Source organism: Emergencia sp. 1XD21-10, assembly GCF_009936045.1.
Taxonomy (GTDB): Bacteria; Bacillota; Clostridia; order Peptostreptococcales; family Anaerovoracaceae; genus Senimuribacter; species Senimuribacter intestinalis.
In genome coordinates, this window is sequence record NZ_QWEQ01000003.1 from 173015 (window position 1) to 230685 (window position 57671).

At 43.9% G+C, this 57671-nt stretch carries 53 protein-coding genes and 2 pseudogenes (1 of these 55 cut by a window edge); 15 read left to right on the forward strand and 40 right to left on the reverse strand.

Annotation, left to right across the window (positions count from 1 at the left end; all coding sequences use genetic code 11):
• Window positions 1–38: 38 nt before the first annotated feature.
• From D1151_RS17000 to D1151_RS02320, 11 genes are all read right to left on the reverse strand, one after another.
• Complete coding sequence (locus D1151_RS17000) at window positions 39–929, reverse strand: GNAT family N-acetyltransferase (RefSeq protein ID WP_160202829.1); 891 nt, start codon at window positions 927–929, stop codon at window positions 39–41.
• Between the two features lie 144 nt (window positions 930–1073).
• Entirely contained in the window at window positions 1074–1583 is a 510-nt protein-coding gene (locus D1151_RS02275; protein WP_160202830.1) for a hypothetical protein, read from the reverse strand.
• A 65-nt stretch (window positions 1584–1648) separates the two neighbouring features.
• Window positions 1649–2065: a YjdF family protein gene (locus tag D1151_RS02280; protein ID WP_161907784.1), complete on the reverse strand. Its 417-nt coding sequence runs from the start codon at window positions 2063–2065 to the stop codon at window positions 1649–1651.
• A 214-nt stretch (window positions 2066–2279) separates the two neighbouring features.
• A complete protein-coding gene (locus tag D1151_RS02285; RefSeq protein WP_160202832.1) occupies window positions 2280–2762 on the reverse strand; it encodes a gamma carbonic anhydrase family protein in 483 nt (160 codons plus the stop codon).
• Between the two features lie 103 nt (window positions 2763–2865).
• Window positions 2866–3960 (reverse strand): hypothetical protein, encoded by a 1095-nt coding sequence (locus tag D1151_RS02290; protein ID WP_160202833.1) that lies wholly within the window; start codon window positions 3958–3960, stop codon window positions 2866–2868.
• Between the two features lie 118 nt (window positions 3961–4078).
• Complete coding sequence (locus D1151_RS16780) at window positions 4079–4273, reverse strand: hypothetical protein (protein ID WP_243151138.1); 195 nt, start codon at window positions 4271–4273, stop codon at window positions 4079–4081.
• Between the two features lie 14 nt (window positions 4274–4287).
• Entirely contained in the window at window positions 4288–4794 is a 507-nt protein-coding gene (locus tag D1151_RS02300) for a prolyl-tRNA synthetase associated domain-containing protein (protein WP_243151139.1), read from the reverse strand.
• A 77-nt stretch (window positions 4795–4871) separates the two neighbouring features.
• A complete protein-coding gene (locus tag D1151_RS02305) occupies window positions 4872–5030 on the reverse strand; it encodes a hypothetical protein (RefSeq protein ID WP_161880242.1) in 159 nt (52 codons plus the stop codon).
• A 326-nt stretch (window positions 5031–5356) separates the two neighbouring features.
• The gene (locus D1151_RS17215) at window positions 5357–5494 is read right to left on the reverse strand and encodes a DUF3788 family protein (RefSeq protein ID WP_161907785.1); all 138 of its coding nucleotides are present in this window, start codon (window positions 5492–5494) and stop codon (window positions 5357–5359) included.
• A 195-nt stretch (window positions 5495–5689) separates the two neighbouring features.
• Entirely contained in the window at window positions 5690–9793 is a 4104-nt protein-coding gene (locus tag D1151_RS02315) for an Ig-like domain-containing protein (protein WP_161907786.1), read from the reverse strand.
• A 364-nt stretch (window positions 9794–10157) separates the two neighbouring features.
• A complete protein-coding gene (locus D1151_RS02320; RefSeq protein WP_161907787.1) occupies window positions 10158–14180 on the reverse strand; it encodes an Ig-like domain-containing protein in 4023 nt (1340 codons plus the stop codon).
• A gap of 388 nt (window positions 14181–14568) precedes the next feature.
• Between D1151_RS02320 and D1151_RS02325 the strand changes: the two genes are divergently transcribed.
• Complete coding sequence (locus D1151_RS02325) at window positions 14569–15078, forward strand: hypothetical protein (protein WP_243151140.1); 510 nt, start codon at window positions 14569–14571, stop codon at window positions 15076–15078.
• Between the two features lie 156 nt (window positions 15079–15234).
• Window positions 15235–15720, forward strand: coding sequence for a hypothetical protein (locus D1151_RS02330; RefSeq protein WP_161907788.1), 486 nt, complete (start codon window positions 15235–15237; stop codon window positions 15718–15720).
• On the opposite strand, the gene D1151_RS02335 is transcribed toward D1151_RS02330, so the two are convergent.
• From D1151_RS02335 to D1151_RS02350, 4 genes are read right to left on the reverse strand one after another with little or no spacing between them, the layout of a single operon-like run.
• On the reverse strand, window positions 15717–15914 hold the full coding sequence (locus D1151_RS02335) for a hypothetical protein (RefSeq protein ID WP_161907789.1): 198 nt from the start codon (window positions 15912–15914) through the stop codon (window positions 15717–15719). The two genes, D1151_RS02330 and D1151_RS02335, sit on opposite strands and share 4 nt — an antisense overlap.
• A gap of 39 nt (window positions 15915–15953) precedes the next feature.
• Window positions 15954–16403 carry a SufBD protein gene (locus D1151_RS02340; protein WP_161907790.1) on the reverse strand — a complete coding sequence of 150 codons (450 nt, stop codon included), beginning with the start codon at window positions 16401–16403 and terminating at the stop codon, window positions 15954–15956.
• Between the two features lie 36 nt (window positions 16404–16439).
• The gene (locus D1151_RS02345) at window positions 16440–16979 is read right to left on the reverse strand and encodes a DUF1697 domain-containing protein (RefSeq protein ID WP_161907791.1); all 540 of its coding nucleotides are present in this window, start codon (window positions 16977–16979) and stop codon (window positions 16440–16442) included.
• 49 nt (window positions 16980–17028) lie between these two features.
• A complete protein-coding gene (locus D1151_RS02350; RefSeq protein ID WP_161907792.1) occupies window positions 17029–17442 on the reverse strand; it encodes a DUF3788 domain-containing protein in 414 nt (137 codons plus the stop codon).
• A gap of 292 nt (window positions 17443–17734) precedes the next feature.
• Here D1151_RS02350 and D1151_RS02355 point away from each other — a divergent pair.
• Window positions 17735–18265: pseudogene (locus tag D1151_RS02355) on the forward strand (helix-turn-helix domain-containing protein).
• Window positions 18266–18627: 362 nt separating this feature from the next.
• Here D1151_RS02355 and D1151_RS02360 read toward each other — a convergent pair.
• From D1151_RS02360 to D1151_RS02405, 10 genes and pseudogenes are all read right to left on the reverse strand, one after another.
• On the reverse strand, window positions 18628–19242 hold the full coding sequence (locus D1151_RS02360; protein ID WP_161907793.1) for a hypothetical protein: 615 nt from the start codon (window positions 19240–19242) through the stop codon (window positions 18628–18630).
• A 286-nt stretch (window positions 19243–19528) separates the two neighbouring features.
• A complete protein-coding gene (locus D1151_RS02365; protein ID WP_161907794.1) occupies window positions 19529–19945 on the reverse strand; it encodes a YjdF family protein in 417 nt (138 codons plus the stop codon).
• A 321-nt stretch (window positions 19946–20266) separates the two neighbouring features.
• Window positions 20267–20872: a class I SAM-dependent methyltransferase gene (locus D1151_RS02370; RefSeq protein WP_120412130.1), complete on the reverse strand. Its 606-nt coding sequence runs from the start codon at window positions 20870–20872 to the stop codon at window positions 20267–20269.
• Between the two features lie 102 nt (window positions 20873–20974).
• Window positions 20975–21280, reverse strand: a complete 306-nt coding sequence (locus D1151_RS02375; RefSeq protein ID WP_330588248.1) for a hypothetical protein — start codon at window positions 21278–21280, stop codon at window positions 20975–20977.
• Between the two features lie 28 nt (window positions 21281–21308).
• Entirely contained in the window at window positions 21309–22679 is a 1371-nt protein-coding gene (locus D1151_RS02380) for a plasmid recombination protein (protein ID WP_330588249.1), read from the reverse strand.
• Between the two features lie 57 nt (window positions 22680–22736).
• On the reverse strand, window positions 22737–23021 hold the full coding sequence (locus D1151_RS02385) for a hypothetical protein (protein WP_161907795.1): 285 nt from the start codon (window positions 23019–23021) through the stop codon (window positions 22737–22739).
• Entirely contained in the window at window positions 23018–23995 is a 978-nt protein-coding gene (locus D1151_RS02390; protein WP_161907796.1) for an AAA family ATPase, read from the reverse strand. The genes D1151_RS02385 and D1151_RS02390 overlap by 4 nt, the downstream gene beginning before the upstream one ends.
• A 98-nt stretch (window positions 23996–24093) precedes the next feature.
• A complete protein-coding gene (locus tag D1151_RS02395) occupies window positions 24094–24483 on the reverse strand; it encodes a hypothetical protein (protein ID WP_161907797.1) in 390 nt (129 codons plus the stop codon).
• Window positions 24480–25544, reverse strand: a pseudogene (locus D1151_RS02400) (tyrosine-type recombinase/integrase). The gene D1151_RS02395 and the pseudogene D1151_RS02400 overlap by 4 nt, the downstream one beginning before the upstream one ends.
• A gap of 15 nt (window positions 25545–25559) precedes the next feature.
• Window positions 25560–25754 carry a hypothetical protein gene (locus D1151_RS02405; RefSeq protein WP_004080072.1) on the reverse strand — a complete coding sequence of 65 codons (195 nt, stop codon included), beginning with the start codon at window positions 25752–25754 and terminating at the stop codon, window positions 25560–25562.
• 174 nt (window positions 25755–25928) lie between these two features.
• Between D1151_RS02405 and D1151_RS02410 the strand changes: the two genes are divergently transcribed.
• Both D1151_RS02410 and D1151_RS02415 read left to right on the forward strand, forming a co-directional pair.
• Complete coding sequence (locus D1151_RS02410; protein ID WP_161907798.1) at window positions 25929–26474, forward strand: helix-turn-helix domain-containing protein; 546 nt, start codon at window positions 25929–25931, stop codon at window positions 26472–26474.
• A gap of 112 nt (window positions 26475–26586) precedes the next feature.
• Entirely contained in the window at window positions 26587–27054 is a 468-nt protein-coding gene (locus D1151_RS02415) for a hypothetical protein (RefSeq protein WP_161907799.1), read from the forward strand.
• Between the two features lie 167 nt (window positions 27055–27221).
• On the opposite strand, the gene guaA is transcribed toward D1151_RS02415, so the two are convergent.
• The 5 genes from guaA to D1151_RS02440 form a co-directional block, all read right to left on the reverse strand.
• Window positions 27222–28763 carry a glutamine-hydrolyzing GMP synthase gene (gene guaA / locus D1151_RS02420; RefSeq protein WP_161907800.1) on the reverse strand — a complete coding sequence of 514 codons (1542 nt, stop codon included), beginning with the start codon at window positions 28761–28763 and terminating at the stop codon, window positions 27222–27224.
• Between the two features lie 11 nt (window positions 28764–28774).
• Window positions 28775–30283 (reverse strand): IMP dehydrogenase, encoded by a 1509-nt coding sequence (locus tag D1151_RS02425; RefSeq protein WP_160203099.1) that lies wholly within the window; start codon window positions 30281–30283, stop codon window positions 28775–28777.
• 183 nt (window positions 30284–30466) lie between these two features.
• Complete coding sequence (locus tag D1151_RS02430; RefSeq protein ID WP_161907801.1) at window positions 30467–33784, reverse strand: DEAD/DEAH box helicase; 3318 nt, start codon at window positions 33782–33784, stop codon at window positions 30467–30469.
• A 22-nt stretch (window positions 33785–33806) separates the two neighbouring features.
• Window positions 33807–34349 carry a DUF4352 domain-containing protein gene (locus D1151_RS02435; RefSeq protein ID WP_160203097.1) on the reverse strand — a complete coding sequence of 181 codons (543 nt, stop codon included), beginning with the start codon at window positions 34347–34349 and terminating at the stop codon, window positions 33807–33809.
• A 9-nt stretch (window positions 34350–34358) separates the two neighbouring features.
• Window positions 34359–35012, reverse strand: coding sequence for an HAD family phosphatase (locus tag D1151_RS02440; RefSeq protein WP_161907802.1), 654 nt, complete (start codon window positions 35010–35012; stop codon window positions 34359–34361).
• Window positions 35013–35844: 832 nt separating this feature from the next.
• Between D1151_RS02440 and D1151_RS02445 the strand changes: the two genes are divergently transcribed.
• The 5 genes from D1151_RS02445 to D1151_RS02465 all read left to right on the forward strand — a co-directional run bounded on the left by D1151_RS02445 (window position 35845) and on the right by D1151_RS02465 (window position 39556).
• Complete coding sequence (locus tag D1151_RS02445; RefSeq protein WP_161907803.1) at window positions 35845–36708, forward strand: tetratricopeptide repeat protein; 864 nt, start codon at window positions 35845–35847, stop codon at window positions 36706–36708.
• Window positions 36705–37664: a DUF4037 domain-containing protein gene (locus D1151_RS02450; RefSeq protein WP_161907804.1), complete on the forward strand. Its 960-nt coding sequence runs from the start codon at window positions 36705–36707 to the stop codon at window positions 37662–37664. Before D1151_RS02445 ends, D1151_RS02450 begins: the two co-directional genes overlap by 4 nt.
• A 23-nt stretch (window positions 37665–37687) precedes the next feature.
• Window positions 37688–38305, forward strand: a complete 618-nt coding sequence (locus tag D1151_RS02455) for a DUF4125 family protein (protein WP_161907805.1) — start codon at window positions 37688–37690, stop codon at window positions 38303–38305.
• A 66-nt stretch (window positions 38306–38371) separates the two neighbouring features.
• Window positions 38372–38857 carry an RNA polymerase sigma factor gene (locus tag D1151_RS02460; RefSeq protein ID WP_161907806.1) on the forward strand — a complete coding sequence of 162 codons (486 nt, stop codon included), beginning with the start codon at window positions 38372–38374 and terminating at the stop codon, window positions 38855–38857.
• A gap of 12 nt (window positions 38858–38869) precedes the next feature.
• Window positions 38870–39556: a zf-HC2 domain-containing protein gene (locus D1151_RS02465; protein ID WP_161907807.1), complete on the forward strand. Its 687-nt coding sequence runs from the start codon at window positions 38870–38872 to the stop codon at window positions 39554–39556.
• 286 nt (window positions 39557–39842) lie between these two features.
• On the opposite strand, the gene D1151_RS02470 is transcribed toward D1151_RS02465, so the two are convergent.
• Genes D1151_RS02470 through D1151_RS02490 form a run of 5 tightly spaced genes read right to left on the reverse strand, consistent with a single transcriptional unit; the run spans window position 39843 to window position 44802 of the window.
• Complete coding sequence (locus D1151_RS02470; protein ID WP_161907808.1) at window positions 39843–40637, reverse strand: SDR family oxidoreductase; 795 nt, start codon at window positions 40635–40637, stop codon at window positions 39843–39845.
• 16 nt (window positions 40638–40653) lie between these two features.
• A complete protein-coding gene (locus D1151_RS02475) occupies window positions 40654–41556 on the reverse strand; it encodes a fumarylacetoacetate hydrolase family protein (RefSeq protein WP_161907809.1) in 903 nt (300 codons plus the stop codon).
• A 10-nt stretch (window positions 41557–41566) separates the two neighbouring features.
• Window positions 41567–42598 (reverse strand): Gfo/Idh/MocA family oxidoreductase, encoded by a 1032-nt coding sequence (locus tag D1151_RS02480; RefSeq protein ID WP_161907810.1) that lies wholly within the window; start codon window positions 42596–42598, stop codon window positions 41567–41569.
• Between the two features lie 15 nt (window positions 42599–42613).
• Entirely contained in the window at window positions 42614–43591 is a 978-nt protein-coding gene (locus D1151_RS02485) for a succinylglutamate desuccinylase/aspartoacylase family protein (RefSeq protein WP_161907811.1), read from the reverse strand.
• 20 nt (window positions 43592–43611) lie between these two features.
• Window positions 43612–44802 carry a pyridoxal phosphate-dependent aminotransferase gene (locus D1151_RS02490; RefSeq protein WP_243151141.1) on the reverse strand — a complete coding sequence of 397 codons (1191 nt, stop codon included), beginning with the start codon at window positions 44800–44802 and terminating at the stop codon, window positions 43612–43614.
• Between the two features lie 145 nt (window positions 44803–44947).
• On the opposite strand from D1151_RS02490, the gene D1151_RS17005 reads away from it, so the two are divergent.
• The 5 genes from D1151_RS17005 (at window position 44948) to D1151_RS02515 (ending at window position 51543) form a co-directional block, all read left to right on the forward strand.
• The gene (locus D1151_RS17005) at window positions 44948–46768 is read left to right on the forward strand and encodes a sigma-54-dependent Fis family transcriptional regulator (RefSeq protein ID WP_161907812.1); all 1821 of its coding nucleotides are present in this window, start codon (window positions 44948–44950) and stop codon (window positions 46766–46768) included.
• Between the two features lie 131 nt (window positions 46769–46899).
• Complete coding sequence (locus D1151_RS02500; RefSeq protein ID WP_161907813.1) at window positions 46900–48405, forward strand: Na+/H+ antiporter NhaC family protein; 1506 nt, start codon at window positions 46900–46902, stop codon at window positions 48403–48405.
• Between the two features lie 99 nt (window positions 48406–48504).
• Window positions 48505–49437 carry a dimethylarginine dimethylaminohydrolase family protein gene (locus D1151_RS02505; protein WP_161907814.1) on the forward strand — a complete coding sequence of 311 codons (933 nt, stop codon included), beginning with the start codon at window positions 48505–48507 and terminating at the stop codon, window positions 49435–49437.
• An 18-nt stretch (window positions 49438–49455) separates the two neighbouring features.
• Complete coding sequence (locus tag D1151_RS02510) at window positions 49456–50385, forward strand: dimethylarginine dimethylaminohydrolase family protein (protein WP_161907815.1); 930 nt, start codon at window positions 49456–49458, stop codon at window positions 50383–50385.
• A gap of 3 nt (window positions 50386–50388) precedes the next feature.
• Window positions 50389–51543 carry an aminotransferase class I/II-fold pyridoxal phosphate-dependent enzyme gene (locus D1151_RS02515; protein ID WP_161907816.1) on the forward strand — a complete coding sequence of 385 codons (1155 nt, stop codon included), beginning with the start codon at window positions 50389–50391 and terminating at the stop codon, window positions 51541–51543.
• Between the two features lie 104 nt (window positions 51544–51647).
• Here the strand turns inward: D1151_RS02515 and D1151_RS02520 are convergent, their stop codons facing one another.
• The 5 genes from D1151_RS02520 to D1151_RS02540 form a co-directional block, all read right to left on the reverse strand.
• Window positions 51648–52817: a HipA domain-containing protein gene (locus tag D1151_RS02520; RefSeq protein WP_161907817.1), complete on the reverse strand. Its 1170-nt coding sequence runs from the start codon at window positions 52815–52817 to the stop codon at window positions 51648–51650.
• A gap of 187 nt (window positions 52818–53004) precedes the next feature.
• Window positions 53005–53418: a hypothetical protein gene (locus tag D1151_RS02525; protein WP_160203052.1), complete on the reverse strand. Its 414-nt coding sequence runs from the start codon at window positions 53416–53418 to the stop codon at window positions 53005–53007.
• Window positions 53411–54868: a Na+/H+ antiporter NhaC gene (gene nhaC / locus D1151_RS02530; protein ID WP_161907818.1), complete on the reverse strand. Its 1458-nt coding sequence runs from the start codon at window positions 54866–54868 to the stop codon at window positions 53411–53413. The genes D1151_RS02525 and nhaC overlap by 8 nt, the downstream gene beginning before the upstream one ends.
• Before the next feature lie 161 nt (window positions 54869–55029).
• Window positions 55030–56403, reverse strand: a complete 1374-nt coding sequence (locus D1151_RS02535) for a sigma-54 dependent transcriptional regulator (protein ID WP_161907819.1) — start codon at window positions 56401–56403, stop codon at window positions 55030–55032.
• A gap of 15 nt (window positions 56404–56418) precedes the next feature.
• On the reverse strand, window positions 56419–57671 hold the 3' portion of the coding sequence (locus tag D1151_RS02540) for a transporter substrate-binding domain-containing protein (RefSeq protein ID WP_161907820.1). 706 nt of this gene lie beyond the right edge of the window; only the last 1253 of its 1959 coding nucleotides appear in the window; its start codon lies beyond the right edge, outside the window; its stop codon occupies window positions 56419–56421.

A 57671-nucleotide genomic window follows, 5' to 3' on the forward strand; every position in this document is an offset into this window, starting at 1 on the left:
TCATGTTTGCTTTGATTTTGTCGCAATTATTTTTAAGGCTACACTAGTTTTCTCCGGAACTCATACTTCGGATACCAGCCTGAAGCGTCCCGCGACTCCAACGTAAATCCAAACCTATCGCCAAAATCCATATCCTCATTTTCCAGATACAACTCCTCATATCCACGTTCTTTTAAAAACGTGAAGAAGCCTTCCGCAAAAGCGGTAATTTCCAAAAGCTCTTTTCCCTCATCGGTCAGCCAGATGCCGCAAAGCTCCGTTGCTCTTCCATCATAGTGGGCAATACGAGCGTATCCAACCGTCTTCTCCCGCAGCTTTCCTTCAAAGGACGCAATCACATCGGTTTTCTCCGTTTCTTCAAAGGCAATCTGCCCGGTTTCTGCTTTTGCTTCGTAATCCTTTCTGAGAATGGAGTAATATCGGCAGTCTGAAAGCCCTGTATTATCCCTCGCTACTTCGCGCAAAGTCCCCTCGTACTGCATACCGCATTTTTTCATCACCATACCGGAATGGGGATTGAATACATCGTGTCTAGCTTCAATCCGATTATAATTAGTTTTCTGAAACAGAAAATCGATGACAGCCTGCAGTGCCTCCGACGCAATACCCTGATGCCAATATTTTTTTCCAATACAGTATCCAATGGCAATCATACGAGTGTCCGAATCCGCTGCAGCCATGCCAATACTGCCGATTGGTTCGCCAACCTCATCTAGCACAATAGCCCAGTTATAAAAATTTTCATCAGCATACTGCTGTTCCCAATCCTTCAGCACTGTCCTGGTTACTTCTATATTATCATGGGCAGGCCATGTTAAGAACCTGGTTACTTCGCAGTCAGACGCCCAATTGCGGTACATCGCCTTCGCATCGTCTATGTAAAATTTTCTAAGTGTCAACCTCTCCGTCTTAATCGTCTCTGTTCCCATTTGCTTCTCCTCTCAGTTTAAAATTATTTCTTCCGTTGAAAAGTTGTGTTCATTATATACTATTTTTTTCTTCTTCTCAAGGCTTACGAGAATCTGCAGCACAGCAAATATATCTAGGAGTTCCTGAGAAATGATAAGATTTCTTTATAATATCTGTTCCAGCTCAGCAGAAAAAAAGTCTTTGGGTTTTCCTCGCTGTACAAAACCTGCGGTTTTGCAAAGTTCTTCATTGACCCATCTACTGTGGACTTCTTGAAACTGTCGCTCTTCTGACATCGGCTCTGCCATCCAGCTAAGCCGCTCCACTGCGCGATTCAATGCAGCAACCGGTCTGCGCCCATGAGTCTTTGTAATCCATACCTCGCCTGCTGCTTGCAGATAGCAATACACCTGTTCCCAGCTGTATCCCTCTGCCAGTAATCCTTCGGTTATGGTTTTTTGCACCATTTCCTCCAGGTTTGTCCAATCTGCTGCGCACAAGTTCGCTGTGACACAGGTAAATCGATTAGACGCATTTACAACTAAAAGGACATCTCTGCCCTGGTAAGTGACATTGTGCAAATCCCAGCAGAAAAAAAGGTCAGTCATTCCACCGTAGGCTGGCTGTTTTCGTTTCAAAAAACGCTGCAGCGGGATAGTAATTCCAAGTTCCATCGCAATCCTCCACTTTATTTTTCGTTTATAGTTTATCATACTTAAGATAAAAAACATAGAGGCAGCTATCTGCCCCTATGCTTTTCTTTCTTTTTTTGCTGTTTCAACGCAAACTGGCGCTTCTTCTCGACCATTTTCCTCTTTCGGCTTTCTGCCTTGCGCTCCGTTTTCATCTGTTCCTGCTGCAGTTTCAACGCCTGCTGAGATTTGGTTCCAATACCTTGGTTTTGCACCTGCCTGTGAATCTGGCGCTGGGCGCGCTTCGGATTGATACTGGCCTTCTGAAAGGCCGCCTCCACAGCCGGACTGAATCGCAACTGATTGTAGTTCTTTAAAACAAAATCATATACATCGTAGCTTTTCGGCTCTGCACCGAAAACCACCCTGCACACTGATAGTTTTCCCTTTTCTACACGCTCAAAGACGCCTACCCAAAAAGGTTCTTCAAAAAATACGGTCAGCTTTCCCGATACCTTGTCCATGACAATTCCTCCTTAAAATAATTGTAATGCACAAAGAACGGACGACCCTAAGGAGGGAGGGTTACTTACACCAAATCGGTGCGACCGGACTACCTACCGGTTCTGCAGGAATCTTGCAATAAAATTTCTGCGTTTGTGTTTTTATCTTTGCATATATATATTACCATAAAAATGCCCGTTTGTACTCATATCATCTAAAATGAAAATAGTTATTTTAATCCAGTAGCTTCCGCCCCGTTTCCACATACTCAGCAGCACTCTCTTTTAGCATCGCCAGCTGATCCTGATTCAGCGGTCTTATAGGTTTTGCCGGTCTGCCAAGAGCAAGAAATCCATCCGGAATTACTGTGTTTTCTGTGACCAGGCTGCCCGCGCCAATCAGACAGTGCTTTCCAATCTTCGCACCATTCATAACGATGGAGCCCATGCCAATCATCGTTTCATCGTCAATCTGACAGCCGTGAAGAATACAGCCGTGACCTACTGTTACGTTATTTCCAATCAGAACCTGATGTCCAGGGTCAGTGTGCAGCACACAGTGCTCCTGAATGTTGGTCCGTTCTCCAACACTGATACGCCCATTATCTCCCCGTAAAACAGCATAATACAGCACCGTTGCCTCATTGCCTACATGCACATCTCCAATCAAAATACTTTCTTTCGCAATATGGGCAGATTTGCTGATAACCGGTTTCATGTTCTTTCCTCCTGTAGTGTGTTTTATTGTAACGTATTTGCACCTATAGTACAAGGGGATCTGTTCCCATCAGAAAAGGTATAGCGAAAGTTCCAGCAATGTTTTATAAATCTAATATTGCAAGCAGCTGCTTCTGCCCGTTTTCCACAAATTGTTTTATATAATCCAGATCCACGCCTGCGCCGGGAAGCTCGGCATCTGTTTCCGCAAGAACACTCAAAAGCATTTCCTCTGTAACAAGTGGAATTTCGCTGGAGGCGATTAATTTACAAAGCACATCTTTTGCTTCCGGCTGTTCTTGTATAAACTCGCGAAAAAATCGAATCAATCCATCTGCACCGCGGCTGATATCACGGCTGTAACCTCTGGAAACCAGTGCAATATTATTATCATAGTTCGGCGCCATTTTTAAAATCCTGCCACTCGTCCTATCTCGCAGCAGTCCAAAATTTTTCGTATGTCGATCCATGTTAAAGCAAAGGGTATCCATCCAGAGAATTTTCAAATAATCAGACCCCAAAGCAGGATTTAGCGCGCATAACTTTTTATAGCTCCGGGCATAATCGTCCTCTTCGCCCATCACACCATCTGCCGTTTCAAAATTCATTTTGGCACCGCCTGTAAAATCTTTGGTTCTGATATAACCTTCTTCCATCTCATACCATGCCATAGAAAACCCCATCTCAAGACCCAGTCTGCAAATGAACAACTCCGAAAAATACTCCCAAGGTGTTCCCGCCTTATACATCCACCAGGCGCCATCCTTTCGACGCCAGCATTTTTCATAACTCCCAATGTTGGTCAACTCCGGTGTTCTGGAAGGTCTCTGTGAAAAGCTGTCAGGGTCACCATAAAGGGCAAGACCATCAAAATCATTTTCTTTAAAGCAAACATCTGCGTAATGCACCAGATGATCCGCAGGGCAAATCCAGTAAGTATCTGTAATGGTTGCACCATTGACGGACAAGGCAGTTTCCGCATCATCAGCGGTATGCAGACGAAGCACTTTTTTCAGCAGACGGGAATTTACCCGATGCGTATCAATGGCACGACCTGCCAGCCATCCCGCTATGTCCTCTGTTCTCTTTAAATACAGCGGCAGCAAAGCGCTGTCAAACTTAAGGATTTTCCCATTCTCAATCTCAGCGATTTTTCTGTCTTCTGACATCAAATAACCCGTCAAAGATTCCACTTTCAAGCACTTCCCCTCCTTTCCATGCATATGGCATTATTATACTTCACAAAAGTTCAGTGCGCAATACAGAAAATCAGCATCTGCTTTATAGTACAGAATCAAAAATCCCCTGCACGCTGCTTTATGCATCCAATTTCATATACAAAATCGGATACGGATGCCCCTGCTCATCGATTTCCGTCCGCCGAGCAAGCCGAAATCCCATGTGGGTATAGAAGCCAACCGCCTGCGGCACGATAAACAGCATTTCCAGTTTCCGGTTTTCCACACCCTTGAATCCAACAGGATTCGCCTGCGCATCCTGTGCAATGACCAATAGGTTTCTCCTTTTTAAAACTCTACGACATATATCTGATTTCCATGTTCTTCTATAATGCGAATCAAGTCCTCCACCTTGAGGTATACAGTTGCCGTATTGTCATTTGGATGCACCCCAATCATTTGGGAACCGCCAAAAAAATCTTTATCAATACAAAACTGCACCTTTCGCTCACTATCGTTAAGCAAGCCAAAGGGCGTTACAGCGCCCGCAGTTACTCCCAGCATATCCATCAAATCATGCTCCGGCGCAAAGCTCAAGGCACGGGTATGATTCTTTTCTCTAAACGCTTTCAGGTTTACTTTTTTATCACCCTTCACGGTGAGCAAATAGTAATTTCTTTTCTTGTCGTCTCGAATAAACAAATTCTTCCCATCGGCTTCCGGATAAGGCAATTGTAGTTTGGAATCCTCTTCCATATTATACACCGCCTTGTGCTCTATAATCTCATGCCGGATATTCTTCGTTTTTAAATAGGCATAGATGTCTTGTTTCTGCATAACATTTCTATTTTTCATACAGCAAAACTCCCGTATTCCTTATCTCATAATAAATTTTAGATTGAGGCTCAATAAAGGACTTTCCATGAAAAAAGTCAATCTGAAAATGCATCACTTTGTTCTTTAAGAAAATTGCTTTTTTCATTATATTCTGCAGCTCGTCCAAGCGAAGTTAATGATTCTCTTTTTAATTCTTCAATTTCATCATCAATTAGGTGTTTACATAATACTGATTTCTCTTCTTGATTACACACAAACACTTCACCTCTTAAATTGACGTTTATACCCTTTACACGCAGCCTCAACTTCATTCATGAGTTCAATCAGTCCCCTTTCAAAACAAAATCCCCCAGAATGATAAATAAAAATGCAATCTAATGCAAAGGGCGAATAGCTATTCGAATTAAGACTCTCCGTTTTCTTATATTATGCGCTATAGATAAATACATCAAATTTGCTTTTTCAAAATTAGTATAACTTGTTTTTTTATTTTTGTCACGGTTTAACAAAAAGTATCTGCTACATTTATAAAAATCTTCTTGCCATTCATATCTTTTATGACGCAACTCCTTTTTATATTTTAAAAACAGGAAAAACCTCTGTCTAACTTCATTTCGTATTTTTCGTCAATCGCCGTACATAACTTTTGCCAGGTTTCAAACAAGGATTGTTCGAGCAATTCAGTCATCGTCGATTCAGATGGTATATTTTCAAGCATTGTATCCCCTCTGTAATGTCGATATCGTCCCGCCTGTCACAAGAAATCACTTGAATTCCGGCTTTGTCCAAAGCATCTTTCCCCCTGCTAGTATTTTCATAACGATCGTGTTTCGTATACGCATGATAGATTTTTCAAAATTGACATCTTAAAAGGGCAGGTATCACGATACCTGCCCAAATCATAAAAAATGGATTATCTATATTTCTTTTTCACTGCATATGCTGTACCGCCCAGCCCAATTGCCGCCGCTACCAGCACCGCAAGCCATGCCAGCATATTCGCTGCATCGCCTGTTCTTGGAATCCACCACGGCAGTTCATCCGATTCTTGATTTTCATTGAGGATGTCCTCAACTTCTTCCGGTGTTTTGATATTCTTGTCTGGTTTGCCATCTCCATCGGTATCGATGTTAATATCTGGAATTCCATCTCCATCAATATCTACGTTGAGATCCGGAATCCCGTCTCCGTCCGTATCAATGTTAATGTCTGGAATTCCATCTCCATCGGTATCAATGTTAATGTCCGGTTTGCCATCTCCATTGGTGTCGATGTTAATGTCTGGCTTTCCGTCGCCATTGGTATCAATGTTGATGTCCGGCTTTCCATCTCCATTGGTGTCAATGTCGATATCTGGTTTGCCGTCCCCATTGGTATCAATATTGATATCCGGCTTTCCGTCCCCGTTGGTGTCGATATCTACATCCGGTTTGCCATCTCCATCGGTATCTTTATTGATGTCTGGTTTCCCGTCACCATTGGTGTCGATGTTGACGTCTGGCTTCCCATCTCCATCCGTATCGATGTCTACATCCGGTTTGCCATCTCCATCCGTATCGATGTCTACATCCGGTTTGCCATCTCCATCCGTATCTTTATTGATGTCTGGTTTCCCGTCACCATTGGTATCTACGTTGACGTCTGGCTTCCCATCTCCATCCGTATCGATGTCTACATCCGGTTTGCCATCTCCGTCCGTGTCGATGTCTACATCCGGTTTGCCATCTCCATCCGTATCTTTATTGATGTCTGGTTTCCCGTCTCCGTCGGTATCTACGTTGACATCCGGTTTCTTATCTCCATCGGTATCGATGTTAATATCTGGTTTATCATCTCCGTCGGTATCGATGTTAATATCTGGCAATCCGTCATCATCGGTATCAATGTTGAGATCTGGAATCCCATCGTCGTTGGTATCCTTATTCAAATCCGGATCGATCAAACTCGGTTTCCGTACATTATAGGTCAAATTGATGATCGTCTCATTACCCAGTGCATCGGTTACCGTCTGGGTTACAATATATTTTCCTGCATTTGATAAATCGATTTCTGTAACCGGGTTTCCTGCTTTATCAACGATGGAAATAGCAGAACGCGTCACACCTTTCAGCAAACGTCCATCCAGACCAACGAATACATATCTTTCGTCGAATAATGTTTCCAATTCGTCCAGGGTAACCGTTTTACCTTTTTCCGTCTTCCGAGAGATACTATCGTTTACCGTACCACGCAGTCGTAAAATATCAGTACCGTCCTCAATTCGCTCAATCTCGTCCGGATTCAGCTTCTTTCCATCTGGCTCACTATCTGGGTCATCCGGATCCACCACTCCATTTGGAATCACCGGAATCGGTGGATTGATAAATGGGAAGTTATCCGGCTCATCTGTACTGGAGCCGCCGCCTTCTACAGGTACATTTTTCGAAGACGGTTCATAGTTGTATCCACCTGTGTATTTGGCTTCTACAATAAACTTTCCGGATTCCAATTTCGGAATGGCAGGATACTTTCCGCTGACATCGTTAAAGTCAACTGTCAGCGTAGCATCAGTATACTCATACGTATCGTCACCAACATTTTCTGTTTTCACATACTTGGCATCATTGGCTTTGATCGGCGCGCCTACTTTTACACCATTGACATAGAACTGGAGAATTCCATCCGGCGCCTTGTAAGCAGCACCTTTTTTCGGTTTTGCCGTTTTTACCTGTGCATGAAAGGTCATTTCTGTTACGATTTTCTGACCAGTATCGTCATCTATCTCTGTCTGAATATCATAGGTCGGATCCACAATGACTGATGGAATCGGTCGAATCGTCGCCCAGCCGGTTGTACGATGTCCCCAGTAAGACTCTTTAAAGCCGACCTCATTGGCATATTGCTTGGAAATCAGTTTGAATTTATAGATACCTGCATTTTCCGGCATTACATAGGTATTCCCTGTAGATGCTTCTTCCTCCATCGGCGTTCCATTCACCTTGTCGTAGCGCTGGGCAAAAACTGTGATATAGTTGTTTCCCTTACCATCGCTATTTTTATTTAATTCCTTCTTATTACCAGCTTTATCTTCTGCGATAATCGCATTTCCTTCTTTTTCAAAATCATATTTTTCAAGTGGATATCCATCGTAATCCTTGCTCAGCGGACCCGGGAATTTATCTTCTGGTAAAATGAAGTCAACATATCTCTTCAGGACAGAACCACCGCCCTTATCTGCTTCTTCAATATACATAGGCTCCAAATGCCGTTCTTCCCCCTTTTCGTCAAGATAGGAACATTCTACAGAAATGGTTTTGCCGGCTGATGCCTCTGGTACCCATAAATAGAGTTTTCCTTTATCAAAGCTGTATGGTGCACCATACGTATACTTGCTGCCAGCAATAGAAACCTCCCACGTTTCAGGGAGAATGACATTATCCTTAAAGCCTTCTGCCGATAAATCAATCGTTGTCATAAATACTTTACCACCATTGGCATCTAATGCATAGGTTGCATTATTACCCATACGGAATCCCTGACCAACGCTTGCATCCACAGATCCGCCGGTGATATATACAGTTCCTCCAGTGCCATCAAAAGCATACATACTCGCAACTGGTCTAGCTAACAACGTACCGCCAGTGACCCTGATGGTACATCCCTGGGCAGTCGTAACGCAGGCTGCTCCAAAAGCACCGCCATGTTCTCCCCCATGAGACTCAATATACCCACCATTGATTGTAATATCGCCACATTTCAGATAATATTTCGACTTGTTGGCGCCTGTAACTGCACCATGCTGACGGCTGCCTTCATTGTAAGCCGTGTTACCGTAGCCCGCGCCAACACCTGCTGCATGATAAGCGCCCTGCGCCCAAATCCGTCCTCCATTGATTTCAATGTAGGAAGAACCTCCCATACAGCCTGCACCAATACCTGCTCCTCCGTTTGCAACGCCGCCGTCGGTAGAAACCGCCGTGGCATTAATGGTTCCACCATTGAAATACATCTTTCCCGCAATCTCAGAATATCCCGCACCAATCGCAGAAGAATATAATCCGCCAGTAGCATCCAGTGTACCCGAACCATCAACTGTCAGTGTAGAATTCACACCAACATGCAGCGCTGCCGCATATACGGCTTTGGCGACTGACAACGTATTTGTTTTGCCTTCGGCCAAAGTCAGATTACAGCTGCTGCCGTCGAGTAGATTGATTGGAGAATCGCGATATGCAGTCTCTGAAATACTTACACCGTCCAGTGTAATATTTGCGGTCGTATTTTCCTTAATCCAGATATTATGTGTGGCCGATGTCCCTGCAATGGTCACCGGTGTATCGGTTTCAATCTGAATGTAGGCACCATAGGCGGGATCTGTACCAACAGTTACACCATTTCCCTCACTAATACCTTTTCCTGTAATGGTTAAACCACCGGCAGTTACTTGACCTTCCTGCGTTTCTTCTGCTGCCATCATGATGCTGCCGCCCAGATTTATGGTCGCAGCCAGCGCTTCAGTATCTTCCGCTAATATATACCCTTCTGGTAAAGAAGCCTGCAAAGTGTGTGTGCCTTTTGTCACGCCATCACCTAACGAGCTAAAGTCCCAGGTAATTTTTAATTCCTTTTTTGTACCATCCGCCAGCACTGCCTGAATGGACTGCGGAAAACACCCCTCCAGTACTTCTGCTGTAATCGGGGTTTCTGCATCTGCCGCAGTGTCCAGATACCATTTTTCTGTCTTCTTATCGTACGTCAGCAATCCGTCATCGTCTACCCACGTCCAAGAAGCTACCACAATTCTGTCTAGATCCTTCATGCTGCCATCCATCAGCGCATCATTTAGAGAATTCTCGCCAATTAAACCGTCATCATAAGCCGGCTTATCTGCATCGTTCTGCTCTGTTCTGCTGTCTGTTACAGTATGCTCCTCCGCGTTAACTCTGAAAATATCATGAAATCCAGTCGCGTAGGCAAGCACTACCATCAAACATAACAAAACACTGACAACCTTCTTTACTAATGTTTTGCCTTTCATCTGCTCTTCCTTCCTCATACGAAAATATGACAAAAGCAGTAAACCCATGTTCTTTATAAAAAGATACGCCCGAGGTGCGCTTTGCACCGATATCTTTACCTTGCAAGAAAATAGATTTCCTTCATTCGTCTCTTTTCAACAAAATACTTTTTATCTCCGATAAAATTATACCTCTCTCCACGCATTTCTGTCAAGTCCTATCCCCTTCCCTTTTTCTCCGAAAACAATATGATTGCATGCCTATAAAGCAGCCCTAAGCTCGGTAGAATACGAATCACCGAAGTCAGATTCCGGTTTTCTTTTATATCACTCTAAAATATGCTCTGCGGTAAAACAAAAGGAGGGTTTCCCCTCCTTTTATCTATTATTTACAAGATTTTTTCCTTCTAATTCCGTATACCGTGCCGCCAATACCAAAGGCTGATGCAATCAGCACTGCAAGCCATGCCAAGATATTCTCGGTGTCTCCAGTTCTTGGAATCCACCACGGCAGTTCATCCGATTCTTGATTTTCATTGAGGATGTCCTCAACTTCTTCCGGTGTTTTGATATTCTTGTCCGGTTTGCCATCTCCATCGGTATCGATGTTAATATCTGGAATTCCATCTCCATCGATATCCACGTTGAGATCCGGAATCCCATCTCCGTCCGTATCAATGTTAATGTCTGGAATTCCATCTCCATCGGTATCAATGTTAATGTCCGGTTTGCCATCTCCATTAGTGTCGATGTTAATGTCTGGCTTTCCATCTCCATTGGTATCAATGTTGATGTCCGGCTTTCCATCTCCATTGGTGTCAATGTCGATATCTGGTTTGCCGTCCCCATTGGTATCAATATTGATATCCGGCTTTCCATCTCCGTTGGTGTCGATGTTGATGTCTGGCTTTCCGTCCCCGTTGGTGTCGATGTCGATATCTGGTTTGCCGTCTCCATCGGTATCGATATTGATATCTGGTTTTCCATCTCCGTCGGTATCGATATCTACATCCGGTTTTCCATCGTCATTGGTATCAATGTTAATGTCTGGTTTTCCATCTCCATCGGTGTCGATGTTGATATCTGGTTTTCCATCTCCGTCGGTATCAATGTCGATATCTGGTTTGCCATCATCATCTGTATCGATGTTGATGTCTGGCTTTCCGTCTCCATCCGTATCGATATCTACATCCGGCTTTCCGTCTCCATCGGTGTCGATGTTGATATCTGGTTTATCATCTCCGTCGGTATCGATGTTAATATCTGGCAATCCGTCATCGTCGGTATCAATGTTGATATCTGGAATCCCGTCATCGTTGGTGTCCTTGTTCAAATCTGGATCAATCAAGCTCGGTTTCCGTACATTATAGGTCAAATTGATGGTGGTCTTATTTCCCTGTTTATCGGTTACCGTCTGGGTTACAATATATTTCCCCGGATTTGATAAATCGATTTCTGTAACCGGGTTTCCATCTCGATCGACGATAGAAATTTCAGAACGATCCACTTCCAGCAGACGTCCATCCAAGCCAACGAATACATATCTTTTCTCGAATAATGCTTCCAATTCGTCCAAGGCAACTGTTTTATCTTTTTCTGTCTTCCGAGAGATACTATCATTCACTTTACCATGCAGTCGTAAAAGATCAGTACCATCTTCAATTCGCTCAATCTCGTCTGGAAACAGCTTCTTTCCATCCGGCTCACTGTCTGGATCATCCGGATCCACCTCTCCATTTGGAATCATCGGAATCGGTGGATTGACAAATGGGAAGTTGTCCGGTTTATCCTTTTGTATCTTTGCTACAGCGCTGGATTCTTCGTAGTTATATCCACCAGTGTATTTCACCTCTACGTCAATTTTTCCGGAATCTAAATTAGGAATGGCGGGATACTTTGTTCCACTAAAGTCAACTACAAGTTCTACTTCCCTATACGCATATCCGCCGTCCTCTGTCAACACAGTATTCTTTACTATATCCCCCGACGTTGCTTTGGATACTTGATTCTTAATCGGTGCGCCTACTTTTACACCATTTACATAGAACTGCATTTCTCCATCTGGCGCTTTACAGGTCGTCTTTCTATATTTATCTCCCTGTTTTATATTCGCTTTAAAGGTCATCGATTTTACAACCTTTTCGCCGTCTTTTTCTTCCGTCTCAATGGAATACTCTGCTCCGTCAATCTTTGATGGGATTCTCTTGATTGTTGCCCAGCTTGTAGCTTGATGTCCCCAATAAGACGTCTCGAAAGCACTTCCTGGTTTTGCGTACTGTTTGGAAATCAAAGTGAACTTATATATGCCCGCATCTGCCGGCATCTTGTCAGATGATACTTCTTTTTCAATCGGCGTGCCATTCTCTTTATCATATCTCTGCGTCATAACGGTGATATCATCATTCTCGTCTAAGATTCTATCGTCTGACGCCTTGATTCCTCCATTCTTTGTAAAATCGAAGTTCTCAAAATTAAGTCCATCGTAGAATTTATTGAGGTCCTTTATATAATCTACTGGTATTTCGAACTCAACATATCTCTTTAATACAGAGGTACCATTTCCATCAGCTTCTTCAACAAATAAAGGGTCTAATCCTTGTAACTTCCCATCTTTATCCCAGTAAGAGAACTTGATAGAAAGTCTTTCTCCTTTGGCTGATTCCGGTACCCATAAATAAAGTTTTCCATTATCCATACAATATGGAGGGCCATAGTTGTACGGTTTACCGCCAATGGTTACTTCCCCACCACTACGGTCTATAATCGCATTAAGATTGCCAGCAAGATCTGCAGAAAGATCGATTGTAGTCATAAATACATGACCTCCCTCTGCGTCATATGCATAGTTAACGCCATTCTCCATACGGAATCCCTTGCCTCCATCCGGGTGAACGGAACCTCCGGTTATGTAGATTTTCCCTCCGTTACCATCAATTGCATACATATCTGCTGAGGTTGCCTTTCCAATCAAGGTTCCGCCTGTAACCCTGATGACACAGCCCTGCGCAGTTGTAACACAGGCCGCTCCAAATGCGCCGCCATGTGTGCCACCTGTAGATTTGATAAATCCATTGGTAATGGTTATATCGCCACATTTTCTATAAAATTTGTGACGATTTGCGCCTTTCACTGCGCCATGCTGAGAATTACCCTCACTATAAGGTACGACATCTAAATTGCCATATCCTGCGCCAATTCCCGCAGCATGATAGGCTCCCCAAGCGTTAATGTCTCCACCATTTAGTTCAATATGTGTGGAACCACCAACAACACCGGCACCAATCCCTGCACCTGCACAGGTTCCTCCGGTGCCACTTGTCCACGCGCGAGCATTAACCACTCCACTATTGAAAATCATAGTTCCCGCAATTTCTGAATGTCCACCACCTATTCCAGCAGAATTTGGTCCGCCAGTAGCGTTCAGCGTGCCATTTCCATTGACACGAAGGGTTGCAGTCTGCGCAACATGAAGTGCTGCAGCTGACTGACTACCGGAAATAGTCAGGGTATTTGTAGCGCCATCTTTCAATGTCAAATTACATGTACTTCCCGGAAGTAAGTTGATTGGAGAATCTTTTTTTGCACTCTCTGTAATCGTCACACCAGCCAGCGTAATGTTTGCTGTTGTGTTTTCCTTAATCCAAATATTATGGGTAGTTGATGTCCCAGAAATTGTTACTGGTGTATCAGTTTCAATCTGAATATAGGCTCCCCATGTAGGATCTGTACCAGTGGTGACACCATTTCCCTCACTAATACCTTTGCCTGTAATGGTTAAACCACCGGCAGTTACTTGACCTTCCTGCGTTTCTTCTGCTGCCATCATGATGCTGCCGCCCAGCATTATGGTCGCAGCCAGCGCTTCAGTATCTTCCGCTAATATATACCCTTCTGGTAAAGAAGCCTGCAAAGTGTGTGTGCCTTTTGTCACGCCATCACCTAACGGGCTAAAGTCCCAGGTAATTTCTAATTCCTCTTCTGTACCGTCTTCCAGTACTGCCTTGATGGACTGCGGGAAACATCCCTCCAGCAATTCTGCTGTAAGCGGGTTTTCTTCATCTGCCGCAGTGTCCAGATACCATTTTTCTGTCTTCTTATCGTACGCCAGCAATCCGTCATTATCTGCCCACGTCCAGGAAGCAATCACAACCCTTTCTGGGTTCTCCACACTGCCATCCGGAAGTCGTCCGTCACTACCTGACTGTACCTCATTCAGAGTATTTTCGCCAACTAAACTGCCAACGTAAGTCGAATCATCTGTAGCATGTTGTTCTGCCTTGCCATCTCTTACGGTAGCCTCCTCTGCACTGGCTCTAAAAATATCACGAAATCCAGTTGCGTATGCAAGCACTACCATAAAACACAGCAAAACACTAGCTACCTTCTTTACTAATGGTTTGCCTCTCATTTGTTCTCCCTTCCTCATACAAAAATACGACAAACGCAGTAAATCCATGTTCTGGCTAGATATGCCCTGGAGGCTCTTTCCTCCAATATCTTTTTCTTCCAAGAAAACAGATTTCCTTCATTCGTCCATTCGTGTCTTTTCAACAAAATACTTTTTATCCGATAAAATTATACCCCCCCCCATACATTTTTGTCAAGTCTATTGAAGATGTCTTCTATTTATTAAGGAATTGGGATTTAAGCTGAAAAAGATTAAGGAAATCCTGCCAAAACCTGACTTTGATAGAATCAAGGCTTTCAAAAGATAAAAAGAACTGCTTCTGCTGAAGCGCAATCGGACAGACAGACTTATACAGCTTCTTAGCCGCTTAGAGAAAGGAGAACAATATATGAGTTTTAAAGAATTTGACCTGTCCGATTACATCACCGCTTTAGAAGATTTTAAAAATAACAGCACTGATGATGTTATCAAACACTGGGGAAGTATTGAAAATTTTGATATGTTTATTCAGAAAATCAAAGATGATGAATCCGAATTAGCTAAACTCGCCATTCAACAATTCGGCAGTATTGAAAAGTACGCCGAAGCCATGAAACATAATTTAGAGCATTTCTCTGAACTCATGGAAACGCAATTAACGGAGGAAGTAAAAGAAATTGGAAAACAATCTGATATACTGTATGGCATACTAACCGCCGACTTGTCAGAAGATGTTTCTTCCCCTAAAATACAATCCATTGTATCCCTCGATAAGCTCTATATCAATGTTCTTATCGACACATATTCAGGCGATTATATAAAAAGCATGACTGATAGCAAATATGGAAAAGGTGCTTGTGATTATATTGTAAAAGTGTTCCGTTATTACTCAGAGAATAACGCTTTCGAAAACAATTAGAGGCAACAGGCACTCTCTCTAAAAAATATATCCCGGCAACTAATCATTCTCGCTATGCTGAAAAATAGCTTGCCACACTTTAGAGAGCCTTAGTGACATTTGAATTTTCTTGTGGTATAGTGGACTTCCGCTTTCAAAAGAAGGAGTTGATTCTATATGCCACAGATGAACAAAGGCGGTAAATTTATTTTCGGAAAATCACTGATACGAAATGATTTGACAATCCATCTGCCAGCCCAGGCTCTTACAGAGTACAACGCCACAGTAGAGGAAAAAGTCTATCTTTTTACTGGAAGCAAAGTCACTGGCGGCTTTTGTGTAACAAGAAAAGAATTGTTAGAACCGTCAAAATTAAGACACATTCTTACTGATAATCCGGCTTTACAAAGTTATCAGACCGCAGAGGGCGAATTTATCAAATACAAAGGGCGGTCATACTGTTGGGTAAATATTTCAGAGAATGGTATCATTCAGCTTAATCAGCAAATATTGGACTTCCTTAATCTAAAGATTGGAATGGAACTATTGTCTATCCGAAGCAGTGATATAGCTTTTACAATGGATGCAACCGGTCCTTTGTTGGATAGAGCCGACAATTATGAGGGCGAAAGTCCTCTAAACAACAATTGCCTGTATTGTTAAATCATCTCTAAAGTTCTTTTATATAGTGGGTCTAATTCACAACCACTACTTCCACATTTTTCGCTTGCCTGTTTAATTGCTGATATTAAAGTATCTTTATGAGCTTTTCCATCTAACCATTGTTGTGCGAGAATAGATATTAAATCCCAACCAGATATAACAAACTTCTCCACAATAGATTTTAATTCTTCCATAATATTACTTCCAAATTAGCAAATATCGTTTTGTTGTTTTTATAATTTTTCTATTTCCTTCAACGCTTTCTGAATGTCCTTACAAACCAATGATTGCATACTATCGTCATAAATAGATATATTTGCCTTATTAAGTGCAAAAAGTATGTCGTTCCTCAATTCTGGCTTATATTTTGCAATAATAGGCAACAATTTAATACATTGTCGCGCTGTAATGGGTTTAACATCTGTTATGTGTTTCAAATATTCATCAATGATTTCATCAATTTTATACTCTTTATCCCATTTTGCATTATAAGCAAGTAGTGTAAGCCCCCGTGTGCGAATATAAGAATTGTCACTCTCAAGCATATCACTTAACCTATCTATAAAAGGATAAACGCAATCCGTTTCTTCACTTTTTCTTTGTAATTCTTGTAGTGCCTTGTAAGCAACATTATTATTCTTATCAAACAATAATTCAAAGATTTCCGCTATATTGACTAGCATAAAATCCTCCTTCACAAGTGAGAATTCAAAAAATAATTACATACCGACCATTTTTTTAACAGTGTTTGCCGTCCTTATTGTTAGTTTATTACTGATATTGGCATTTGCTGTCTTAGACCACCAATTTGTTTTTTGATAATCTTTCCTGCTGAAAGACCAGAATATTGCTTCATTATAATCTTTAATCCTTTCTAATTCCTCTTTAGGCTCTCCAATCTCACAATATACCTCTGCGAATGTAGCGGGTGGCATAATAAAAATTAAATTGTCATAGATTTCCTTATTTTCGTTTCCCCACCAGTCAGGCGCATTGTGCAAGATGTCATCAAGTTCTTCTCTTAATATGACAAAAACAGGAATATCCAAGGTGAATTGTTTTTTTATCATTATCTCAATCTGTTTCGTGAACTTCTCTGTGTCACCTTTCTCACTCGAAAAAGCCACATTACCGCTGTTCAAATATGTCCTAACCTCTCCAAACTCAAGTTTTTCAAACTCTTTCTTTAATTCGGCCATCGATACTTTATTTTTGCCACTTATATTGATACCTCGCAGAAATGCAATATATCTTTTCATATTCGCTAACACCCTTTCAAATTCCAAGTTATCTGATTCAACGGTAACTTTACTTTCTGTTTGGTTTTCTTTTAATTCTCAACAGTTTAATGAAGTCATTAAACAAAGATGTATCCACTGGTTCAAACATTATCCATTTTCCATCATGGTAAGTTTGAGCTTCGTCATATATTTTTTGAACTACCTCTCCGTAATTTTCTCTATCTGTTTCAAATTTTAACCGTTCGTCTTTCCCTAAGATAATCATAAAACCCATACAGTTTTCTCTTGCATATAATGCACACAATGTTTTACCACCCCGACGATATTTATATTCATATTTCCATGCTTTACCACCCTTATTCCACAAACAATCCATATCATATTTTTCATCAATTAAAGCACATAACTTATTCCATACATCATATAGGGATTTTCCAACTAAAGCTGTCATTTCTTCTTCATTTGGTATCGTATCAAGCATTTTAGCCCTCCTAATATAGCTCCTAATTTCTTTTTCTAAGTATACATGAAATTATAAGGTTTTTCAATTCCTCGAACTGCTTTTTCTTAAGAGCGACACTTCCACATACCGCAGAAATGCCACTCACCGCTTATGAATAGATTATCTCACTCTCCACAATTTCCCGCAATCGTGATAAATCCTTGCTCTTTCAACTCGTCATTTAATTTCTTGATGAGCTTATATGCGTAAGGATTTAATACAGAAAGCTCCTGCACCACCTCATCCCCACGAATAAAAAGAGTGAAACATTATGGCGATTGGCGAAAGAATACATTTTTTCCGCATCATGCGGGGCATGACACAGAAATAGCTTGGTATGCTTGTCGGGTTTCCCGAACGGAGCGCAGACGTGCGTCTGGCACAGTACGAAACTGGCTCACGCAAGCCAAAGGCTGATTTGACGGCTGCACTGGCACAGGCTCTTGACGTTGCGCCGCAGGCTCTGGACATACCCGACATTGACAGCTACATCGGGCTTATGCACACCTTATTTACCCTTGAGGACATTTACGGTCTTACCGTCAGTGAATCAGACGGTGAAATCTGCTTAAAAGTCAGCAAAGACAAAAATAAGGATGCCGCCGAGTTACTACAAATGCTCTGCGCTTGGAAAGAACAGGCAGACAAACTCTCTTTCGAGGAAATCAGCAGGGAAGATTACGACCAGTGGCGGTACAATTATCCAAAGTTTGACACCACGCAGCATTGGGCGAAAGTCCCCTCTAAGGAATTGAGCGATTCCCTAGTCGAAGTATTCAGGGACAAACTTAAAACCGATTGACAAACACGACAAAAACGCCTTTAGCCATGAGTTCTTACCCACAGCTAAGGGCGTTTCTAATATGGATTTATTTCAGCCGTCCAAACCTCTTGCAAATCATTCTCCCACCAACAAACCACCTGACAGTAAGAATAATCGCACCCAAACGACTGTTATCAATTTGTTATCAAAAGACCTTTCCAAAGCCCGCAAACCCGCATAAACACTGGATTCACTAAACATTTTTGTTTATTCGAACTCCCTATAACCATAACATAATTGTTAAATATTTGATGCTCTTTAAGGTTTTTCATAGCCATAATATACACATTTTACGCCATATTTACAGTTTCAGACCAAATAGGTATCATACGGGTATCACATTATCTTTTCTTTTTACTACTCTTTACCACAATAATTATTACTGCAATAATTTGCAAAAGTGGTACTCCAATATAGTTAACCATCGGAGAAATTATAACTGGAACCATTGAGAAAGCCCAACCGATTATCCCAGACATTATTAATAACAAAACAAATGCTATTAGCTTATCACTTCTCTTTTTAAACGTATTCATAAAAGGCACACAGACAGTAATTAATAATAACCAAAATGCACCCGAAAGAAATTTTAATGCTCTATTTCCTTCTCCATTTCCCATTGAAGTTATATAATTCATCTGAATAATAAATTTATTCATTAACGAATTTATAGAACGTTCACCCTGCTGCTCCATTTCTTGTAAAATTCTTTGATATTCATCTATATATGCTTGGTTACTATTTATTTTTTCCTCATCTAATGCCATTACCTTTTCAAGCACATTTATTCTTTTTTCCATCCTGGAAAAATAAAAGAAATTAGAATCTATATATGGAATAATAAGAACAGTAATAAATAAAACAATCACTATAAAAAGCCATAACCTTGGTCTTCTATAATTTCGTTTAAATAATTCAACTAATTCTTCTATGATTTTTCCAATTGCATCTCCCATTATAATTACATCCTTATAAAAAAAGTTTGCCTATGAATCATGGCGCACGATACCCTAATCGCTTTACTTACATGGTTCTAAGACCATGTTTTACATCACAAATAACGCGTTGATAGTAGTATTCCGCATTAATATCATCTTTCCAATGCCACCACCTCTAATACTCTAACAAACTTGAAACATATAGATTTAGAAAATCAAATTATCTGTCCTGCTTCCATTTCACTAATCTTGAGAGCCATTTTCACTTATTCTCCTCCCATTTTTTATAGCGGCAAGAGAGGAGTTACCTCCCCCTATGCTTTTCTTTCCTTTTTTGCTGTTTCAGTTCAAACTGCCGCTGTCTTTCTGCCTCACGTTGTTCCCGGCTCACATTTTTGCGTTCAGTTTTCAACTGCTCCTGCTGTAATTTCAAAGCCTGTTGCGATTTTGTTCCTATCCCGGTATTCTGTATCTGTTTTCGTACTTCACGCTGTACCCGTTTAGGATTGCGACCTGTTTCTTTTACATCAGTTGCCACAGCCGGACTAAATCGCAGCCGATAGTAATTTTTCAGAACGAAATCATATATTTCATAGTCTTTGGGTTCTGCACCAAATGTAACCTTACATACAGATAATTTACCCTCTGATATTCGTTCAAAAATACCTATCCAAAATGGTTCCTCAAAAAATACTGTCAGTCTGCCCGATACTTTGTCCATGACAATTCCTCCTTAAAATGATTGTAATGAACAAAGAACGGACGACCCTAAGGAGGGAGGGCTACTTACACCAAATCGGTGCGACTGGACTACCTACCAGTTCTGCAAGATTACCTTGCGTTGTGTTTTTTATCTTTGCCCCTATATATTACCACATAACCGCTTATTTTATAAGCAAAAATGTGGCAATTCGCTTAATAGTGTGAACTGCCACATTATCACATTTTCCTTATCCGAATTAACTTACATGGTGCTAGCACCATGTTCAAATCATTACTAAGGAAAAATATTCTGCCTTTCTTACAGACGAAAATTTGATGCTCATTTTTCAGCTTTAAGAAACACCCCTTTTCCTTTCCTATAAACCTGCACTGTTTTAAATCTACAATTGTAAAAGATTTCCTCTAACTCTTTTTTGCTGTATATTCTTACATCTCCACTTTTTGAAAAGGGAAACCATAATTTATTTGCTATAAATCTGACTACTGCTCCAAAATTAGGATCAGCTATATACACTGTACCGTTTTTCTTTAAAACTCTTTTGCACTCGTTAACAAAACCTTGCGGATTGTCAAAATGATGAAACGCACAACATACAGTTATAATATCAATACTTTCATTACTCCATTCAAGCGGATAGCATGGTTTGACCTCAAAACTCATATTAGGGTATCGCATCTTTGCAGAACAAATCATGTTCTCAGATATATCTATTCCATTTGCCTGGATTTTTGCTTTTTTCGATAATTCCCGCAACAGAGTTCCATTTCCACATGCAACATCAAGGACAACATTACCCTCATGTAAATCTATAGTGTTAGATAGTTCCATAATATGAAATCTTGTATATTGTCCTTCCCTTGACGCATCATATTCAGATGCTATTTTATTGTATGCAATTCTTGATTCTTCTGTTTTCTTATTCACGTTATCCCCTCGCTCCTGATCTCTCCATTTGATTATACTACTTCCATTCTCTGTTTGCCATTATAAAATTTAGGGCATAGCAACCGCCACGCCCCACATTTCTTATCGCTCCAACGATTTTTCTATTTTGTATTTCTGTCCTTTTAAATCGTTCTGTTTTTCATACAGATTATTTCGTTCTTTGCACAGTTCTTTCATGCGCTCCAACTGTGCCCGCACTCCCTCCCGACAATCCGGCTCTATCTTCTTATATTCCCCGGTCAGATTACGGATTGTATTATTGTTTTGCTTTATCTGCTCCGACAGGCATACCCAGTCTATCAGATTTTGCACTTCCTCATCTGTTTCGTAAAGGTCTGTTTCTGCTACGATTTTAGCGCACAGCCGTATCATAACTTTTTTCTCCATGTCCGTCATATCCTATCAATCCCCTTTCCTATCGGCTCATTTCAAAGGGACGTTTCGGGCGTTTATTTGCCCTCTCCGCCTGTTCTAATGCCTTTGAATGTTCTACTATCGACTGCACCTGTTCCCTGCCTAAATGACGTTCCAAACACCCCAAGTCAGACGCTTTTTCCTGCAATCGCTCTATGGTATCGTTCTGCTCCATAACCTTATCCGTCAAGCGGCTAATCTGCTTTTGTTGCCCGTCCACTTTGGCGGTCAGCTTCTTGCCTTGTTCCGTAAGCTGTACGCATTTGATAGTCAGATTTTTTACCACTTCTTTCAATTTCTCCACAAGCGGAAGTGCTTTTTTATCCCGATAATTCTTTGCGCTTATCAATGCCCCCGGCTCTGCTAACTGCCATTTCACATCTTCATCATAGGTGTGTATATTGCGCTCCATGACTTCTTTTGACTGTACCATTTTGTTAAGTTCCTGCTGTAACTTTTTCTGCTGTTTTTCCAATTTTTCATTTTCAGATTGCAACTTTTCTTTATCCTCTGTTAGTTCTTCCGTCTGCTCTTTCAGCAGATGATTTGTTGTGGTAAGTTCCGATACTTCCTGCCAGATTGCTTCGCCCTCTTTCCGTATCTGCTCCGTTTCCCGTCCTGCTGCTATCTGCTGATGAAGAATATCGGATAATTCCTCTTTACTGCCGGAGATTGTCCGCTCCAATTCCGCAACCTCTTTCTGCCGTTCCTGCTTCTCAAAATCCAAAACCGATAAATGCTTCTCATGCGTTCCCTTTTTCTCCCATTCAATATCATGCTGTAGCATAATCTCCACAAGCCGTTCTTTCTCTGCCGCTACCCACTGGTTACGTTCTGTTTCGCTCCTTGTGCCACCTTTAAAACCAAGCTCCGCAAGTGCCTTTTTTAATGACACTCTTGTTTCAAGCCCTCTCTTGCTTCCAGTCGTATAGGGTATAAAATCTATATGCAGATGCGGCGTAGCTTCGTCCATGTGAAGATGCGCTGAAAATACCCTTAATGTAGGATTGCGCTGCTGAAAGTCCTGCATATATTTATCAAGTATTTTCGCCGCAAGCTGTCCGTCCTCTGTCTTTGCCCCCATATCGTCCTTGTTTCCTATCTGCAAAATAATCTCATGGAATGGCTTCTCCTGTTTGCCGGAACAGATTTTCTCATAATAATCATCAATTATGCGGTCATTTCTTGTCTGCTTCTCATTGTACCGGGCGAGTGCTTCAGCAAATAATTCGTGGTATACGTCTTTGATATTTTCATTGCAGTATTCCACATTCAGACAACTCCGCTCCGGGTCAGTGTTCTTTGCGTGGAATTTTCTGCTGTTATGGTTGACAGAGCCTTTCCCTGTCATAACGCTGATAGTCCGCTTCAATAATTTTTCCTTTCTCCCTATTGGGTAATGAGCGCCAGAAACGGCGCATAGCCTTTGTTACTTTCTGCGAAAGTAACGCAAAAGCACTTTCGACAGGCTACGCTCTATCAAAAGCGCCTTTGCGCCCTGCCGGGGGCTAGCTGTCCGTTGGACAGCATACCGTCCTAACGGACGGGGCGGCTTTTCGCCGCCTTGTTGCTGCCGCTTTCCTGCTTTCTCCCAACAGCGCAACATTGCAATGTCTATAATTTTTGCAACCTTGCAATCTTCAAGAGCGCAATTCCAAGACTGCAAAATTCTAATACCCTGCATTGTTGCGCTGTTGCCTTGCTCGTCCGTCACTGTCTGATTTTATCCAATTTCCAATACCATGTATTGTTTATCCGCTTCGCCCGGACGCCTAACTCTTTCTTTGCATTTTCCAGTGTCCGCTTCGATATGCCCTGTTCGTCCGCTAGACTGAAAATCTCATTGCTCTGCATGGCGTTGTTTGTTTCTGCCAGTTCCCGGAGTAACCGTTTCGCCTGTTCCATTTTATTTGCTTTCGGAGCAATGCCGCCTAACACTTCATCAGCTGTAATCTCATAATCCCCTAACCATTGAAAACCGTCCTCCGACAGTGCAAACGCTTTCGGGTGTCCGAACGCCGCAAGGTTGTTTTTAATCTGCACCACAGCCCTTGTATTTTCTTCTCCCTCTACCCTGCTGACTAAGAGAACGCTTCTAGCGACTGCAAAGAAATCAATCGAACCCATTCCCCGGTATGCCGCTTTATTTCCTGCCGCCTTGTTCATATGCCCGACAAGAACAATCGCACACTGGTATTTCTCTGCCAGTGCCGCTAATTTTTTTGTCATATCCCTTGCTTCATTCGCCCGGTTCATATCCATGCCACCACCCAAATAGGCTTGTATCGGGTCTAAAATCAGCAGCTTTGCGCCTGTCTTTATAACAGCTTCTTCCAAGCGTTCATCTATCATGGAAAGGGATTTTATCTTTTCATCAATGACCGAGATTTTCTCACAGTCTGCCTTTGCCTGTTCTAAGCGGGGCTTTACCGTATCGGCAAGACCGTCCTCCGCACTCTGATAGATTACATTCAAAGGCTCTGTAAAGTTCATTCCACCGTCTAAACTTTCTCCCATAGACAGCTTAGCCGCTATGTTCAGAATAAATGTTGTCTTTCCGTCCCCCGGATCGCCTTGTACAATTGTCAGCTTGCCATAAGGGATAAAGGGAAACCACGGCCATGAAACTTCCTGTGACTGTATCTCCGACAATTTAATCAACTGTAATTCTGTTTTTGTTTCTTCCATAATGCCCTCCATTTCTGAAAAATCGTTGTCACTGGAAGAAACCTCTGCTATACTTAAATTGTGAGATTGATAACAGAGGTTTTCCAGTTATCACAGCCCTAACAGTTGCCGCTGTCGGGGCTTTTTTCTTCTCCGTTGGTATTTCCCTGCCACAGATATTTTGCTCCGTCCAACACCCACAGGATAGCTTTCAGCATATCAAGACAGTCATTCCGCATATCTTCCAGTCCCTCCGATGTTAAATCTACCTCTGTCTTTTCAAACTGTTCCGTCACTTCCCGGATATTGGTCTGCATTATCTTTAGTTCCTCTACCAACTGGTAAACCAGTTCTTTTTTACCGACCACGCACACCCGGTTATAAATGCAGGAACGGACAAAATAATCTTTCTTAGAAAGTCCGCTTGCCAAAATCCTTGCTTCGATTTCTTCCCTCTCTCTGGGGGAAATACGAAAGCTGATTGTCGGGTATTTATGCACTCCGCTCATTCTTCTTCCTCCCTGCTGTTCTCCATCTCCAATTTATCTGCAAGTTCCCCCTGCTTGTTGGGATATAAATGTGAATAAGTATTTAATGTTGTTTCGATTTTCTCATGCCCCAACCGTTCCGCAATCGCTAATGGTGTAAAACCCATTTCCACGAGTAACGAAGCGTGGGAATGACGAATATCGTGCAAGCGTATTCTTTTCACTCCCGAAGCCTTGATACCTCTGATAATCTCATGCTCCATATAGGATTTTGTAAAACGGAACATTCTTTCGTCTGCCATAATTCCGTATAAGTGCGAAGTATACTCTTTTAATTCCTCTGTCAGAAACGGCGGTATCGTTATGACACGCTTGCTCTTTGGCGTTTTGGGCGGTGTGATAATATCCCTGCCCTCTATCCGCTGATAGGACTTGTTTACGGAAATAGTACGCTTCTCTAAGTCAATATCATTGTAGGTAAGGGCAAGTAATTCTCCAATCCTCATGCCTGTCCAGTAAGGGAGCAAAAACGCCATTTTTGTTTCCGGCTTGTTCTCCACAGTCACAAGAAACTGCTTAAACTCCTGCTTCGTCCAAAACTCCTTTTCCCCGGCGTGGCTCTTTCCGATACTCCCGGCTTTCCTGCAAGGATTGTCTTTCAAGTCATAGTACCGAACCGCATAATTGAAGATTGCCGACAACTGATTATTGACCGTTTTCAGATACGTTTCCGAATATCCTTTTTTCATCAGTGCATTTTGCCACGCCCGAATATCGGAAGCCTTAATCTCATTCATGTTCTTTTTCTTGAAATACGGAATAATTTTCAAGTCAATAATGAATTTCTTTGTACGCATGGTGTTTTCACGCAGACGGTGTTCCATATCCTCATAATAGATTTGTACGAAGTTTTCAAAATTGATGTCTAAATTCCTCTGCTGCTGTTGCAGGAAGTCACGCTCCCACTATTCCGCTTCCGCTTTTGTCTTAAATCCCCTCTTGTTCTTCTTGTGGCTTACGCCCTGCCAGTCCTTATAATAGAACTGGCAACGCCACATCTTTCCGTCCCTTGTCGCTGACATAAAATCTCTCCTTTCCTACATGGCTACGGTCAGACCGTAGAATTTTTCTTCAAAGTATTTTGTCGGGACTTTGCCGCAGATTGTCCGATAGCCCTTTGCTTTCAGTTCCTCATTCAGCCCCCGGATAATCTTATAGGCATAACCCGTTGATACACCAAGCATTTCAGCCGCTTCCTCTGCCGTTACATACATTTTCTTTCCATTCTCCATATAGTCCTTTCCTTTTTTATTTTAGGTACACATATGTGACCTTTATGTTTTTATTATACGGTACACTTTTGTGAACGTCAAGTATTTATTTTAAATTTTTATACACAAATGTGTCCTAGTATGATAGAATTAGACTAAGCACTAACGAAAATCACATAAATTGGAGGTATTGTCATGACTACCGGGGAAAAGATTAAACACTTTCGGAATTTGCGCGGCATATCACAGGAAACGCTTGGACAGCTTTCCGGCATTAATTCCGCCACAATTAAAAAGTATGAGTATGGCATCCGCAATCCCAAGCCCGACCAACTGCTGAAAATTGCAAATGCTTTGGGTATCAGTATCAATGTTTTCATGGATTTTGATATAGAAACAGTGTCAGATGTATTGTCTTTGATTTTGAAAATGGACGAACAATTAGATATGAACTTTGAAGCTGAGAGGTACGAGGACGGAAGTTTTAATCCCGCTACAATCAAAATATCTTTCAAGAACTCCCTGCTCAATCATAAGTTGGGCGTATACATGAAAGCAAGAGAATTGCAGGAGAACCTTTTGAATGATACGGAACGCTTCTCGTCAGAAGAAGAACACCAACGGGCGATTGAAGCACTCTCAAAGGATTTGGACGCTGTTAAGCAGAGTATTCTTGATGACAGTAAGATTGTTAAAAAAGGTGTTAGAGGTATATCTGTAAAAATTTATCCCGAAAATTAGCCATTCTCACTATACCGAAAAATATTTGCCACACTTTAGAGAGCCTTAGTGACATTTGAACTTTCTTGTGGTATAGTAGATTTCCACTTTTAAGAAAAGGAGTTGATGATATATGCCACAAATGAATAAAGGCGGTAAATTTATTTTCGGAAAATCGCTGATACGAGATGACTTGACAATCCATCTCCCAACACAGGCTCTTACAGAGTACAACGCCACAGCAGAGAGAAAAGTCTATCTTTTTACTGGAAGCAAGGTCACTGGCGGCTTTTGTGTGACAAGAAAAGGATTGTTAGAACCGTCAAAATTAGGACACATTCTTACTGATAATCCGGCTTTACAGAATTATCAGACCGCAGAGGGCGAATTTGTCAAATACAAAGGGCGGTCATACTGTTGGGTAAATATTTCAGAGAATGGTGTAATTCAGCTTAATCAGCAGATATTAGACTTTCTTAATCTGAAGATTGGAATGGAGCTATTGTCTATCCGAAGCAGTGATATAGCTTTTACAATGGGTGCAACCGGTCCTCTGTTGGAAAGAGCCGACAACTATGAGGGCGAAATTCCTCTGTATTAAAAATCAGGTATCATGATACCCGCCCGAAATCCAGTATTCATCATACAATAGAAAGTCCGCTTCGCAAACTTTCTATTGTCATGAATAATTAGAGCCATTTTAGAGCCAACAGGCATAAAGCAATCCCGGAAACGCCCATTTTATCAGCATTTCCGGGATTTTATCCGTTATTCGAACTCTATCGTTCCTGGCGGTTTTCCCGTACAGTCATAGAACACTCTGTTCACGTGATCCACTTCGTTGATAATCCTCGTAGTCACTTTTTCGATGACTTCCCAAGGCAGTTTTGCTGCCTCAGCGGTCATGAAGTCGCTGGTGGTAACAGCGCGAAGCGCCACCGCATAATCATATGTACGGAAGTCGCCCATGACACCGACGGAACGCATGTTGGTCAGGGCCGCAAAATACTGGTTGATTTCCTTATCAAGACCAGCAGCAGCAATCTCTTCTCTGTAAATCGCATCAGCGTCCTGCACCAACTTTACCTTTTCGGCAGTTACATCACCGACAATACGAATCCCAAGTCCCGGTCCCGGAAACGGCTGACGGAAGACCAGATACTCCGGAATGCCTAATTCCAGACCTGCACGGCGAACTTCATCCTTAAACAGCATGCGCAGCGGCTCGATGATTTCCTTGAAATCCACATAATCAGGCAGCCCTCCCACGTTATGATGGCTCTTGATTACCGCAGAATCGCCTAATCCCGATTCAATGATATCCGGATAAATGGTGCCCTGCACCAGGAAATCCACAGCACCGATTTTCTGCGCCTCTTCTTCAAAGACACGAATAAATTCTTCACCGATGATTTTTCTCTTTTCCTCCGGCTCGGTCACTCCTGCCAGCTTATCGTAAAAACGCTGCTGCGCATTGACTCTGATAAAATTCAGGTCATACGGACCTTCAGGACCGAATACAGCTTCTACTTCATCCCCTTCGTTTTTACGCAGAAGACCGTGATCCACAAAGACGCAGGTCAGTTGCTTTCCGATGGCCTTGGACATCATAACCGCCGCAACGGAAGAATCCACACCACCGGACAGAGCGCACAGCGCTTTTCCATTTCCCACTTTGGCACGGATTTCTGCGATAGTGTTTTCGACGAAAGCGTCCATCTTCCAGTCCCCTTTGCAGCCACACGGACCGTAAACGAAAGCAGACAACACCTCAGTTCCCTGTACCGAGTGGGTTACTTCCGGGTGGAACTGTACCGCATAGATTTTCGCCTCTGCGTTTTCCATCGCAGCCACCGGGCACACCGGCGTGCTTGCAGTCACCGCAAAACCTGCCGGCGCTTTAGCAATATAATCGGTATGACTCATCCACATGATAGTAGAGTCGTCTACATCACGGAGAATCCCGTCCTTATTTTTAATCGTAATTTCTGTCTTTCCATACTCACTGACCGGCGCAGTTTCCACCTTGCCGTCGAGAGCCCAGGCAACCAGCTGTGCGCCATAGCAAATGCCCAGAATCGGAATACCTGCGCTGAAAAGCGCTTTGTCATAATGAGGAGACTCCATATCGTATACACTGTTAGGACCTCCTGTCAAAATAATCCCTTTGGGATTTTTCGCCTTCAGCTCGTCCAAAGGCATTGTATAAGGGTGCACTTCGCAGTAAACCCCTGCTTCACGGACCCTACGGGCAATCAGCTGATTGTACTGCCCGCCAAAGTCCAAAACAATAATCAGTTCTTTATTCATTTTGACAGCCTCTATCTAATCGCATTCTGAGAACTGTCACGCAGAATCACATCATGAGCGCCGCCCTCTACAATAGAAGTCGCAGATACCAGCGTCAGCTTCGCATTTTTCTGCAGATCTGGAATGGTCAGAACACCACAGTTGCACATGGTGGATTTTACTTTATTCAGAGACAGCGTCACGTTATCATGAAGCGGTCCTGCATAAGGCACGTAAGAGTCTACACCCTCTTCAAACTTCATTCTAGGATCGCCGCCCAGGTCGTATCTCTGCCAATTACGGGCACGGTTGGAGCCTTCACCCCAGTACTCCTTTACATAGTTGCCGTTGATGTTCAGCTTGTTGGTCGGTGATTCGTCAAATCTGGCAAAGTATCTGCCCAGCATGATAAAGTCAGAACCCATAGCCAGCGCTAAAGTCATATGGTAATCATACACGATACCGCCGTCGGAGCAAATCGGCACGTATACACCGGTTTTCTCAAAGTATTCATCTCTTGCAGCAGCAACTTCGATTACTGCAGAAGCCTGTCCGCGGCCGATACCTTTCTGTTCTCTTGTGATACAAATGGAGCCGCCGCCAATACCGATTTTTACAAAGTCTGCACCAGCGTCTGCCAGGAAATTAAAACCATCGCGGTCAACAACGTTGCCAGCGCCGATTTTCACAGTGTCACCGTATTTTTCTCTGACCCATTTGATGGTGTCGAGCTGCCACTCGGAATAGCCTTCAGAAGAGTCGATACAAAGCACGTCCACTCCTGCATCGACCAGAGCCGGAATCCTTTCCTCGTAGTCACGGGTATTTACGCCGGCGCCCACTACATATCTTTTGTGAGCATCCAAAAGCTCATTCGGATTGGATTTGTGGTTGTCGTAATCCTTTCTGAATACGAAATGAGTCAGTCTCTGCTTATCGTCGATGACCGGCACTGCGTTCAGCTTGTTATCCCAAAGAATATCGTTAGCTTCGCTTAAAGTGCATCCGTCCTTGGCGTAAATCAGCTTCTCAAACGGTGTCATAAATTCGCTGATCTTGGTGTCGGTGGACATTCTGCTGACACGGTAGTCTCTGCTGGTTACCAGACCGACAATTTTTCCCTCTGCTGTACCGTCCTCGGTAATCGCAATGGTAGAATGACCAGTTCTTGCTTTCAGCTCCAGTACATCCTCCAAAGTCTGATCCGGTCTCAGGTTGGTATCGCTCTTTACAAAACCTGCCTTATAGGATTTTACTTTGCGAACCATCTCCGCCTGGCTAGCAATAGACTGAGAACCAAATATAAAAGAAATTCCACCTTCCTTAGCAAGTGCAACTGCCATCTTATCATCGGAAACGGCCTGCATGACTGCGGAAACCAGTGGAATATTTGCGGTAATTGAAGGTTCTTCACCTTTCTTAAATTTAACAATCGGGGTCTTCAAGCTAACATTTTCAACTCTGCATTCCTTGGAAGAATAGCCAGGTACCAAAAGGTACTCGTTGAAAGTTCTTGAAGGTTCATTGAAATAGTGTGCCATGTATGTTACTCCTCTCCTAAAATAATAAAATATGTTAAACAAATTACTTATAAATTAAACGGCTGAAAAGGTCTCCTGCCGTAAAGTGTTGCCAATAATTTTATACTATTTGGCGACCTTTTTCAAGGGCAAATTTGAACCTTTTCAGCCTTTTTTGATAAATATTTTTTTCACAAGGTTTTCTTAGTTGAGGAGATCCAGCAATTCTTCTCTGGTGAGCATCGTCCCACTCATATCGCCGCCTGAAAGAAGCTGTTCCGAAAGCTGTCTCTTTTTCTCCTGCATCTCCAAAATTTTTTCCTCTATGGTGTCCTTTGCAATGAGCTTATACACATTCACAACACGCTTCTGACCAATTCTGTGTGCCCGGTCGGTTGCCTGATCCTGCACCGCCAGATTCCACCACGGGTCAAAATGAATGACTACATCTGCGCCGGTCAGGTTTAACCCCGTTCCTCCTGCTTTCAGCGAAATTAGAAACACCTGGGTATAATCCTGATTAAAAGCATTTACCATCCGGGTTCTTTCCTCTTTTTTCGTTGCTCCAGTCAGCATATAATAGGAATGCCCCGACGCGGTCAGTTTTTGCATAAGCTGCGGGAACAGCGACGTAAATTGAGAAAACAATAAAACTTTATGTCCACCGGATACAGCATTTTCAATCAGTTCCATAGCAAGTTCCATCTTAGATGCACCGCCTTTATATCCTTCCAGAAAAAGTCCCGGATCACAGCAAATTTGGCGCAGTCTCGTCAGCTCTGCCAACACCTTTATCTTTGATGTGTTAAAGTCTTCGTCGCTTTGCTGCGTCAGCATAAGCTGCAGTTTCTTTACTTCCGCATCATAGAGTTCCTGCTGCTCACCTGTCAATCTGGTAAACGTATTCTTTTCAATTTTATCCGGCAAATCCCGAAGCACATCCGCCTTGAGCCTGCGAAGAACAAATGGTTGAACCATTTTCCTAAGCCGCTGCATCACAGCCTCATCACTGCTCTGCACAATTGGAATTTCCAATTCCTTGCGGAATCTCTCATATCCAAACAAAAATCCCGGCATCAGATAGTCAAAGATGCTCCATAGCTCGCTGAGGCGATTTTCGATTGGAGTGCCCGTCAGCGCCAGACGAAAAGACGCTCGAATCAATTTCACTGCCTTTGCGCTCTGCGTCCCGTGATTTTTTATGTACTGTGCCTCATCAATCACCTGACAGCCAAAGATCTTCTGTTCATACGCTGTGATATCCCTTCGCAAAAGTTCATAGGAAGTGATACAAACATCTCCATTTTCAATAGCAGCAATTTCCCTCTTTCTCTCGGCCGCATTTCCTGCGATGACTCGAACAGGAAGCGCCGGCGCAAATCGCTGCAGTTCACTTTCCCAGTTGTAAACAAGAGATGCAGGGCAAATAATCAGGTGAGGTCTTTGCCCCCGACCTTCATCCTCCCATTCAGACTGGAGATAGGTTATCACCTGCAGTGTTTTTCCAAGACCCATATCATCTGCCAGAATGCCGCCAAATCCATAACTGGACAAAGTTTTCATCCATAAAAAACCTCTTTTCTGATATTCGCGCAGAGCCGCACAAATTCCGGAAGGCAGTTCATAATCATTATCCTCTGTCATACGCATATTACGAATCAACGCACGAAATTCCCTGTCTCTCTCAGCGGGAAGTGAAGATTTTTCTTTTAATGCCTGATCGAGGTACATCGCCCTGTATTTAGGGAGCAAAACTTTGTCTCCCAAAAGTTCCCTTGCCGACAAATGCAAACTTTCTTTCAATTCCGCCAGCATATCAATGCCCTCGTCATCGATATTGATAAAATCTCCATTTTTCAGGCGATGATATTTTTTCTTTTTATCGTAGCGACTCAAAATGTCCACAAGGTCTTCCCTTGACATATCCCCGCAAAGCAGCGATAAATCCAGCAGACTTCCAGATACAGACACTTGTACAGATACCTTTGGTGTCGGATGCACATTGATTTTTTTCAAAGCATCAGATATATAAACATCGCCCATCTCCCGCAGCTTATCAAGACCTTCTGTAAGAAGCGCAAAAATCAGTTCCTCGTCTCTCTCCACCGCAAGGCAATCCTTTTTTTCTGCTGCAGATTCAAAATATGGACGAATCAGCCTGAGCACCTCTGCCTCTTTTGCTAAATCTCTTCGGGTTAAATCTACAGATGGATCCAAAAGGTTATATTTTTCCATTCCATAAACACCTTTTGCCTGACAGGTAATCACATCCTTTATTGGTGCATCTAAATAAAATTCAAAGGCTGCCTCCTCGGCAGCATAATCGTTTGGCTCAAAGTTCTCGTACTGCACTTCCATCCAATCTTTTATCTTCGGCAGAAGCTGGCTGCAAAACGCAGGTAAATCCTCCTTCTTTACATAAACAGTCTTTCCCGACGCTGCAAAACTGCGAATCAGTTCCATCAGTTCTGCATTTTCCCTGTCCCTGTGCAAATAAATTACACCCTTCTTAAAGAAGATCAGATATTGACTGCTTTCGTAAACAGTTGGGCAATTTAAGTGCATTTCAACGCCGTTTTCCTGTCCCTCAATGGTTAAAGACAGGTCAGGTTTTCCCTGACAAACTTCCCAGTTTCTTGCACTGGCAGCAGGGATAAAAGCTTCAATGCTCCGCCCCAGCGTCGCTTCCAGAAGTTTCTCCAAAGAACTGCTTGTAAGTGCCATGTATCGCATTGCCGGTGCTGTATCATAATAGAAACTATAATAGCCCTTTGATTTCAGATAGCTTTTCTTATTTTCCCGCACCCAGTCCATTAGAAACACAACATAAGCCCGTGACTCCTCTTCAAAAGCCTCCAGTGTATGAATAAACGAGAGCTTTTTTCCGTAAGCATACTCTTCCTGCCTGTGCATACGCTCCACAAACTGAAAGATATCTCTTAAAACATATAGATGTTCACTTCCCACTTTAAATGAAACCTGCATATCTGCATTCTCAGACATTTCAAGGTAGGGCTGCAGCCGAATCTGCCCCTGTAGCTGCGGCTGCAGCGCAGGTGCCGTCCTTCTTGCAATCTCTTTTTCTATTAAAGCTTTGAATGTTGCCGTCGTATCTCTTTCCTTCGCTTGCCGACAGGCAGCATCCAGCCTGTTTTTAGATACCATTCCGGGATATTGCGGCTTCACAGCAGCTGCCTTATATCTTCCCTCCTGTTCCTGCTGATATTCCATATATTCAAGAAGCGCCGCCACACAGTGCTTGCAAATCCCACGATAGCTTTGAAAGGCCGGACAGTCACAATAAGTCGACTCAACTTCATCCCCTGCAGTATCATAAGTAATCTCAACGGTATAGGTGTTGCGTCCGCTTCCCTTAACCTTTGCAATGACATTTTCAAAATCCGAATCTATCATATCTGTCTCAACATGGTATTGCAAAACCTTGCTCTTCTGGTACAGCTCTATGCCCCTCCCGTAGGTTGAATTCCCCGCCATACCTTTAATATCACTGCGTCTTAGCATTTACACTTCCCTCTTGTAATTTCTACACAAACAAATCAAACCAGTTAGTATTTCCCATCTCCTCATCCCCGAAAAATTCGATGTAATCGACAATCAGTTCCTCTACTGACTCGTCCACCTCAAAGATCAGTTCTCCGGTTCTGTTTTCCCCGGCAGCCAGCATTTCCTGATCCGGGTACATGCTGTCATCAAAGCTGTCCATAGTATCTGTCAAACCGCTGTCCATATCCGGCGCTACATAGGCGACAAAATCATAATTGCCGATTTCATATTCCTCATCAGTTGTATTGGTCACAGAAATATCTACGATAACAAATTTCTTGCCATCTTTTGCTGTCTTTCCATAGATTTCCTTTTCGGTTCGAACATCTTTCACCGTCCATTCAAAGAAACTGTTGGACAAAGTGTCCCCTAGCAGCCCTGTCGTCAGACTCCCAACATAAAGTTCTGCCTCTTTTGCCTGCTCCAAAAGCGGTCCGTAGTTTTTTTCTTCTCCGCCGCATGCGGTCAATGCCAGCACCAGCGCCAAACATAAACTTATGACAATATACTTGCTCTTCTTCATTTCATTTCCTCACAAAATTTTCTTTAATTCTTCCAGCGCCTCCGTCAAAGAGGGCTTCAGCATCCATACTTTTTCTAAAATTTCTTCTGCAGGCTGCACCAAATCTGGAACCATAACCGTCCTAAGCCCCGCCTTGCTTGCAGATAAAATGCCTGCAGCTGCATCCTCAAAGGCTATCGCCTCTGCCGGCGCTACCCCTATAGCTGCACAGGCTTTGAGATAAATTTCCGGATCCGGCTTGCTGCGTCCCACCATATTACCCGAAATCAGTCCATCAAAATATGATTCAATCCCAGCCCTTTGTAAATTGCCGCGCGCGTAGCCCTCCGATGAAGAAGTAGCAAGCCCCACAGCTATTCCTTTTTCCTTTGCAAACTTTAGAACCTCCCGAGCGCCCTCTTTCATGGACATGCCTTCGAGGTCTACAATCTGTACAAAGTGCCGCGCCGCCCTTTCCTGAAACGCTTCAACAGGAAAGTCATCTCCGTAAATTTCTTTAAAATATACCGCCCGCCGCGCTCTGTTAAAACCCAGCGTGTTGTAAATCTGCTCCCCGATGCCTTCATAGCCCAGTTCACTGCCTGCCGCATTCCAGCTGCGCTGCACAATCCGCTCTGAGTCAAAGAGAAGCCCGTCCATATCAAAGACAAAACCTTTTATCATCAGTTCTCCTTACTATGTGTTATTCTGTTATATTTTATCAATTCCATTCCCTTGACATATCTGACTGTGGTATGGTATATTGTTATTAACAAGGATATGCCGTTTGTGGTAGAGCGGCTTAGTCCAAAAGCATTGTCTAAAACCGTCAAACAATCACGTTTGGCGGTTTTCTCTACTTGCGGCCTTTATACAAGGTCGCAAGGGCAATGAGTACTAACGTATACTGAAGCAAATCAGATATTGTTATGTAGTTCATCGCATCACCCCCTCTTTTGGAGAGTGACCAAACCGCCCAACGGCATTTCTATCTCTGGTATGTGAAGCTGTCTCCAGCTTACTACCTGTTTCTCATCTGTCATTTCATTATAACAAACGTGCGTTCTTTCGTCAATATAAGACTTCTTCCCCTTTGTCCGCAATGTTTCCTTATTTTTATCAATTCCTATTCTACAATAAACATACAAAATGAAAAAAGTGATTTAACCTAAATTGCGTAATTTCGAAAAAAGTGTATAAACGTTTTTGCAAGATATTAAACATAATCACAAAATATTGCATAATATGCAAGTTTTCATTGCAAAATCGGCTATAAAGTTCTGCCTTGATTCAAATTGAAGCGTCTTTCCTAAGTGTTTTTATACATTTTTTTCACGTTTTCTAATTCTCGGTTAAGATTTACACTTGCACTTATACATTTTTCCTCAAAAAAAATAATATAAGTTAAAACATCATTATATACTTGCAAAACCCTCCACCCCGCCTATCCAAATCTTCCGGTTTCACCTATGGAATTTTGTGGTATACTATTAGGTACAATGGAAAGGAGTTTCTTATGGATATAAATCAGTTTTTTACAAAGCTTGATGCACTCTTTGCAAACAAGGAAATGCAGCAGGCAGAAATATATATGAAAGAGAGTTTGCAGAGTGCAGAAAGCACTGGCGATTTCGGCTCCGCCATCGCAATCTGCAGTGAGCTTGGCGGCTACTATCGCATGCTGTCCCGCTACAATGAGGGAATCCTTCTTTACGAAAAGGCCCTCGGCTATTTGAAACAGCTGGAACTTTCCGGTAGCGAACACCACGCCACCACCCTGATGAATTATGCCACCACCTGCACGCTGACCGGCGAAAAGGAAAAAGCACTTTCCTTTTACCAGGAAGCCGCCAGAATTTTTACCGCAAAGGGTCTGACTGCAGACTACCGCATGGCGACTTTATACAACAACATCAGCTCTGTGTATCAGGATATTGAAGACTTTGAAAATGCGGAAAAATATCTGCGTCTTGCACTTTCCGTTTTAGAAAATCTGACGGAAACTGAAGCCGAAGTTGCTATCACCTACACCAACTGGGCGCAGCTCTGTCTCTCCACAAAGCGTCTAAAAGATGCCGAAGAAAAAGTACAGCTGGCGCTTGCGTCCTTTGAAAAAGCTGGCGGTGACAGCGATGTCCACTATGCCGCAGCGGTCAATGTTCTTGGCGAAATCTGCTATGCAAAGGGCGAATTTGCAGCAGCAATCGATCAGTTCAAAAAAGCGATGGAGCTTATGGCAAGAGATTTCGACGATGATAACGCAAGCTATGCCGTCCTCGCAGACAATACTGCCCGCTGTTACACGCAGCTAGGCGATACAGACCTTGCAAAATCCTTTGCAGACAAAGCCGTAGCCATTTACGAAAGGATTGGAAGATGAACGGACTAGAGCTATCAAGAAAGTATTACGAAACCTATGGAAAAGAAATGATCGAAAGTGTAGAGCCGTCCCTCTTTGAGCGGATTTCCGCAGGACTTTGCGGCGAAGGCTCCCAGTGCATGGGGTTCGACGATACGATTTCTCAGGATCACGACTTTGCGCCGGGATTTTGCATCTGGCTCACAGAAGAAGACTTTGCCCGCTATGGACAAGCACTGCGGGAGGCTTATGAAAAGCTTCCCCACAGTTTCTGCGGCTTTTCAAGAGAAAATATCATCGCAGATGACAGACTGGGTGTGATGACAAGCAGCAGCTTTTATCAGCGTTTTACAGGAAGTCCTACTGGTCCCGAGAACAATCTAGATTGGCTCATGACCCCGGAAGCACAGCTTGCTATCGCCACAAACGGTCAGCTTTTTCACAATAAGAACAGAGACTTTTCTATGGTGAGGGAGAGCCTTCTCGCTTTTTATCCAGAAGATGTTCGCCGCAAGAAAATTGCTGCTCGCGCCGCCATCATGTCGCAGGCAGGTCAATACAATCTTCTCCGCCTAATTAAGCGTCAGGATAAAGTGGCGGTAACCCTTGCCCTTGCCCGCTTTACAGAAGCGACTATCTCTATGGTGCATCTTTTGAACAAGCGGTATACACCATTTTATAAATGGGCATTTTTCAGCATGAAGACTTTGCCGAGGCTGGCAGACACTGTCGCACCGCTGCTTACAGTTCTTGCAGACATTCCTGCTCTGCTGAAAAAAGAGCCTACAGCAAAACTCCACGACACAGCCTTTAAGCTGACGGAAGAAATTTGCGCTGCAGTCGCAGCAGAGCTTCGCGCACAGGGACTTTCACAGGAAGAAGATAACTTCCTGCAGAGCCACCTTGCAAGTCTTATGGCAGGAATTAAGGACCCGCAGCTTGCCGCCATGCACCCCATGGCGGACTGCCCTAACTAATTATATAAGGAAGGAAATCTCACATGGAAAAAGATATCAAGCTCATCGAAGACATTATCGATTTAGAATGGAATATGTTTCAAAAGGTCGAAAACATCGGCGGCAGAGCAAGCTGTCAGGATGATTTTGAAACCTTTTATATCATGCGCCGCAGTCAGTACGAAAACTGGTCAGACGAAATGCTCACCCGCTACTATGCGTATGCCTGTTCCTGCGAAGCTGACGGCAGAAATCTGGTGACCGAGAAGTACGGTCGTATGATGGAATACACCGATCTACACTACTACAACAAGTACGTTGCATCCCATATGCCTTTCGTGCCAGTAAAAAATTACCGTCTAATCAACGAAATCGTGGAAACCATGATCCAATGGGAAAAGGATTTTGCAAAGCAGTATCCGAAACTTTCCGGCGCAGGAAGACCTATTACCGCAGACGGCGACAGCACTGGCTTTACCTCTCAGGAAACCTATGCGAGAGGCGAACTTGCAACCTACCCGACCGATCTTTTGGAACTTTACACCGCCTATCTGAAGGAATTGAAATCCCAAGGCAAATCTCTTGCTATCATGATTCAAAACTCCATGGTGCACCTCTACGGCTACGCGACAATTGATGAGGCTGAGGAAAGCCTACGATAATAAATTTTAAAATTCCTGTAACGAAATTCGATCTTTTCCGATATATGGACAAAGAGAGGTGATAAAATGTTGGATATGGACGCCGCATACAAGGACTACGCCAACTACGTGTTCAAATTTTTGATGACACTTTGCATGGAAGAAAATACGGCGGAGGAGCTGACACAGGAAACCTTCTATCAAGCTGTGCGCACAGCAAACAAATACGACGGTTCCTGCAAAATTTCCACCTGGCTTTGTCAAATCGCCAAGCACCTTTGGTATCAGGAGCTTGCACGGCGGCAGAGAAAATCAGCAGTGCCGCTGGCAGATTTAAACGGTGAAGCCCTTGTGTCAGATGCACTTACGCTGGAACAGGCATTTTCTGTTAAAGACGAAAAAATGGCGCTGTTTCGCAAAGTGCATCTGCTTTCTGACATCGAAAAAGAAGTCGTTCTGCTCAGACTGACCGGCGCCTTTTCTTTTAAGGAAATCGGCGATATCGTCGAAAAAACAGAAAATTGGGCACGTGTCACCTTCTATCGCGCTAAGCGGAAAATATCGAAAGAATAAGAGGTAACAGGAATGAGAAACGAAATTATTTGCGAATTAACCAGAGATTTGCTTCCCAGCTATTTAGAGGGACTAACAAGTCCTGCCAGTACTGAGGCTATTGAGAACCATTTGAAAACATGCGCTTCCTGCGCGCAAATTGCAGAAGATATGAAAGCTGCTGTTGAAATGCCCCAGCTGCCTTCGGAAAAAGAAAACGCCGCAGCAGATGCCGACCACGATATTAAGCCCTTTCTCAAACTGAGAAAGCGTACCCGCAGAGCGGTGGGAATTACAATCCTTACCCTGCTGCTGATTTTCGGCGGCGGCACTTACTATTTTGCCCACGGCTTTAGCCCTGACATCAATGATATCACCATTACTTGTGAAAAATTCGATGGTATGGTAGATATTACCTTTACATCAAAATCGCAGAATGTGATATTAAACAGCTATGTCGGCGGCTATCACCAGAATGCCGGTGAGGCAGAGGTCGATTATGTAGAGCTGGAAGCTTTCCACAAAAATCCATTTAAAAAAGTCCTCCGCAATAAGGCTTACTTTGGCTACACCTTTATCAACAAAGATACCATTTATGATTCCTTCGGCAACAAAACCCATATCACAGACCAAAGCTATTTTACGCTGAGTCTGAAAGATAAGGTAGTAAAAATCAACATTGCCGATTTATATCAGGGAAAGATAACATTTATGGAGTAGCAGTGGTTTACAGTCACTTGCATCGCCTTTTTCCCGTTGTGCATATAATCGAAAATTTTCTCTAAAATATGCACATCTCTTCAGAAATCCGTGCATATTTTCCATAATAATTCGCTATATATGCAGATTTTTGCCAAAAACAGGCGAGGTTTATAGGATAATCCCGAATAAACCTCGCCGTTTCTGCATATTTCAGTCGTTTTTCTTAAATTTATGCACGCCCGTGTGCATATTTTGAGAGTTATTTTAAAATTTATGCACACTAGCTCAGGCAGCCTTTCACTCGTTACAGCGCCTTTACCAGTCCGCCATCAACTAAGATGGTCTGACCTGTGATATAGGTGTTTGCAGTAGATGACAGCAAGAATGCTGCCAGTTTGCCGTATTCTTCCGGTCTTCCGTACCTGCCCAGTGGAATGGTCTTCCAAGTGTTTTCCTGCAGCTGTTCTACGGAAATACCCTGTTTTTCTGCACGCATTTTGTCCAGCTGATCGATTCTTGCAGTGCCGATGCGTCCCGGTCCGATGACATTGACCAGAATGTTATATTTTCCAAGCTCCTGAGAAACAGTCTTGGACCAGCCTACTACACCGGCACGCATGGTGTTTGATAGCCCCAGATTGTCGAGAACTGCCTTCACAGAAGAAGATGTGGAGTTGACAATTCTTCCGCCACCATTTTCCATCATAATCGGTGCAACCTCCCGCACTACTCTCTGATAAGAAAGAAGCGTCAAGTCAAAAGCTTTGTACCACGCTTCATCGTCAAAGGAATTAAGTGGTCCTGCCGGCGGTCCGCCTGCATTGTTGAACAGCGCATAGATCGGTCCGAATTTCTCACAGGTGGCAGCAACCAGTGCTTTGATATCCGCAAGGTGAGTCATATCGCCGCAGAAAAAGTCCACATTTTCATTTCCCGTTTCACTGATTAATTCCGCCTTAGCCTCCTGCAACTGCTCCAAAAACGGGCTGAACAACATAACCTTTGCTCCCTCTGCCGCAAGTTCCCTTGCTACTGCCTTTCCAAGTCCTGAACTTGATGCCAGCACCAGAGCGCATTTATCTTTTAAACCTAAATCCATAGATATTCCCTCCTCATTATTTTTCTTTCTGTAATTTTAAATCCACGACCGGATTCACAAGCGGTTCCATGACAAAGCCGTCCGGTCCAAAAATGCGACACTCCAGGCTATCGCCGTCCTGGATATGCACTGCTCTCGGAGTTCCCGTGGATAGAATATCACCCGGCAGCCACCCCTGCATATGAGAAATCAGCGAAACCAGTCTCGATGGACTGTGGGTCATGTTGGCCACTGTATTTGCCGCATGAATCTCTCCGTTATGCACCGTCTGCACTTCCAGGGCAGATACATCTTCCACTTCGTCCGGCGTAATCAAATGCGGACCAAAGCTGAAGAAGGTGTCAAAGCCCTTAACAAGGGTCAGAAATCTCGGATTCTGACGCAAAATAGATTCCTCTGTCATATCCAGAATTGTAGTATAGCCGGCAATATAGTCCCGCCATTCATCTTCACCGATAAACTTGCACTTCTTTCCCATGATGATGCCCAGCTCCGCTTCGCCGGTGGTTTTCTGCGCCTCTTCCATGGCAGGAATGCAAATTTCATCTCCCGGCCCTACGATACAAGAAGCCGGCTTGTAGAAACTCCCCGGAAAGCCCTTAGGCGCACCTTCACCTAAATCTCCGGCGTGATCCACATAGTTTAAGCCAATCCCAAAAATTCTCTGGGGATTTCTGTAAAGAGGTGCGTACTTCACTTCTGCAAAAGGTACACAGTTCATCTCTGCAAGCTTTTCTTTTCCGCCGTCATTGTACCAGACCGTCAAAGTTTCCAGCTGTCCGGTGCAGATTAAATCATACAGCAGAGTTTCCCAGGATGTGCCGCAGGCAGCATTGACTTCTTCTATGGGAACGATGCCCTTCTCCGTTACAATTCCTGCAAATTCCCCACCTTTTATTTGAATAGTCGCTAAACGCATTTCTTGCCTCCTATCTGATAAACTGATATCCTCTGTGTACATTAACGATATCACGCAAAATTGATGCTGCTGCCGGAATAACACCGCTGGCGCCTCCGATGACCGCAAGTTCCCCCAAAGTGTCTGAAACATAACGAACTGCTTTGTTCTTTCCTTCGACACTGTAAAGCAGATGTTCAGCCGGCAGTCTCTCAAGACCTACAGACATGTGAAGCTGTCCGTCCGTTCTGACGGTTTTGCCGACCAACTTATATTTCAGCCCCGCTGCCGCTGCACTTTCTATATCCGCCGCAGAGAGAGCAGTAATTCCGCTTACCTTGATATCAGCCAGCGTTTTATCTTCGCCCATCAGCACGTTTGTCAAAATCAGGAGCTTTCCGGCAGTATCCCAGCCTTCCACATCTAGAGTCGGATCGGTCTCGGCAATACCGTACTCCTGAGCAATTTTTAATGCCTTCTCATATTCACAGTGATGATCTTCCATATATTTTAGAATAAAGTTGGTCGTTCCGTTCAGCACGCCTTCAATAGAAGTAATACTGCTTCCCGCAAGGTCCATGACGCCGGCGTTGACGGATGGAAGCGCGCCTCCTGTAGTGCAGCCGATTCCAAGCTGTACACCGCAGGCTTTTGCCAGTGCTGCCAGCTTATGATAAGCCAGCATGATCGGTCCCTTATCGGAGATTACCACGTGTTTTCCTGCTTTCAGCAAACTTTCTGCATAAGAAAGCCCTGGCTGTCCCGTCTCCTTATTGGTCGGCGTCATAATCACTGCCAGATTTACCGCAGGATCCGCTGCTATCTCAGCTGCAGTAATATCTGCACTTCCGCCGGAAAACTTGGTAATATCCTTTTCTCTTTCCGTAAAAACTTCCAAGGCAGCTAAATCAATTCCCTTTGCAGCATAGATGCCGCCATAATAATCGACGATATAGCTGACTGTAACAGAGAGCCCTTCCGCGTCCAGCATTTCTTTCTGCATATTCAAAAGTCGCACCAGTGCCTTTCCCACACCGCCATAACCAATGATTCCTATGTTCAAAATTCACGTCCTCCTTTAAATTACACCGATTGCCATGAGATTGTCACCCTCACATGCAGCAAAAGTAGACATAACCCATAAAATCACTGCGTCTTCTTCTGCATAAAACTCCCTGTAAACCTGATCTCCATGGTAGTCTGTCAAAACTGCCAGCAGCTGACCTTTTTTCACTTTTTCACCCGGGGTTACGCGGCAGTTATAAATACCGTTTTGTGAAGCTTTTAGACGGTAAAATCTGGAAAGTTCCTTTTGGCGCGGATTTTCCGCTACACTGCCGCAAATCATGCCGAGGTGTTTCATCACATTCTTTGCGCCTTCATAGTGGAGCATTTTCGTCTCCTCCTCGATGAGTCCGATACCACCGATTTCCGGCTGAATGCTCGGAATGCCCAGCTCGCTGACTGCGGCATAGAAATTTCCTCTGTCCGTTGCGCCTGCCCCATCCGTTTCCGTATAAGACACGTAATCCAGCCCGTATACCTTTGCCAGCACCCGTGCTGTTTCTGTTACCTTCTCGTCTTTTTCACTGATGTGATAAAAGGCGTAAGGGTACAGCCACTCAATGCTGTCGCCGCTGTGCATGTCGATGTGATAGTCTGCCTTTGCCGCAACCTGATGAACCAGTGTATAGCAAAGACGCTCGGTAATGGTGCCTGCCGCATCGCCGGGAAACGTATCGTTGAGATTTTTTCCATCCAGCGGATTCACAAAAGGCACCTTCGCCTGAAAAGATGCGAAGTTGCACTGAGGCACGCCGATGATAGTGCCGGAAAGCTGACTGGGCTCAATTTCATGATACAGCGTCAAATTCGCACCGATGCCCGGATACTCCGTACCGTGAACGCCCGAGGTAATGCAAAGCACCGGTCCGTCTTTTTCTCCGGCGATAACATAAAATGGAAAACTAGTTTCAGTTCCAGCTTCATCGCAAACCAGTATATCTTTTATCCATTTATCGCCTTTTTCAATTTCAAAATCTAATACCTTTAACATGGAATATCCTCCAACTCAGTTTATTTTTTTAATAGCTTTTCTGTCGCTTCCTTGATTTTGCCCATGGCTTTCTCGATGTTTTCATAAGAATTAGAAAAAGCAATACGCAGATAACCAGTTCCATATTCGCCAAAGGCAGAGCCCGGAATCATGGCGACGCCAGCTTCATTCAGATAATAATCTGAAGCCTCTTCATCTGTAATGCCAAGCCCTTTAATATTCATAAAGCAGTAGAACGCACCCTTTGGGCAATTGCAGCTAAGACCTTCGATTTTATTGATGGAATCATAGACCAGTTTTCTTCTTCTATCAAACTGCACACGCATTTCCTCAATACATCCTTGCGGTCCTGCCAGAGCCGCTTCAGCTGCATACTGTGATACAGAAGTAGCACAGGTTACAGTATACTGCAGTACACGAATCATAGCGCTGATAAATTCGGCATTCTTGGAAGCCGCAAAACCGATTCTCCAGCCCGTCATCGCGTAAGCCTTGGATACACCGTTGATGATGATGGTTCTCTCCGCCATGCCAGGAAGAGATGCGATACTGGTGTGCGTACTTCCATCATATAACAATTTTTCATAAATTTCATCAGAAAGCACGATCAAATTGTTGTCTTTTGCAATCTTTGCAATTTTTTCCAGGCTTTCTATGCTGAGCACCGAGCCAGTAGGATTGTTCGGGGTGTTTACGATAATCATCTTGGTCTTTGGCGAAACTAGCTTTTCGATGTCCTCAATCTGCACGTTAAAATCATTTTCTTCTAACAGCGGATAGGACACTGTCTTTGCGCCGGCAAGTTCTGCACAGTAAAAATAGTGGAGCCAGGATGGATTGGGAACAAGCACCTCATCGCCCGGATCCAGAAGCCCTGTCATTGCAATGGAAACTGCCTGATTTGCACCGACTGTTACGATGATGTCGTCCATCGTCATATCAAGGCCGTTGTCTCTTTTGAATTTATCTGCTGCTGCCTGCCGCAGACCTTCCGTCCCGTAATTGGATGTATAGTAGGTATACCCATCATCCAGCGCTTTCTTTGCTGCATCTTTGATAAATTCCGGCGTATCAAAATTCGGGCGCCCGATGCCCAGATTGATAATTTCTCTTCCTTCCTTTTCCAGCTTTCCTGCTGCTTCAAATACTTTTCTGATACCGGAAAACGGAATGGTGTCCATTTTCACACTCTGCTTCATTTTATTTGTCATGATTGACCTCCCTTGTTCTGAAAATTTCTCGTGATACCATATCCCTAACCGCAAGTTTTGTGCCAATCAAAAAATTTGACAAATTTTTGTGAACGAATATAATCATCTTAAACCAGGTACACGTAAAGCAGGAAGGAAATACGCTATGATAAACAAAAAGTACAGTTTTATTCAGGAAACCTGTGAAATCGTTTCTGAGCTTTTCAATGTGGTCATTACCACCATCGACACAGACTTTATCAGAACTACAGGCACTGGTCTGTACAAGGCAGAAATCGGAAGTAAAGTGGAAAACTCCAACGTATTCAAGAGTGTAATAGAGCAAAATCAGAAAATAGTAATCAGCAGTCCCGGCAAAGAACCTGCCTGCGCCGACTGCGAGAATAAGAATAACTGTAAAGAAAAGGCAGCAGTTTATGCGCCCCTTCACGTCAACGGTGAGATTCGCGGCGCAATCGGCTTTATTGCCTTTACTGACGAACAGAAAAACAACGGTCTCTTCGGTCGCGATCTCTTCGTCAACTTCACCGAAAAGCTCTCCGAACTGATTTCCAGCAGAATTGAGACCGTCGAATATGCTGATCAGCTCATGGTCAATCTCAACGAAACCCTTGCTATTTTGAACTCAGTTCATGATGGCGTCATCGCTGTAGATAACGACTCCATCATCTACCGAATCAACGAGTCTGCCACCAGAAACTTCGGCATTACAGAAAAACTCATCGGAAGCCATATCAGCTGTGTGCTGCCGGACCAAGTTATCGCCGATATTCAGAAGACGCCTTTCTATATCGACAATGAAGTCACCATTCGCAACGAGCAAGGCGAAGTCAATGTGCTGCTCACTGCCAAGCGAATCGAGGCAAGCGGCACTAAGCACGGCACCATTCTCAACATAAAAAGCTTTACAGAAGCTAGCAATATCGCCTCTAACATCCTACACAAATCCGACTATAAGGTGGAATTTAGCGATATTGTCGGTGAATCTAAAGCCATCTGTGAAGTCATCGATTTTTCTCATAAAATCGCCGGCAGCGACTCTACCGTCCTAATCCGCGGTGAAAGCGGCACCGGGAAAGAACTCTTTGCCAGAGCCATTCACAATCACAGCAGCAGAAAGGATGGACCTTTTGTTGCCATCAACTGCGGCGCTATCCCGGAAACGCTGCTGGAAAGCGAACTGTTCGGCTACGAAGACGGTGCTTTTACAGGTGCAAAAAAAGGCGGTAAAATCGGTAAATGTCAGCTGGCAAACGGCGGCACGCTCTTTCTCGACGAAGTTGGCGATATCCCGATTTTCCTGCAGGTAAAATTTCTGCGCATGCTGCAGGAACGCACCATTGAACGGGTCGGTGGGAACAAAAGCATTTCCATCAATGTGCGGGTAATCGCTGCAACAAACCGAAACCTGGAAACGATGATGGAGGATGGAGAATTTCGAAGTGATCTTTATTACAGACTCAACGTCATTCCGATTTTCATTCCGCCTCTGCGCGAGCGCAGCGAGGATATTTTGGTCATTTCCCGTCATTTTATGGAGAAATATTCAAGACATCTTCGCAAACATGTCTGCGATATGACCCCTCAGGCTGCGAAAATTCTGATGGATTACCACTGGCCGGGCAATATCAGAGAACTGGAAAATACCATTGAATGCGCACTCAATGTGGAAAGTCAAGAAATTCTCACCAGTTTCAGCATTCCGGCGAGAATTAAATCTCCGAAAAAGAATACTGATATCTATTCTGCTGAGCTGATTCAGGCAGAAGCTGCCGTGCTTGCGCAAACTGTGCCGTCTGCTGCTGCAAGACTCCGTGATACCAGACGAAAAACTGAAATTGACGAAGTCTTAAAAGCCCTCGATAAATACGGCTGGGATACCAAAGGCAAAAAACATGCAGCGACAAGTCTGGGTATCGGTATTGCTACCTTGTATCGCATCCTAAAAGATTATCAAAATCGATAAAAATTATCCTTTATGATAATTTTTATCACATATCCATCCGTCTTTTCTGCAAAATCCGCCCAAAAACTACATGGCATATTTTTTGCTCTATATGTGTGACGTAGATTAACATAGCAGAAAGGAGACTAACTATGGATTATGGTATTCTATCGTTATTTCCCATCGCGCTGACCATCGTCATCGCCATGTGGCTCAAAAACATTTCTATCGCACTATTTGCCGGCGCCTTTGCAGGGCTTCTGATCGTGTGCAGCGGAAATCCATTTGACGCAATGATGTCTTACGTTGTCGATCATCTGGTTCCGAACATGACAGACTCCTATTGCGCAGAAGTACTGGTACTGCTGATTTTCATCGGCGGTTTTGTAAAACTGCTGGAGGTATCGGGCGGCGCTCACGCCTTTGCATCAAGCGTCACGAAGTTCGTAAACAGCCGCGCAAAAGCACAGATGGCTGGCTGGGTAGCTGGTATCATGGTATTTTTCTCCGATATCGGAAGCCCGATTATCGCAGGTCCGATCGTACAGCCTCTAACCGATAAGATGCAGGTTTCCAGAGAAAAGCTGGCGTGGATCCTTGACACCACCGCTTCTCCCCTTTCCATCTTAGTACCATTCCTCGGCTGGGGTGCTTACATCATGGGACTGATGGGTACAGAATTTCAGGCAGCAGGATATGCGTCCAGTGAATGGGACATGCTGCTGAAGGCTTGGCCTTTCCAGTTCTACGCACTGCTCTCTCTGCTGATGGTGCCGCTGATTGCTTTTACCAGAAAAGAGTTCGGACCAATGCACAGGGCTGAAATGCGCGCGCTTTCCGGTCTGGTTTCTCCTGGCGGACAGGTTGCTGAAGCTGTTAAAATCGACACCGACGCAAAGCTGGAAAACAGTCGCCCAATCGTCATGATCATTCCTCTTGTAGTTATGATCGGCACTTTGTGCTTTATGCTCTGCCCTCAGGGTTTCCCGTTCAAGTCTGTTGACGGTGACGCACTTCGCGGCGCACTGATTGCAGGTTTCGTGTTCGGCTCTATCGCAAACATCATTTTAGTCGTTGCACTGAAAATCAAATCCTTTAAAAGCATTTGTCGGGATTACGTATTAGGGCTTGAAAGTATTGCCAGCGTATTTATCACCTTGCTTTTGGCATGGGTACTGAGCAGCGTAACAAAAACGATGGGCGGACCGGAATTTGTTGTAAATATGCTGCAGGATAGCGTACCAGCTTGGATTCTTCCAGTGATTATCTTCGCAGCCAGTGCTGTGATTTCCTTCTCCACCGGCTCTTCCTGGGGAACCTTCTCCATTATGATGACCATCGCCGTGCCTGCTGCTATGGCACTGAACGCACCAATGCACGTAGCGATTGCTTCCGTATTATCCGGCGGTCTCTTCGGCGACCACTGCTCACCGATTTCTGATACTACGATCTTATCCGCTAACGGCGCACGCTGTGATCTTTTGGCTCATGTCAAGACTCAACTTCCGTACGCACTCATGGTCGGCGGTGTATCAATCGTGACTTACGCAGTAGCAGGCATGACCGGCAGCGTGATCGCTCTGCCAGTTGGTATCGCCCTGCTGATCGTAACAGTACTTACGCTTTCCAAACTTTACGGAAAGAAAGTTGAAGCATAATTCTTGCACAGTTATGAAGCGAAGCCCAGCCGCCTGTCTTTCCCTCTATATCAAGCAGGCAGACGGGCTTCGCCCTATTTTTCATCTTGGAGGTTTTGTATGGCATTTTTAGAACTCAGCAAAGATAAAAATCTGCGGCGTGATGAAACGCCTTTTTTAGATCAGCTCACCACTTACTGGGGCGACTTTGGTATTTGCTCCCAGGTTGCACCTTTAAAAAGCGTCATGCTCAGGCGCCCCGGTGCTGAAATCGATAACTTTTCTTGGGAGGAAGCCCGTTTCCGCGAAGGCATTGATCCCGATAAATTCAGACAGGCCCATCAAAGACTTGTGGATCTTTACCTAAGTCAGGGCGTGGAAGTCCACTTTCTTGAAGACCAGCGGCTTGACCGTCCTAACGCAGTCTACTGCCGAGATTTGATGTTTATGACGCCGGAAGGCGCTATTATTTGCAGACCGGCACTACCTTGCCGCCGCGGCGAAGAAGTCGCTATGGCAAAAGCACTTGCTGCTATTAACGTGCCAATTGTGAAAACCATTACCGGTACGGGGACCTTTGAAGGAGCAGACTGTCTCTGGGTAGACAGAAAGACAGCAATTCTGGCACGAAGCTCCCGCACCAACGAATCCGGCTATAATCAGGTTGCTCACGTACTCCGTGAACAAGGCGTGGAAACCATTCTGACAGTTCCAATTCCTTATACCAATGCGCACCTGGACGGTATCATGAATTTTGTCGATGTGGACAAGGTCATCATCAACACACGCCAAGTGCCTTACGATGTGGTAGAGTACCTGATGAACGCAGGCTATCATATCATCGACGCGCCGGATCAGGACGAAGCCAGATTTTCCCTGGGGCTGAACATCGTTGCACTGCGTCCCGGTGTTGTCATCCAGGCACAGGGAAACCCTAAAACTAAGGATGCGCTGGAGAAAAACGGCGTAGAAGTCATCAGTCTGGATTTCGACGAAGTGCTGAAGGGCTGGGGCTCTGTCCACTGCTGCAGTGCAACCCTAGCAAGAGGTTAAAAAAGGAGATTCTCATCTATGGAAAAATTCAACACATTTTATGAAGATATGCCCGCTGTCTGGGGCGACAATTTCAGTGTTACATCCGAAATCGGAACGCTGCGCACCGTGCTGGTTCATCGTCCGGGCAAGGAAATCGAAAACATCAAAGACCCGTCCGCCATCTATTTCCGCGATTTTATCGACGTGGAAAAGGCAAGATGGGAGCACGACCAGCTGGTACAGGTCTATCGCGACCACGGCATCACAGTTTACAATGTTGATGAGACCGATCCGAGCTGTCCAAACGCGATGTACTGTCACGACCTGGTTCTGGGCACTCCAGAAGGCGTAATTGTCACAAGACCCGGGATTAAAATTCGCCACAACGAAGTAAAATATGCTGCGCAGGAAGTTGCTAAGCACGGCGTTCCCATCGTCAAAACCATCCATGGAAACGGAATCTTTGACGGCGCCTGCGCTACTTGGGTAGACCGTGAAACGGTCTTCGTAGGAACTGGAAGCCGCTGCAACAAAGAAGGACTGGTACAGGTTACAGACACCTTTCATCACATGGGCGTAAAAAATGTCATCACCCTCAGCATCGCCAGAAACCAAAACCACCTGGATGGCTTCCTATCCATCGTAGATACCAATGTTGCCGTGACATACCCATATATCACACCGGATATCATCTATGAAGAGCTGGAAAAGCGGGGATTTGAATTTGTAGAAATTCCGACTTTTGAAGAAAAGATTAATTTTGCCGCAAACTCCGTCGCACTGGAGCCGGGCAAGATTATCATGCCGAAGGGATCTCCGCGCACTGTGGAGCTTTTGAACAAGAAAGGTATCGAAGTCATCGAGCTGGACCTTGACGAAATCAAAAAAGGCGGCGGCTCCGTTCATTGCCTGACCGCATTTTTAAAACGCGATGATATCCCTGTTTATCCCGTTTATGAGGACTAAGCCATGCTAATCGGAGGATTTTACAGCGTGGATGGCGCGCTGCTTATGGAGCGCCCGAAAAACGATGATTTTGCGCTGCGGCTGGACTGTTCGGCAAGCAAAAGTTCTCAATATACGCACAAGATTTATACCAATAACGGACGTACTGCTTCGGTTTATGCCATGGAGCATTGCGCAGATAAAATGAAAGGAAAAAAAGTGCTTCTTCCCGACTATCTATGCCTTTCCATCATCAGCGCCGTCCGCTGGGAAGGACTTTCTTACGATTTCTATCGGGTCACAAATGATCTGGAAATCGACCTTGCAGATCTGGAGTCTAAGCTGGACGAAACTGTCGGCATGATTTATATCATTCACTACTTCAGCATGCCGCAGCCTTCGGATACCGTAAAATATCTCTGTCAGCTTGCAAAGGTGCACAATCTGCTAATTATGGAGGACATCACGCAGGCTCTCTTTTCTAAGACGTCGAAGGGTTCGACTTTTCGCCGCATGGGTTTTGGCGACTACATCGTCGGCAGCACTAGAAAATGGTTTCCAATGACCGACGGCGGCATTTGCGCCATTAGAAATGACGTGTTTGAAGATGCAAGCCGTGATTCAGTTCCACCCCTTGCCAGCGCTTATGACGAAAGCGTATATAAAGAACTTTTGATTTCAGTCATGCGACCGCTGTATGCGTCGAATCCGGAGTTAGAAAAAGAATCTTATCTAGCTAGCGAAAAAGAAGCTAACGCCAGCCGCTATGTCAATTTGACCCCGAGGAAAATGACCGAGGAGTCGAAACAAATTTTCTTTGACACTGACGCGCAAGCACTCATGAGACGGCGTATCGAAAACTTCCGCTATCTCTATAGCAGACTTCTTCAAATTCCGGAACTTACCATGCTCAGCAGGGATATCGGTGAAGATGGTGACTGCGTTCCTTTTGGGCTGACTATTTTAGCTGATGACCGCAACGGACTTTATCAGCATCTGGTTCAGCACAATATTATCCCGGAAATTCAGTGGATTCTGCCAACGGAGTATTACACGCCGGGCGAGGACGCGCAGTATCTATCCGCACACAATCTGATGCTGCAGTGCGACCAAAGATACGGCATTCCCGAAATGAAACAGGTTGCAGATGCAATAGAAGATTATTTTCGACAGAAGTGATCAAAGCAGTTAAGTTCATTTACATAATACTTTCTTTCATGGTTTCCATATAGGAAAATATGAAGACGTACACAGCGCCGGCAAAAATCGCCGGCGCTGTGACTTTAGTTTCTATTTTTATCTGCAAATTCTATAAGTTTTTCTGCCCGGGCTGCAATTGCCTGAGACAAAGCATTTTTTCGTTCCTCATCTATGAAAGTTGCAGCATTTAATACTTCTCTGCACAAAGTCTCTATCTCCCGTAATACCTCACAATCCAGCCATGCAAAGGACTGTACTAAACGAATCTGTTCTCCCTGCGTGCCTTTAAACGGCTTTGCGCTAATAGTCGCCGCAAGAGGCTTAATCTGACTTGTCGGTGTATGGGAAAACATCGATGTTCCATTATCAAATAAAGGTGCAAAACCCAAAGGCACTAAAGTATCCGCATTGCGAACAATTCCAAAATTCCCGTAATGCCTATCCGTATTTGCAATCAGATAGTCCAGCGTAATCATTCTATCCAGAAAATCCTGTGCGCCAATTAGCCCCATTGCTTCGCAGCAGTTTACAAAATGCTGATAGTCCGAAACATGATTGGGCTGAATTTGCGTTTGCACTAACTGATATGCTGACACAAATTCTGTATTTCTGTCGACAAAATCCGGACAAACAGAATAAATACCATCGTCATAGATCTGAAAGGTATAAGGCACGTGCGGTATTCCAAGTTTTTCACATATGCACGAAGCAATTACTTCATTAACTGGCTCCTGTTGTCCATAACCGCTGCCCGCTTTCAGCAAGCAGCGTTTTCCGTCAATAATTTTCCATTTCTTCTTTAACCATCCATCTGACGCAGCGTCAGGGGTCATAAAACTAATTTCATTGACCTGAGATGAATGCTTTACACCCAAAAGAATGTCTCCCAAATCATCCGAAAAATCATTTTCAAAGAAATTAACCTGCGACCATTTTAACTCCACACCTGCCGGTTTAATCCAGTAGTGATCCGAAAGAGACAACCCCCAGCTTCTAGCAAGAAGAAACTCTGTAGAAGGTGCCGATAGTTCCTCAAGTACTGCTTTAATGCGATCTCTGCTTGCCGGGATGGCTCTGTGCATCCACCAGCGATTCAATTTGCGATAGTCCAAAGCCTGTGCAAACTTACCGTCTTTAAGACCTACCGGGAGATGATCACTGCAGTATACGCAATGCACCTGTTTTACATGCCCATATTCATCTAAATCAAAATCCAGCACAGAAATGTCTTTGTGCATTAAAGTATACGCCATATCGCTTCTCCTTTCTGTTATCATTTTATTTTACTTTTCACAAGGTGTCAATATCAGGTTTTTCACATTTTTACGCAGTTTCTGGCATCATTTCCACACGTTTTTACTTATCCAGTTGCAAAAACCAGCTACGCCCGCACCAGCTGTTCCTATTTCGCAGCCGGCGCGGGCGCCATTTACATCAAAATCACTTCACATTTTCAATATGAATATCCGGTTTCACACTGCGAGCAAGTTCCAAAACCTGCTCCAGCTCCCTCTTTTGAAACACCAGTCTCCGCGACATGACATCTCTAAGAAAATGAAGCACCACGTAATTTGGATCCGCCACATATTCGATGTGAATATCTGTAATCTCTTCAAAAGACCACACAATTTTATGCTTGCGCAGGATAAAGTCATATGCCAGAACTACGCCCTCCTTGCTGACATAGGTTTCCTTTTGGAAAACCACCGCAAGAAGCAGCACCACACCGATAATTGCAGAATATTTGACTGTAGAATAGAAACTGAACACAATCAGCCCTGCGCCAAATATGACTGCTGCAAACTTTGTGGATTTCCGCATTGTTCTGTCATCATATGCCTTGATTTTATCCATTGCGTTTTTCTGCCTTTCTCTTTGCTTTTAATTCCTTAATCTCTGCTCTGGATTTTCCATCATATTCCTTGTATTTGATACCAATGCCGAGATATGAAATTGTAATTGCCAGAACCGGATTAATCAGGTTCATAAATGCGTACGGCATAAATGCCCAGTTGGACACGCCTAAGGTTGCAGACTGATAAGCGCCGCAGCCATTCCATGGAATCATTGGTGACCAGAGAGTCGCACCATCTTCTGTGGTTCTTGACAGGAAGCTTCTGCTCAGTCCTCTTTCATCAAAGGCTTTCATGTACATTCTGCCAGGCACCAGAATTGCCAGATACTGGTCAGTCAACACAACATCACAGATAATACCGGTTACGATAGTGCACAGCACCAGACCGCCGACACTCTTTACTCTTCTTACAAGACCGCCCAGCAGTACTTCGATAAATCCGCATTTTTCCAGTACGCCGCCAAAGAACAAGGCGAACATGATCAAGGAAATCGTCCACATCATGGAGTCGATACCACCTCTGTTGAGCAGGCTGTCAGTCACTTCGTTGCCGGATTCAATGCTGAAACCGGTCTGCATACCACCAAACACTTCCGGGAAAGTCGCGCCCTGCGCAATCATTGCTACTGCGCCGCCGCAAACTGCAGCAAGAAGCAGCGACGGAATTGCCGGAATCCTCTTTACTGCACCGAAGATAACCACCAGTACTGGCAGCATAATCCAAGGAGACAGATAGAAGTTATCTGCGATAGCATTTTGAATATCCATCGCCAAAGAAGCGTCATAGCCGGATTCGTCGATAACGATAGCGCCCACGATGCCGTACAGCACCAGAGAAATCAAAAATGACGGAATTGTCGTTGTCATCATGGCAGCCACATGATCATACAAAGGCGTTTCCGCCCCTGCTGCCGCAACGTTAGTACTGTCAGACAACGGAGATAATTTATCCCCTGTGTATGCGCCGGAAATTACCATACCTGCTGCAAGAGCAGGGTTAATGCCAAGACCCATTGCAATACCCATCAGAGCCACGCCTACCGTACCGGATGCAGTCCAGGAAGACCCCGTTGCGAGTCCTACAATAGCAGTCAAAATCGCACCTACTACTAAAAATGCGCCCGGTGAAATAATTTCAAGACCATAGTAAACCATAGCCGGCATGGTGCCTGACCAAACCCAGGAACCGATCAACATACCAACGCACATGATAATCAGAAATGCTTCTACAGTTCTGCGAATGCTATCATATGCGCCTGCTGCGATATCCTCCCAGCCGTAGCCGCATTTTACTGCAATCAAGGAAGCTACAACACAGGATGCTATAATTGGCATATGCGGATCCAAGCCCCATTTTACAGTACTTAAAATAATAATAACCATCATAAAAACGATTGGAACGAGTGCTTCCCAAACCTTAGGAAGCCTTGGGGTTCTTTTCTTACCCATAAAATTTCCTCCTTTAATTAGATATTTCAGGTATATTTAAGAGCAAGAACTGTGCCACAAACAAAAATCCCCATTTTTCAAGGAATTTCGCCGCTGCACCTGCTGTCATTTCCAGTGTAGTATGAAATTTATTTCCTGGTTCATAATTTTCATGATGAAATTTATTTCACAGTTTTCGGATTTATTCCATATTCGCCTAATTTATTCCAAAGCTGCCGCGAGGTAATCCCTAAGACCACAGCACATTTTGTCACATTGCCTTCTGTACTTTTCAATGCCCTTTCTATATAGTACTTCTCAAAATCCGCTCTAGCCTCTTTCAAAGCTTTCTGTTCCCCCATAAATAATGGTTCCTTTGCAAGTTTTCCGCACAAAGGCTGCTGCAAATCGTCCATGGTAATTCTGCCGCCATCGCTTAACGCCACCATGCGCTCAATGATATTCTTCAGTTCCCGCACGTTGCCCGGATAGTCGTATCCCAGCAGCATAGACATGACCTGCCCGTCAATATGTTCGATTTTCTTCTTTTGTTCCGCTTCCGTCTTTCTGATAAAAAACTCTATAAGCCCCTCCAGATCCTCTTTTCTCTGACGAATAGGCGGAATAATTAAAGTCAAGGTGTTGATTCGGTAAAGCAGATCCTCCCTGAACTTACCTGCTGCAATTTCTTCTTCCAGGGATTTATTAGTAGCGCAGATCAGCCGCACGTCCAGATCGATTGACTTATTGCTCCCGATCCGTTCAATCTTTCTGCTCTCCAGTACTCTGAGCAGTTTTCCCTGCATGCCCAGAGGCAGATCTCCGATTTCATCCAAAAATAATGTGCCAAAGTTGGCTTCTTCAAATTTTCCGACTCGTTTCGCCACAGCGCCGGTAAAGCTGCCCTTCTCGTGCCCAAACAGCTCTGACTCAATGACACTTTCCGGCAGGCTTTGACAGTTGATCGGCACAAAAGGCTCCTTTCTTCGGCTCCCCTTGCTATGAATATAGTTGGCAAAAACTTCCTTTCCTACACCGGACTCTCCCAGTAAAAGCACATTGATATTGGTGTCTGCGGTCCTGTCACAAAGTTCCAGAAGCCGCAAATACTGCGGATTCTTGGACTCCAGGAATACGTTTTCTTCGTATTGGTTCCGAAGGAGAATATCGCTCTTTTCCGCCAGGCGCTTCAGCTTCGCCAGCCGCTCTACCTTCATAATCAGTTCCTCCAGATCGCTGCTCTTGACAAAATAGTCCTTTGCGCCGTATTTGATAGAATCCACCGCACTTTCAATGGATCCATAAGCCGTCATGACGATAATATCGATGTCCTCGTTTTCAGCGGTCAAGGTACGAATCAGCTCTTCCCCGGAAAGCTCCGGCATGCGCAAATCCGTAATCACCAGATTGACCTCATGATCCTTAAGATATGCCAACGCTTCTTTCCCGTTGGAACAGGTACTGGTCTGATATCCTTTCCGGCTTAAAATCATAGACACCACTTTCTGATATTCAAACTCATCATCAACAATTAAAATATTGTATCCTGTCTTCATATTCTTCCTCCTGCTTTAAGCCATTTTAATGGGAATTTCCACATAAAACACAGAGCCTTCTCCCCGCACACTTTCTGCGCGAATCGCACCCCCCGCCTGCTCCAGCTGAGAATGCACCAGGTAAAGTCCAAGACCGGTTCCCCTCTCTTTGCTGGTATAAAACGGATTGAAAATTTCCGAAAGCCTTTCACTTTCGATACCGCATCCGTTGTCACGAAATACGATATTTACCGTCCTTTCCCAGATTGTGACACGAATCTCAATTTTTCGCTTGCGCTCTACCTCCGCAAGTGCGTCAATACTATTATTCAAAAGATTAATCATAGTAATCTTTAAAAGATCCTCATTAAGCAGCACCGGCTTCGCCTTTTCTCCATTCAAAGAAAATGTCACATCAATATCCTTGCTGTCCATCTGTTTCTTTTCCAGAATCAAAATGTTGCTGATCAGCTCACCGATATCCACTTCCTTATTATCCTCACCGGAAAGCCTGGAAAACTTCAGCAAGCTGTCGATGAGGCGATTGATCCGCTTGATGGAGTCATCAATAACCCGCACCGCATGAATACCGTCCTCACCTTTTACAAAATCCTGAATCAAGAACATATAGCTTTTTATCAGCCCCAGAGGATTGCGAATCTCGTGAGCAAGCCCTGCTGAAAGCTGCCCCACCGCAATCATTTTTTCCTCCTGAATGTTTCGTCGCTCATTGATATACCGCTGGGTCCACTCTTCCACAATGTAAAGTTTTTTATCCCCTTCGTTGAGATCCATGGTATTCTTCATATAGTAATGCTCCTTCAGCTTGTAGACAGTCTCGTCCTCCTGCTGCAAATAAGGCATGACCCACTTGTTGGTATGAATATCGCTCTTCAAAAGTTCCCTCTTGCTGCAGCCTGCGATCCTGCAGATCTCATCGTTGACCTCCAAAATCGTTCCGCTGCCGGAAGCGATAATCAGCCCCCTGTCCAAAGTATCTATGATCAACCGCAGCTGTTCCTTGCTGTTGAACAGCTCTCTGGTCTTTTCCGTTACCTTCTTCGCTGTAGACAAATTCCATATGGTAAAAGCCGCACCGCATATGATAAAGAAAAAACCGATGTTATAGATCACATCTACTTCCGTCATGTCGGTAATCTCCGGCTCCATAGCACCAAACCATTTGCTCTGAGTCTTGGTAATGAGATTTTTCTTTTTCATGGAAAGTACCGCTTTATTAAAAGCGTTTAAAAGCCCTTCGTTATCTTTGTTCAATGCCACACAGATCT

Excerpts from the sequence above, each read along its gene's own strand:
- D1151_RS17000 (WP_160202829.1), bottom strand. The coding sequence starts at position 929 with ATGGGAACAGAGACGATTAAGACGGAGAGGTTGACACTTAGAAAATTT.
- D1151_RS02275 (WP_160202830.1), bottom strand. The coding sequence starts at position 1,583 with ATGGAACTTGGAATTACTATCCCGCTGCAGCGTTTTTTGAAACGAAAA.
- D1151_RS02280 (WP_161907784.1), bottom strand. The coding sequence starts at position 2,065 with ATGGACAAGGTATCGGGAAAGCTGACCGTATTTTTTGAAGAACCTTTT.
- D1151_RS02285 (WP_160202832.1), bottom strand. The coding sequence starts at position 2,762 with ATGAAACCGGTTATCAGCAAATCTGCCCATATTGCGAAAGAAAGTATT.
- D1151_RS02300 (WP_243151139.1), bottom strand. The coding sequence starts at position 4,794 with ATGAAAAATAGAAATGTTATGCAGAAACAAGACATCTATGCCTATTTA.
- D1151_RS17215 (WP_161907785.1), bottom strand. The coding sequence starts at position 5,494 with ATGCTTGAAAATATACCATCTGAATCGACGATGACTGAATTGCTCGAA.
- D1151_RS02315 (WP_161907786.1), bottom strand. The coding sequence starts at position 9,793 with ATGAAAGGCAAAACATTAGTAAAGAAGGTTGTCAGTGTTTTGTTATGT.
- D1151_RS02320 (WP_161907787.1), bottom strand. The coding sequence starts at position 14,180 with ATGAGAGGCAAACCATTAGTAAAGAAGGTAGCTAGTGTTTTGCTGTGT.
- D1151_RS02325 (WP_243151140.1), top strand. The coding sequence starts at position 14,569 with ATGAGTTTTAAAGAATTTGACCTGTCCGATTACATCACCGCTTTAGAA.
- D1151_RS02330 (WP_161907788.1), top strand. The coding sequence starts at position 15,235 with ATGCCACAGATGAACAAAGGCGGTAAATTTATTTTCGGAAAATCACTG.
- D1151_RS02335 (WP_161907789.1), bottom strand. The coding sequence starts at position 15,914 with ATGGAAGAATTAAAATCTATTGTGGAGAAGTTTGTTATATCTGGTTGG.
- D1151_RS02340 (WP_161907790.1), bottom strand. The coding sequence starts at position 16,403 with ATGCTAGTCAATATAGCGGAAATCTTTGAATTATTGTTTGATAAGAAT.
- D1151_RS02345 (WP_161907791.1), bottom strand. The coding sequence starts at position 16,979 with ATGAAAAGATATATTGCATTTCTGCGAGGTATCAATATAAGTGGCAAA.
- D1151_RS02350 (WP_161907792.1), bottom strand. The coding sequence starts at position 17,442 with ATGCTTGATACGATACCAAATGAAGAAGAAATGACAGCTTTAGTTGGA.
- D1151_RS02360 (WP_161907793.1), bottom strand. The coding sequence starts at position 19,242 with ATGGGAGATGCAATTGGAAAAATCATAGAAGAATTAGTTGAATTATTT.
- D1151_RS02365 (WP_161907794.1), bottom strand. The coding sequence starts at position 19,945 with ATGGACAAAGTATCGGGCAGACTGACAGTATTTTTTGAGGAACCATTT.
- D1151_RS02375 (WP_330588248.1), bottom strand. The coding sequence starts at position 21,280 with ATGGAGAAAAAAGTTATGATACGGCTGTGCGCTAAAATCGTAGCAGAA.
- D1151_RS02390 (WP_161907796.1), bottom strand. The coding sequence starts at position 23,995 with ATGGAAGAAACAAAAACAGAATTACAGTTGATTAAATTGTCGGAGATA.
- D1151_RS02395 (WP_161907797.1), bottom strand. The coding sequence starts at position 24,483 with ATGAGCGGAGTGCATAAATACCCGACAATCAGCTTTCGTATTTCCCCC.
- D1151_RS02405 (WP_004080072.1), bottom strand. The coding sequence starts at position 25,754 with ATGGAGAATGGAAAGAAAATGTATGTAACGGCAGAGGAAGCGGCTGAA.
- D1151_RS02410 (WP_161907798.1), top strand. The coding sequence starts at position 25,929 with ATGACTACCGGGGAAAAGATTAAACACTTTCGGAATTTGCGCGGCATA.
- D1151_RS02415 (WP_161907799.1), top strand. The coding sequence starts at position 26,587 with ATGCCACAAATGAATAAAGGCGGTAAATTTATTTTCGGAAAATCGCTG.
- guaA (WP_161907800.1), bottom strand. The coding sequence starts at position 28,763 with ATGAATAAAGAACTGATTATTGTTTTGGACTTTGGCGGGCAGTACAAT.
- D1151_RS02425 (WP_160203099.1), bottom strand. The coding sequence starts at position 30,283 with ATGGCACACTATTTCAATGAACCTTCAAGAACTTTCAACGAGTACCTT.
- D1151_RS02430 (WP_161907801.1), bottom strand. The coding sequence starts at position 33,784 with ATGCTAAGACGCAGTGATATTAAAGGTATGGCGGGGAATTCAACCTAC.
- D1151_RS02435 (WP_160203097.1), bottom strand. The coding sequence starts at position 34,349 with ATGAAGAAGAGCAAGTATATTGTCATAAGTTTATGTTTGGCGCTGGTG.
- D1151_RS02440 (WP_161907802.1), bottom strand. The coding sequence starts at position 35,012 with ATGATAAAAGGTTTTGTCTTTGATATGGACGGGCTTCTCTTTGACTCA.
- D1151_RS02445 (WP_161907803.1), top strand. The coding sequence starts at position 35,845 with ATGGATATAAATCAGTTTTTTACAAAGCTTGATGCACTCTTTGCAAAC.
- D1151_RS02450 (WP_161907804.1), top strand. The coding sequence starts at position 36,705 with ATGAACGGACTAGAGCTATCAAGAAAGTATTACGAAACCTATGGAAAA.
- D1151_RS02455 (WP_161907805.1), top strand. The coding sequence starts at position 37,688 with ATGGAAAAAGATATCAAGCTCATCGAAGACATTATCGATTTAGAATGG.
- D1151_RS02460 (WP_161907806.1), top strand. The coding sequence starts at position 38,372 with ATGTTGGATATGGACGCCGCATACAAGGACTACGCCAACTACGTGTTC.
- D1151_RS02465 (WP_161907807.1), top strand. The coding sequence starts at position 38,870 with ATGAGAAACGAAATTATTTGCGAATTAACCAGAGATTTGCTTCCCAGC.
- D1151_RS02470 (WP_161907808.1), bottom strand. The coding sequence starts at position 40,637 with ATGGATTTAGGTTTAAAAGATAAATGCGCTCTGGTGCTGGCATCAAGT.
- D1151_RS02475 (WP_161907809.1), bottom strand. The coding sequence starts at position 41,556 with ATGCGTTTAGCGACTATTCAAATAAAAGGTGGGGAATTTGCAGGAATT.
- D1151_RS02485 (WP_161907811.1), bottom strand. The coding sequence starts at position 43,591 with ATGTTAAAGGTATTAGATTTTGAAATTGAAAAAGGCGATAAATGGATA.
- D1151_RS02490 (WP_243151141.1), bottom strand. The coding sequence starts at position 44,802 with ATGACAAATAAAATGAAGCAGAGTGTGAAAATGGACACCATTCCGTTT.
- D1151_RS17005 (WP_161907812.1), top strand. The coding sequence starts at position 44,948 with ATGATAAACAAAAAGTACAGTTTTATTCAGGAAACCTGTGAAATCGTT.
- D1151_RS02500 (WP_161907813.1), top strand. The coding sequence starts at position 46,900 with ATGGATTATGGTATTCTATCGTTATTTCCCATCGCGCTGACCATCGTC.
- D1151_RS02505 (WP_161907814.1), top strand. The coding sequence starts at position 48,505 with ATGGCATTTTTAGAACTCAGCAAAGATAAAAATCTGCGGCGTGATGAA.
- D1151_RS02510 (WP_161907815.1), top strand. The coding sequence starts at position 49,456 with ATGGAAAAATTCAACACATTTTATGAAGATATGCCCGCTGTCTGGGGC.
- D1151_RS02515 (WP_161907816.1), top strand. The coding sequence starts at position 50,389 with ATGCTAATCGGAGGATTTTACAGCGTGGATGGCGCGCTGCTTATGGAG.
- D1151_RS02520 (WP_161907817.1), bottom strand. The coding sequence starts at position 52,817 with ATGGCGTATACTTTAATGCACAAAGACATTTCTGTGCTGGATTTTGAT.
- D1151_RS02525 (WP_160203052.1), bottom strand. The coding sequence starts at position 53,418 with ATGGATAAAATCAAGGCATATGATGACAGAACAATGCGGAAATCCACA.
- nhaC (WP_161907818.1), bottom strand. The coding sequence starts at position 54,868 with ATGGGTAAGAAAAGAACCCCAAGGCTTCCTAAGGTTTGGGAAGCACTC.
- D1151_RS02535 (WP_161907819.1), bottom strand. The coding sequence starts at position 56,403 with ATGAAGACAGGATACAATATTTTAATTGTTGATGATGAGTTTGAATAT.